The 57,671-nt window shown below is 40.9% G+C and carries 45 protein-coding genes and 1 pseudogene (1 of these 46 running past the window's edge); 22 read left to right on the top strand and 24 right to left on the bottom strand.

All coding sequences use genetic code 11. From position 1 onward, the window contains the following. Positions 1 to 155, bottom strand: partial view of an Rrf2 family transcriptional regulator gene (locus F9K23_14305; protein ID KAB2914372.1) — the beginning only. 277 nt of this gene lie to the left of the window's left edge; the window shows 155 of its 432 coding nt (coding positions 1–155); its start codon is at positions 153 to 155; its stop codon lies off the left edge, out of view. Between the two features lie 196 nt (positions 156 to 351). Here F9K23_14305 and F9K23_14300 point away from each other — a divergent pair, with 196 nt between their 5' ends. After that, entirely contained in the window at positions 352 to 3,876 is a 3,525-nt protein-coding gene (locus F9K23_14300; protein ID KAB2914371.1) for a TraB/GumN family protein, read from the top strand. Between the two features lie 74 nt (positions 3,877 to 3,950). Here F9K23_14300 and F9K23_14295 read toward each other — a convergent pair whose 3' ends face one another. The 6 genes from F9K23_14295 to F9K23_14270 form a co-directional block, all read right to left on the bottom strand. Beyond that, entirely contained in the window at positions 3,951 to 4,496 is a 546-nt protein-coding gene (locus F9K23_14295; GenBank protein KAB2914370.1) for a DUF4382 domain-containing protein, read from the bottom strand. 47 nt (positions 4,497 to 4,543) lie between these two features. Next, entirely contained in the window at positions 4,544 to 5,089 is a 546-nt protein-coding gene (locus tag F9K23_14290) for a hypothetical protein (protein ID KAB2914369.1), read from the bottom strand. A gap of 155 nt (positions 5,090 to 5,244) precedes the next feature. Continuing rightward, a complete protein-coding gene (locus F9K23_14285) occupies positions 5,245 to 6,591 on the bottom strand; it encodes a sigma-54-dependent Fis family transcriptional regulator (GenBank protein KAB2914368.1) in 1,347 nt (448 codons plus the stop codon). 23 nt (positions 6,592 to 6,614) lie between these two features. Beyond that, a complete protein-coding gene (locus tag F9K23_14280) occupies positions 6,615 to 9,041 on the bottom strand; it encodes a response regulator (GenBank protein ID KAB2914367.1) in 2,427 nt (808 codons plus the stop codon). 45 nt (positions 9,042 to 9,086) lie between these two features. Then, positions 9,087 to 9,521 (bottom strand): response regulator, encoded by a 435-nt coding sequence (locus tag F9K23_14275; protein KAB2914366.1) that lies wholly within the window; start codon positions 9,519 to 9,521, stop codon positions 9,087 to 9,089. Positions 9,522 to 9,591: 70 nt separating this feature from the next. Beyond that, complete coding sequence (locus F9K23_14270; GenBank protein ID KAB2914365.1) at positions 9,592 to 10,434, bottom strand: DUF4382 domain-containing protein; 843 nt, start codon at positions 10,432 to 10,434, stop codon at positions 9,592 to 9,594. A gap of 281 nt (positions 10,435 to 10,715) precedes the next feature. Here F9K23_14270 and F9K23_14265 point away from each other — a divergent pair, with 281 nt between their 5' ends. The 6 genes from F9K23_14265 (at position 10,716) to F9K23_14240 (ending at position 17,095) form a co-directional block, all read left to right on the top strand. Further along, the gene (locus F9K23_14265; GenBank protein ID KAB2914364.1) at positions 10,716 to 11,357 is read left to right on the top strand and encodes a TVP38/TMEM64 family protein; all 642 of its coding nucleotides are present in this window, start codon (positions 10,716 to 10,718) and stop codon (positions 11,355 to 11,357) included. Between the two features lie 21 nt (positions 11,358 to 11,378). Beyond that, the gene (locus F9K23_14260; GenBank protein KAB2914363.1) at positions 11,379 to 12,458 is read left to right on the top strand and encodes a BamA/TamA family outer membrane protein; all 1,080 of its coding nucleotides are present in this window, start codon (positions 11,379 to 11,381) and stop codon (positions 12,456 to 12,458) included. A gap of 33 nt (positions 12,459 to 12,491) precedes the next feature. After that, on the top strand, positions 12,492 to 14,540 hold the full coding sequence (locus F9K23_14255; GenBank protein KAB2914362.1) for a hypothetical protein: 2,049 nt from the start codon (positions 12,492 to 12,494) through the stop codon (positions 14,538 to 14,540). A 31-nt stretch (positions 14,541 to 14,571) separates the two neighbouring features. Then, positions 14,572 to 16,026, top strand: a complete 1,455-nt coding sequence (locus tag F9K23_14250; GenBank protein ID KAB2914361.1) for a hypothetical protein — start codon at positions 14,572 to 14,574, stop codon at positions 16,024 to 16,026. Between the two features lie 173 nt (positions 16,027 to 16,199). Next, positions 16,200 to 16,610, top strand: coding sequence for a transcriptional regulator (locus tag F9K23_14245; protein KAB2914360.1), 411 nt, complete (start codon positions 16,200 to 16,202; stop codon positions 16,608 to 16,610). 71 nt (positions 16,611 to 16,681) lie between these two features. Next, on the top strand, positions 16,682 to 17,095 hold the full coding sequence (locus F9K23_14240; protein KAB2914359.1) for a hypothetical protein: 414 nt from the start codon (positions 16,682 to 16,684) through the stop codon (positions 17,093 to 17,095). 40 nt (positions 17,096 to 17,135) lie between these two features. On the opposite strand, the gene F9K23_14235 is transcribed toward F9K23_14240, so the two are convergent. Then, entirely contained in the window at positions 17,136 to 18,104 is a 969-nt protein-coding gene (locus F9K23_14235) for an NAD(P)-dependent alcohol dehydrogenase (GenBank protein ID KAB2914358.1), read from the bottom strand. 98 nt (positions 18,105 to 18,202) lie between these two features. Then, on the bottom strand, positions 18,203 to 18,625 hold the full coding sequence (locus F9K23_14230; protein KAB2914357.1) for a DUF1801 domain-containing protein: 423 nt from the start codon (positions 18,623 to 18,625) through the stop codon (positions 18,203 to 18,205). 155 nt (positions 18,626 to 18,780) lie between these two features. Here F9K23_14230 and F9K23_14225 point away from each other — a divergent pair, with 155 nt between their 5' ends. Both F9K23_14225 and F9K23_14220 read left to right on the top strand, forming a co-directional pair. Then, entirely contained in the window at positions 18,781 to 19,356 is a 576-nt protein-coding gene (locus F9K23_14225) for a hypothetical protein (protein ID KAB2914356.1), read from the top strand. Positions 19,357 to 19,574: 218 nt separating this feature from the next. Continuing rightward, on the top strand, positions 19,575 to 20,612 hold the full coding sequence (locus tag F9K23_14220; protein KAB2914404.1) for a pirin family protein: 1,038 nt from the start codon (positions 19,575 to 19,577) through the stop codon (positions 20,610 to 20,612). A 32-nt stretch (positions 20,613 to 20,644) separates the two neighbouring features. On the opposite strand, the gene F9K23_14215 is transcribed toward F9K23_14220, so the two are convergent. The 7 genes from F9K23_14215 to F9K23_14185 all read right to left on the bottom strand — a co-directional run bounded on the left by F9K23_14215 (position 20,645) and on the right by F9K23_14185 (position 23,968). Next, complete coding sequence (locus F9K23_14215; GenBank protein ID KAB2914355.1) at positions 20,645 to 20,899, bottom strand: hypothetical protein; 255 nt, start codon at positions 20,897 to 20,899, stop codon at positions 20,645 to 20,647. Between the two features lie 5 nt (positions 20,900 to 20,904). Continuing rightward, positions 20,905 to 21,102 (bottom strand): hypothetical protein, encoded by a 198-nt coding sequence (locus F9K23_14210; protein KAB2914354.1) that lies wholly within the window; start codon positions 21,100 to 21,102, stop codon positions 20,905 to 20,907. A gap of 24 nt (positions 21,103 to 21,126) precedes the next feature. Continuing rightward, positions 21,127 to 21,477: a hypothetical protein gene (locus F9K23_14205; protein KAB2914353.1), complete on the bottom strand. Its 351-nt coding sequence runs from the start codon at positions 21,475 to 21,477 to the stop codon at positions 21,127 to 21,129. A gap of 12 nt (positions 21,478 to 21,489) precedes the next feature. Continuing rightward, positions 21,490 to 21,645, bottom strand: a complete 156-nt coding sequence (locus F9K23_14200; protein KAB2914352.1) for an SMI1/KNR4 family protein — start codon at positions 21,643 to 21,645, stop codon at positions 21,490 to 21,492. A 136-nt stretch (positions 21,646 to 21,781) separates the two neighbouring features. Beyond that, positions 21,782 to 22,258 carry an SMI1/KNR4 family protein gene (locus tag F9K23_14195; GenBank protein KAB2914351.1) on the bottom strand — a complete coding sequence of 159 codons (477 nt, stop codon included), beginning with the start codon at positions 22,256 to 22,258 and terminating at the stop codon, positions 21,782 to 21,784. 102 nt (positions 22,259 to 22,360) lie between these two features. Beyond that, positions 22,361 to 22,885, bottom strand: coding sequence for a hypothetical protein (locus tag F9K23_14190; protein KAB2914350.1), 525 nt, complete (start codon positions 22,883 to 22,885; stop codon positions 22,361 to 22,363). A 147-nt stretch (positions 22,886 to 23,032) separates the two neighbouring features. Next, entirely contained in the window at positions 23,033 to 23,968 is a 936-nt protein-coding gene (locus tag F9K23_14185; GenBank protein KAB2914349.1) for a LysR family transcriptional regulator, read from the bottom strand. Between the two features lie 195 nt (positions 23,969 to 24,163). Here F9K23_14185 and katG point away from each other — a divergent pair, with 195 nt between their 5' ends. Continuing rightward, a complete protein-coding gene (gene katG, locus F9K23_14180) occupies positions 24,164 to 26,350 on the top strand; it encodes a catalase/peroxidase HPI (GenBank protein ID KAB2914403.1) in 2,187 nt (728 codons plus the stop codon). Positions 26,351 to 26,573: 223 nt separating this feature from the next. Here katG and F9K23_14175 read toward each other — a convergent pair whose 3' ends face one another. Genes F9K23_14175 through F9K23_14160 form a run of 4 tightly spaced genes read right to left on the bottom strand, consistent with a single transcriptional unit; the run spans position 26,574 to position 29,519 of the window. Beyond that, positions 26,574 to 27,236: a response regulator transcription factor gene (locus F9K23_14175; protein KAB2914348.1), complete on the bottom strand. Its 663-nt coding sequence runs from the start codon at positions 27,234 to 27,236 to the stop codon at positions 26,574 to 26,576. Further along, positions 27,233 to 28,039 carry a sensor histidine kinase gene (locus F9K23_14170; GenBank protein KAB2914347.1) on the bottom strand — a complete coding sequence of 269 codons (807 nt, stop codon included), beginning with the start codon at positions 28,037 to 28,039 and terminating at the stop codon, positions 27,233 to 27,235. The genes F9K23_14175 and F9K23_14170 overlap by 4 nt, the downstream gene beginning before the upstream one ends. Next, positions 28,003 to 28,680: a hypothetical protein gene (locus tag F9K23_14165; protein KAB2914346.1), complete on the bottom strand. Its 678-nt coding sequence runs from the start codon at positions 28,678 to 28,680 to the stop codon at positions 28,003 to 28,005. Before F9K23_14165 ends, F9K23_14170 begins: the two co-directional genes overlap by 37 nt. A gap of 17 nt (positions 28,681 to 28,697) precedes the next feature. Beyond that, on the bottom strand, positions 28,698 to 29,519 hold the full coding sequence (locus tag F9K23_14160) for a hypothetical protein (protein KAB2914345.1): 822 nt from the start codon (positions 29,517 to 29,519) through the stop codon (positions 28,698 to 28,700). 447 nt (positions 29,520 to 29,966) lie between these two features. Here F9K23_14160 and F9K23_14155 point away from each other — a divergent pair, with 447 nt between their 5' ends. From F9K23_14155 to F9K23_14115, 9 genes and pseudogenes are all read left to right on the top strand, one after another. Further along, the gene (locus F9K23_14155) at positions 29,967 to 30,284 is read left to right on the top strand and encodes a hypothetical protein (GenBank protein ID KAB2914344.1); all 318 of its coding nucleotides are present in this window, start codon (positions 29,967 to 29,969) and stop codon (positions 30,282 to 30,284) included. Between the two features lie 195 nt (positions 30,285 to 30,479). Continuing rightward, positions 30,480 to 30,773 (top strand): annotated as a pseudogene (locus F9K23_14150) (hypothetical protein). Positions 30,774 to 31,261: 488 nt separating this feature from the next. Then, positions 31,262 to 31,723 carry a hypothetical protein gene (locus tag F9K23_14145; protein ID KAB2914343.1) on the top strand — a complete coding sequence of 154 codons (462 nt, stop codon included), beginning with the start codon at positions 31,262 to 31,264 and terminating at the stop codon, positions 31,721 to 31,723. A 351-nt stretch (positions 31,724 to 32,074) separates the two neighbouring features. Further along, positions 32,075 to 32,548: a hypothetical protein gene (locus F9K23_14140; GenBank protein KAB2914342.1), complete on the top strand. Its 474-nt coding sequence runs from the start codon at positions 32,075 to 32,077 to the stop codon at positions 32,546 to 32,548. Positions 32,549 to 32,780: 232 nt separating this feature from the next. Further along, positions 32,781 to 34,424: a tetratricopeptide repeat protein gene (locus tag F9K23_14135; protein KAB2914341.1), complete on the top strand. Its 1,644-nt coding sequence runs from the start codon at positions 32,781 to 32,783 to the stop codon at positions 34,422 to 34,424. A gap of 138 nt (positions 34,425 to 34,562) precedes the next feature. Beyond that, positions 34,563 to 37,136 carry a T9SS type A sorting domain-containing protein gene (locus F9K23_14130; GenBank protein ID KAB2914340.1) on the top strand — a complete coding sequence of 858 codons (2,574 nt, stop codon included), beginning with the start codon at positions 34,563 to 34,565 and terminating at the stop codon, positions 37,134 to 37,136. A 20-nt stretch (positions 37,137 to 37,156) separates the two neighbouring features. Beyond that, positions 37,157 to 39,928 (top strand): TonB-dependent receptor, encoded by a 2,772-nt coding sequence (locus F9K23_14125; protein KAB2914339.1) that lies wholly within the window; start codon positions 37,157 to 37,159, stop codon positions 39,926 to 39,928. Continuing rightward, positions 39,928 to 41,244, top strand: coding sequence for a right-handed parallel beta-helix repeat-containing protein (locus F9K23_14120; GenBank protein KAB2914338.1), 1,317 nt, complete (start codon positions 39,928 to 39,930; stop codon positions 41,242 to 41,244). The genes F9K23_14125 and F9K23_14120 overlap by 1 nt, the downstream gene beginning before the upstream one ends. A gap of 10 nt (positions 41,245 to 41,254) precedes the next feature. Then, the gene (locus F9K23_14115; protein ID KAB2914337.1) at positions 41,255 to 42,610 is read left to right on the top strand and encodes an alkaline phosphatase family protein; all 1,356 of its coding nucleotides are present in this window, start codon (positions 41,255 to 41,257) and stop codon (positions 42,608 to 42,610) included. Between the two features lie 207 nt (positions 42,611 to 42,817). Here the strand turns inward: F9K23_14115 and F9K23_14110 are convergent, their stop codons facing one another. Beyond that, positions 42,818 to 44,875 (bottom strand): T9SS type A sorting domain-containing protein, encoded by a 2,058-nt coding sequence (locus F9K23_14110; GenBank protein ID KAB2914336.1) that lies wholly within the window; start codon positions 44,873 to 44,875, stop codon positions 42,818 to 42,820. A 606-nt stretch (positions 44,876 to 45,481) separates the two neighbouring features. On the opposite strand from F9K23_14110, the gene F9K23_14105 reads away from it, so the two are divergent. Together F9K23_14105 and F9K23_14100 are read left to right on the top strand one after the other, a co-directional pair. Next, positions 45,482 to 47,497 carry a DUF3494 domain-containing protein gene (locus tag F9K23_14105; protein ID KAB2914335.1) on the top strand — a complete coding sequence of 672 codons (2,016 nt, stop codon included), beginning with the start codon at positions 45,482 to 45,484 and terminating at the stop codon, positions 47,495 to 47,497. Between the two features lie 11 nt (positions 47,498 to 47,508). After that, entirely contained in the window at positions 47,509 to 49,530 is a 2,022-nt protein-coding gene (locus F9K23_14100) for an outer membrane beta-barrel protein (protein ID KAB2914334.1), read from the top strand. A gap of 253 nt (positions 49,531 to 49,783) precedes the next feature. Here F9K23_14100 and F9K23_14095 read toward each other — a convergent pair whose 3' ends face one another. After that, positions 49,784 to 50,848 carry a helix-turn-helix transcriptional regulator gene (locus F9K23_14095; protein KAB2914333.1) on the bottom strand — a complete coding sequence of 355 codons (1,065 nt, stop codon included), beginning with the start codon at positions 50,846 to 50,848 and terminating at the stop codon, positions 49,784 to 49,786. A 71-nt stretch (positions 50,849 to 50,919) separates the two neighbouring features. Between F9K23_14095 and F9K23_14090 the strand changes: the two genes are divergently transcribed. Next, positions 50,920 to 54,126 (top strand): T9SS type A sorting domain-containing protein, encoded by a 3,207-nt coding sequence (locus F9K23_14090; protein KAB2914332.1) that lies wholly within the window; start codon positions 50,920 to 50,922, stop codon positions 54,124 to 54,126. A 274-nt stretch (positions 54,127 to 54,400) separates the two neighbouring features. On the opposite strand, the gene F9K23_14085 is transcribed toward F9K23_14090, so the two are convergent. Both F9K23_14085 and F9K23_14080 read right to left on the bottom strand, forming a co-directional pair. Beyond that, positions 54,401 to 56,437, bottom strand: coding sequence for a copper-translocating P-type ATPase (locus F9K23_14085; GenBank protein ID KAB2914331.1), 2,037 nt, complete (start codon positions 56,435 to 56,437; stop codon positions 54,401 to 54,403). Between the two features lie 2 nt (positions 56,438 to 56,439). Next, a partial coding sequence (locus F9K23_14080; protein KAB2914330.1) for an efflux RND transporter periplasmic adaptor subunit occupies positions 56,440 to 57,671 on the bottom strand: 1,232 nt, incomplete at its 5' end.

The raw sequence follows: 57,671 nt of genomic DNA, 5'->3' as shown, positions 1-57,671 counted from the left end.
CTTTTAACTAACTGTTGTAATATTTTAGCCGTAAACGCTTCGGGCGAATCTATCCTTTCGGCGATATCCTTAAGACCTGCCCGCTGACTCTGTTCAGCCTTTGTTGCTAAATAGAGCGTTGCCCTTATTGCATATTCACAAGCTTTTGAAAACATACTTTTTGTTGTGGCAAAGGTAGGTTTCTGATTATTATCGGACAAGTTTGTCCGATAATAATTCCCTCGTTCTCAATTCTATTTATCGAAAAAACAAAAGTTACACGCGCTGTTTTGTGAGAAACTGACCATTTTTTTGTTCTTTGCACGATAAAGCTATTTTAAGCGTTCTTTTAACATTACAAATCTCTGATATATGAAGAAATACCTGACGTGTGCCTTGTTGCTGCTTGCCATTGCCCTACCCTCTGTGGCGCAAAAGAAAAATAAATACCAAGGACTGCTTTGGGAAATTACGGGCAACTCGCTTAAAAAACCATCGTACTTATACGGTACCATGCACGTGAGCAATAAGGTGGCGTTTCACTTAAGCGATTCTTTCTTCATCGCACTGAACAATGTGGATATGGCCGCATTGGAAATTGACCCCCGCATTTGGCTTGACTATATTTATGAAAATGAACCTTCGGTTTTATCAGACCATTGGAACTACAGGGATAAAGATAACGAAGGAGGTATAGGGCACACCAAGCACCTTGCCGAAAAACGGAAAAGGGCGTTGAAAATTGCCCTTTCGAGCGACTTAGAGGTGCTGAACTATCTAATGTTCCGCAACGACGAATACTCCGACAACTTTGAAGAAGATACTTATCTGGATTTATACATTTTTCAGACAGCCAGAAAACTAAACAAACGGTTTAAAGGTCTTGAAAGTTTTGAAGAGCTTGACCAGATAAATGAAGATTTGGCTAATGACGACCAAACAGAGGATTACATACCCGGTAGCAGTCGCTACAGTGGCGACGATGACAACCCGCTTTCGTTTGGTGAAAGGGTGGAGGATGCTTATCGCCGAGGCGACCTTGATTTGCTTGACTCGCTAAATGTGGTAGGTGCCAGCAAAGCGTTTGTTGAGCATATTCTATTCCGCAGAAACATCAACATGGCCAACCGCATGGATTCTATTATGAAAGACCAAACCCTGTTTACTGGCGTGGGGGCTGCCCATTTACCGGGCGAAAAGGGTATTATAGAATTGCTGCGCAAAATGGGTTACACGGTGCGCCCTGTAACTATCGGAGAACGGGATGCCGACCAAAAGAAAAAACTGGATACACTTCGCTTTGGGGTTACGTTTTCTCCTTACACCTCATTCGATGGGTATTGCAAGGTAGAAACCCCCGGCAAGCTGTTTGAGTTTCCGGGTAACGAAACGTCGAAGCAATATTTGTGTGCCGATATGATTAACGGTGCGTACTACCGTGTGATGCGTGTTAAAACATTTGCTGAGTTGCTTAATAACGATAACCAGTACTTATACAAAACCATCGACAGTTTGTTGTATGAAAACATACCCGGTGAAATATTGAGCCAAAAGAAGATTACAAAGTTTGGATTTGAAGGGTTTGATATTACCAACCGCACGCGCAAAGGCGGACACTTGCAACGATACCAGATTTTTGTAACCCCTGCCGAAATCTTTATTTTTAAACTGGCAGGTAATGGTGAATATGTAAACGGACCTGAGGCGGAACGCTTTTTCAACTCTATACGGATAGAGGTACCCGCCAAAACCAACTGGCAAAACTTTTATGCACCCGATAGCCTTTTCACCATTCGTATGCCCCATGCGCCATTGTATTATAACGACACTACCGTTTTTAGCAAATGGTTGCCCGGCCACGAGTACAGTGCCATTGATTTTGAAAACCGTAATCAGTATTATTTAATTAAACAGAATATTTCGCAGGGCAAGTTTTTGGAAGAAGACTCAATACGTGTGGAGCGGATTGCTTTTGAGTTTTTAGACAATAATAACCTTGAAGAAATAAGCCGTAAGTTTTATTACAACAATACCCGCCCTGTACTGGATATTTTGTTCCTTACTCCTGACAGTAACCGATTGAAAGTGCGCTTTACCATTAAACTCACTACACATTATACGATTGCTTGTAAATACAGTAAAGATTCAACAGCCGCAGACAATTACATTAATTCTTTTGCCATCATGCAGAGGGATTACCCCAATGCCGAAGAGTACGTAGACTCTACCCTTTTGTTCAGGGTTAAAACAGGATATACCCCTAAGAAAACGGGGAACTTTCAAGGGCGTTACACCACCAAAAAAGTAAAAGAACATAAAGGCGACTCGAGAACGGCTTCGTTTTTCCCGCCTAACAGTTATAACGGGGTGTATGTTGATTATTACCGCTACGGAAAATATTATAACCTCGTAGACTCAGCCAAATATTGGAAAAACACAGGCAATAACTCTGATTTTATAACCAGTTATCGTAAGCTTGAACACAAAGACGGGTATACTTCTGTAGAAACTAAATATGCCGATACCGGAAGCAGTGTGGTTAAATGGAGTAAAGTGATTATTAAAAACAGTGTGAAATACACGCTTACCAGCCAATATGATACTGCGGAAGGCCCTAGTGAATTTTTGAAAACGTTTTATGCCACGTTTGAGCCATTACCCGATACCACAGTGGGTGAAAACCTGTTTACCAGTCGTGCCAATGTGTACATAAATGATTTGAACGGGGATAGTGCGCACAGGGCGCAGGCGTTAGAATCAATGGGACAGATGGATTTGTTCCCTGAGGATATTGAAGCATGGAAAACGCTGATTGATACCTGCGACAGCCGCAAGAAAAACTACATAGATTATAAAGTAAAAATCATTAATAAAATACGCGAAATAAAGCTGCCCGAAAATGTGGACTACCTTACCTCGTTGTATTACAAAGCAGGCGATACCTCGGCGTTGCAAATGGCTGCCTTGTATTCAATGGCAGCAATCAAAACCGAAAAATCATATAAAAAGATACGTGAGCTTATTTTAGAAGAAACTCCGTTGGTTTCAGAATATAATACCAGTGATATTTTCAGGTATTTTGACGATTCGCTGCAACTGAGCAAATCGTTTTATCCCGATTTCTTCCAGTTAATGCCTTATACAGAGTACAAGAAAGAGTTGGTGTTACTGCTGGCTAAATTGGTTGACAGCAGCCAGATTAAACCCAAGGTGTACAAAAATATGTATCCGCAATTACTAACCGAAGCTAAGATTGCTCTTAAACGCCAAACCCGTGAGGATTTAAGCAACGGAACTAATAGCAGTTATTACGCAAACCAATATTTAGAGAATCTTTCGAGTACTTTATTGCCTTTTTATAAGGACAAAAAAATAAAAGGGTTTTATGAGAAGTTAATGGGCTTAAACAACCTGAATATAAAACTCACAATTATAAACCAAATGCTTAGGAACGACATTAAAGTGGCCGACAGCTTGTTTACTCCGTTTGCTAAACACACCTTGTACCGGGCAAAACTGTATAAAACCTTAGCGGCACTTGAACAAAGCGAACGCTTTCCTAAGAAGTTTGAAACACAAGAACTGATAGTGCAATCGCTGTTTAAGGCAGAGGAATCGTATGCTGATACCTTTGTAATGCTGGATAAGCGAATGGTGGAGTTTAAAGGGCAAAAGGGCTGGGTGTACTTCTTCAAGTATAAATCTGAACGCGGTGATAATTGGTACACAGGGGTGTGCGGGCTACAACCCGATGACACTACTAAAGTAAATACCAATACCTTGATAAATAACAGCTTTAATAACAAGTTTAACGAAAATATCAGCGTTGAAAAGCAGTTTACCATACTGTTGAAGAAAACAATGCTGATGCGAAAAGGAAACAGCTATGATTATTAAACAAAATAAAAGCGGCACGAATCCCTTCGCGCCGCTTTTTCTGGAGATGATATGAAGTAAGCTGTTTATGAGTGTTACAGAACTCTTACGTCTTTAACTTTAATCACAGGTTTTAATTTATAATCGCCTTCACCGGTTTTGATAACAGATGCCGCAGCATCAAAATCAATGGTGATATCAAGGGTTTGGTCAATGGGGATGGTTTGGTTGATATTGATTTTAAGCCCTGTTTTATCGCCGCTTGGGATAGTAAGCGGGAAGGTACCAACCGAGTCAATCACTACGGTGTTGTTGGTGCCTAAAATCAAACGCATTTGGTTTACCTTACCGGGGTCAAGCGCAGTTCCTGATGCGATAAGTGCAGTAACACTGTCCCTTAGGGTAAGCAGGTCGTAAACCCCTGCGTTGGTGGGTAGTGTAATCCATCCGTTTACACTATCGCCGTCGTTATATTTAATCTCCACCGCCACAACCTCAACATTTACTTCTTTAAAATCGCCGGGTGCATCGGTCATGTGTACCCTCATGCTGCCTTGTCCTTCGGGCGAAGGGTCTTTTTTACATGATACAAGAGCAAAGGCGGCAAACAATAGTGCTAAAATCAGTTTTTGGGTTTTCATAATCGTATTGGTTTAGTGTTCTTATTATTAATAGTTATTACCGTTTGTTAGAAAGTGAACTTAATGCCCAAGCCGGGGTCGAAGGCCATAAATACGTGGTTGTGGGTGGTAAACTCAACGTAGGGTTTTATGTCAAAGCTTAATGCAAAGGGTATGGGAGGGATTTTGTACTCTAAACCCAATGTACCGTCGATACCAATTCCTGCCCCGCCTTCCTGATAACGGTAGTAGCGGTACCAATAGCCTCTGCGGCCTTCGCGGTAGTAGTAATACCTGTCGTTGTAAAAAGTAGCGTGGGCACCGATACCGTAGTACCATTTAAGACCGGGTGCTGATGGTGCTGCAACGTGCCACTGGTACATACCGGTGATGCTGAAGGCACTGGGCCAAACCCCTATAATTCCTTCAATAGCATTACCGTTACCCATAAAGTGCTTGATGGTAAGGCCAGAAGTGTGTCCTACACGCATACCGATTGCAGTGCGGTAATTACCGGTGTTGATGGCTGGGCGTTGTGCTGCTGCCTCTTTAAAACCCAATATTGCAATACCTGCAATAAAAAGGGGTAATAGTTGTTTAGTTAATGGTTTCATGGCTGTAGGTGTTGGTTGGTTTGATAAACCCAAACACGGTGCCAGCCAAAAAATATTTTACAACTTGCTGAAAAATAAGAAATTATGATTTTCGTGTAGGCTTGCCATTTTCCCAATTTGGGAAAGTGATTGCCAAACTAAGAATTAAAGCAGGGTTATTCCCGCTCTTTAAGCATACGATAGATGGTCGATTTGCCTATATCCAACTTATCGGCTACCAACTTCACATCGTTATTGTACTTTTTCAGGTAATGTTCTATTAAACGGTATTCGTATTCTTTCAATGTCATTTCACCGCCCAAAGTATCCGGCATACTGTCCGCGTGGGCAGTAGTAATATCATCGGCGGTAATATCCGCGCCGTTGCTCATCACTACAGCAAGCTCTACCATCGATTTAAGCTCACGGATATTGCCCGGGTATGCGTACGAAAGCAGCTTGGTGCGCCCGCTTTCAGCAATCCCTGCGGGCGGCATTTTGTTTTCTTTGCAAAAGGCATTGATAAAGTATTTGGCCAGCAACAGCACGTCTTTTCCGCGCTCACGCAACGGAGGTAAATGAACGGGCAAGCCAAACAAGCGGTAGTATAAATCTTCTCTGAATTGCTTTTGTTTCACCAACTCTTGCAGGTTGCGATTGGTGGCAACAATAATGCGGCAATCGGTTTTTACAGGGGTATTGCTGCCCAGCCGTGTAATTTCTTTTTCTTGCAACGCACGTAGCAGTTTTGCCTGAAAAGCAATGTCCATTTCACCTATCTCGTCCAAAAACAAAGTACCGCCGTTGGCTTCTTCAAATTTTCCGATGCGGCGGGTTAATGCCCCTGTAAATGCACCTTTCTCGTACCCGAAGAGTTCGCTTTCGATAAGTTCTGACGGAAGTGCGGCCACGTTAACGGCCACAAACGGATTGTTTTTGCGGGGTGAATTGTAGTGTATGGCCTTTGCTGCCACTTCTTTGCCCGTGCCTGTTTCGCCCGTAATGCAAACCGTGATATTGGTGCCCGAAGCCTTTTCGAGCAAGTTCAGCACCCCTTCAACGGCAGGGCTTTCGCCTATAATTGTCTTTTTGAAATCGTACTTGCTTTGTACCTCGCGCTCCAGCGTAACGATGCGCTCTTTAAGGTGGCTGTTTTTGCGGACGTTATTTACTGTAGTAAGCAACCGTTCGCGTATGTCTTTTTCTTTCACAATGTAATCGTAAGCCCCTTCCTTCAAAAGGTTTACGGCTGTTTTTATATCGTCTTGTTCAGAAATAATAATTACTTCCGCATCAGGGCATTTGGCTTTTATCTTACCCATCAATTCTTCGCCGTCCATATCGGGCAAACGATAGTCAATGGTGATAACCGAAGGGTTTTCGTCGATGTGTTTCAGTACTTCCCCTCCCGAAAAGAAACTCTTTACTAAATAATCGGGATTTAACGACAGGGTGTACACCAGCAACTTATTGTACCACTCGTTATCCTCAACCACAAATACTGTAAAAGGAGGTTGCTTCATATTACAAGTATATAGAAAACTACTTACAGGTGCTTCAACTCGGTCTCAAGCAAGCCTATTATAAGGGCCGCCTCGGCTTTGGCATCTGCTACCTCAGCTTCCATGTTGAGGGTGCTGCCTTGTTCGCGGGCACTCAGTTCAATAGTTTTTAGTTTTTTAAGCAATGTATTGGCTTGCAAATGGCGGCAGGGCGGCACTATTTTATGCGCCGCATCGGCCAATGCTTCGCTGTCTTCTTGGGCAAGGGCGGTTTCCATTCCGGCAATGCCGCTTTGGGTGGTGGTTATAAACACCTGCACCATCTCACGCACAAAATTAATATCGCCGTTTGATAGTGCCCTTAGCTCCTCTAAATCATACTTTTTATCGGCGTTTTCTGCTGATTTTGCCTCTGCTGCATCATTATCAGTATTTGCCTGCTCATCGGGCTTGTTAACTGCGGCGTTAACCAGTAGCCTATACAGGCGGCCTTCATTAAACGGTTTAGATAATACGTGTTGCATACCTGCCTGCTTGCACCCTTCAATCTCAGCTTGCTGTGTGGTGGCTGTTAGTGCAATAATGGTAAGTTGCGCCTTATTAGGGTCGGGTAACTGGCGTATTTGCTTAGTTGCTTCTATACCGCTCAGTACAGGCATCCGCACATCCATTAATACGGCGGTATAGGTATGGTTGATAACGGCTCCAACGGCTTCTGCACCGTTATTAACCACGGTTACCTCAACACCCCACTTTTTAAGAATTGTGCTGATTAATCTGCGGTTGTATTCTTCATCGTCCGCTACCAATATGCTAATGCCCTTTAACTCGCTGTTTTTAGTTTCTACTACTTCAGTGGTTTCTAAATCACTTTCGGTGCCTATCGCATAGGGGATAATAACGGTTACCCGTGTACCCTTGCCCACTACACTGCTCAAATCAATACTGCCTTCTAATAATTCTGTCAGCTTTTTCGAGATGGTAAGCCCAAGCCCTGTGCCGCCATATTTGCGGGCATTGCTGCTATCGGCTTGCTCAAACTCGTTAAAAATGGTTTTCAGTTTTTCCTCTTCAATGCCTATGCCCGTATCTTGCACGGTTACTTGCAAAGAAACCGCATCAGTACCCTTGGGCAAGGCGGTGAAACGCACACTTACTTCTCCCTTTTCGGTGAATTTAATGGCGTTTGCCATTAGGTTGAGTATAATTTGACGCAGGCGGACAGGGTCGCCAATACAAATTTCGGGTACGGCATCGGACACCGAGGTTTGGATTTTCAAACCCTTATCAGTAGCCGCAGGCTGCATTAACAAGGCTGATTCGTGCAACAATTCAGCGGGCTTAAATCCAACGGACTCAAACCCGAGTTTGCCTGATTGTATTTTTGAATAGTCCAGTATATCGTTAATTATCCGTAATAAATGGTCGGATGATTTTTTAACAATTTGCAGTTGTTCTTTTTGCTCTTTGGTTAGTTTGCTTTGCAGCAGTTGCCCGGTAAACCCCGCAATGGCATTCATTGGGGTGCGTATTTCGTGGCTCATGTTGGCCAAAAAGGTTTCTTTGGTTTTTGCCAGATTTTCGGCTTGTATTTTGGCATCGCGCAAAGCAGCACGATAGGCTTTATTTTTCTTTGAATAACTTAAGATAAAAAAGCTGGTAACTGCCAAAAGACCGGTTGCCAGCACACAAAATATTATTATATAAAAATTAGTTTGGTTTGCTTGCTTAGTAATTTTTATGGCCTTGCGTGAGTTGGAAGTACGCTCAAAGTTCTCCATTTTTTTTATGAGTGAGCGTATTTTATCCATTACTATTTTATCCTCTTTGGTAAGGTACAACTCCTGCTCTTTCAACTCTTTTAGCTGAGATAACTGGTTGGTTTTGGCCTTATTTATCTCTTTCTCAACATCTTTTATAGTAAGTCCTGATTTTTTATCTTCCTTTTTTGAGGGGCCGAATATTTTATCAAAAATATTGGTGCTTTTTTTTGACGCGTCTTTTTGCCGTTGTTTTTCTTGTGCCGATAATTTTTGGGCAATTTTCTGCAATTCGTCGGCTACTTTTTCATTGTTTTCTAACAGCAATAACCTGTTTAATAGCGAGTATTTAATTTCAACCAGTTGGGCTACGCTATCGGCAAGTTTCACTTGGTATTCATCGCCGCTGCTTTGTTGTTTCAGCAAAGCCATTCGCCCGTCTACCTGAGAGATTGACTCATAAAACGGAGTGAGGTAGCTGTCATCATTGGTAAGCCGGTACGATTTCATACTGCTTTCCGCATCTGTTAAATCGCCTACCACTTGTTTCAGTAAGTCAATCTTTGAGTTGGGCTGGGTGGCTTCTTTGGCATCAATGATAATGCCGTGCAAACTGTTAAAAGTAAACACCCCGATGGCAGTAACCATAGCCAGTACCAGCGAAAGTATTACGATAATCCGCAGCTCAAATGAAAACACTTTTTGTCTCATCAATACTTTCAAAGTTCGGGTTTTTGGAGAGTAAATACCGTTGTTTTAGTTATACAAATGCGTGTTATTGTTAAGTGTGCTGTTTATAATGTCTTCTACTATAAAACAGCTGCGGGCAAGAGCTGCGGTATCTTTATAAATAAACTCAAAGGCACCGAGGCTTATTGTATTGTACATACTTTGAGGGTTGCGCACCTGCGATATCACTATGATTTTACAGTCGCGGCATTTTTCGCGTATTTTAGTAATTATTTCAAGCGCGGTAAGGCTGCCCAAATAAAAATCAACAAAGGCTATATCGGTATCTTCTTTTAAGTTGGCCAAAAAATCATAAGGGCTCATAAATGAGCTGATTTCGAAATCATAATTCTTTTGGGCCGAAATAATATCGGTATAGTTTTTCAACTGTTTTGAAAGGAGCCTGTTATAAAACTCATTGTCTTCTAACACGGTTATCCTATATCTTTTTGTAGGTATCATAACGGTATTTATTAGAGTGAAACATTTATAAAAAAGGGGGCCGAAGCCCCCCTTTACCCACCATACAGTGTTATAGGGCTATCTTACCCATTTGGGTAATTTGTCCCTCAACAATCACCACTCCGCTTAGTTCTTTATTCTGTTTTTCAACATCATCAATCGCTTTGGCTGCAGGGTCAATTATTAGTTTATATACTCCGGGTTTTATTCCCTTCAGCATAAACTTCCCTTCAGCATTTATGTAAGTGGCAAAAGTGTTGGTGCCGTCGGTAATTACAATGGCTGCGTTGGCTTGACCCTCAACTTCGCCTTGTATGCCGGTACGGGCATCCTTTATTTCACGTATAACGGGTTGTAATAAGTATTTGTTACCATCTTCAATAACAGAGGCCGCGGCATCAAAATCAAGCAATACTTCGGCTCCGGTTTGGGCAGTGACGGTTTCATTGATGGCTATTTCAACCTCGTTGGCCCCGCTGTACAACCACACTAAATCAACCCTGTTATCGCTTTTAATAATCCCGCCATAGTTTGCCAGTGCATAGGCATTTAATTTAAGCTCAGCCTGTGGGTCAAACTTCACTTTCAATTTTGTGTAAACACCTGCCTGTGCATTGTTTTTTACGGCAATTTCGGTTTCAATACCATTGGTAAGGCTTACCACATTTATTGCTTTTGCCCTGTTATCAATAGTTACCCAGCCTTGGCCTTCAAGATAGGCTTCAACGCTCACCACTTTTACATCCAAGGCTTCAAAATCACCGGGAGCATCTGTCATTTTCACAGTAAACGATTGTCCTGCTGCACCGGGGTTATCTTGTGGTGCAGGGGCAGCATTTTCTTCTTTTTTGCAGGCTGTCATAAGAAACATACATGCAAAAGTCATAACGAATAGATTTTTTAGAGTTTTCATGGTGTTACTGTTTTAGGGTGAAACAATTAGGTTAACACTTTACTTAAATACGAACTGTGTGCCCGATTAACACATCGCCAAAAAAACAGATATAAATACCTATATAATAAAGTCTTACCTGTGCTTTATTTGTAGCGTTAAAGCGTTACGAGTGTGCGCAGTTTTCCAAAATTGGGATGAACAGTGCCAAATTGGGATTTTAATTACCCTTTTTATCCCTTAAATACACTTGTATTTTAACACCGTTCGTATAGTTTTGTATTTACACTCTATTCAAGTTTATGAAACGCATTGCTTTGTTCAGCTTCGTGCTTATTTCCTTTTTCCTGATACTTTTTTTTCTAAGCCCTTTTATTGGTCTTGATTTTTCAGGGACAGAGGCCTTTATGAAATCGAACAACGGCCTTTGGGCAGCATTGGCAGGGGTAGGCTTATTAATTATCGACTTTTTTCTTCCCGTTCCCTCGAGCCTGATAATGATTTACCACGGAGTATTGTTCGGGCCTGTGTGGGGGGCTGTTCTTTCAGTTATCGGGGGAATGGGTGCCACATTTACGGGGTACTATGCGGGTAAGAAAGGACAAACGTTTTTGCTGCGTTTCATTCCCCAACAAGATATTGAACAATCGGCCAAGTTTTTTGAGCGTTGGGGATTGCCCATCATTGCCATTACACGGCCTGTTCCTTTACTTTCTGAGGCCATTGCCGTTGTAGCAGGCATGAGCAAAGTGAAACCAATGCCAATGGCGTTATATTCTTTGTTGGGTTTAATTCCTTCATCGGTTATTTATTCGTTAGCAGGTGCTTATGCGCTGGATATTGAGGGCGGAATCGTCTCTTTCTTAACCGTTATCGGTATTTCAGCCGCGGGTTGGCTAATCAGTTCTTACTTTCAAAAGAAACTGCAACAAACTGCTTCGTAAAGCATAACACCGTACTTATTCATGCTTAAAAAACTATCCATAACATCCTTTCTGTTGTTGCTTGTCATTACAGCAGCAGCAAACGATACCACTAAGAAAAAGCGACCCATTGGTGTTTTTCCGGTGCCAGCTTTCGGTTACGCGCCTGAAACACGTTGGTATGTGGGCGCAGTGGCCTTGTTTGATTTACGCTTTCTGCAAAAAGATTCTCTTTCGCGTGTTTCGAGCGCAAAGGCCGAGGTGAACTATACCCAAAACAAGCAGTTTATTGCCGAGATACAATGGAATGCTTTTGCCAAAAGCGGCCAATGGTATCACGAAGGGGTGCTGGGCTACCGCAAATTCCCTGAGTTGTATTGGGGTGTCGGGGCGGCCACAGAGGATAGCGTGAAGGAGCTTTACAGTGCCAGCCGTATTGAGGCCGACATACGCTCGCTGAAATTGGTAGGCAAGAATACATTTATAGGCTTGCGCTACCGCTTGCAAAATATGTTTGGGGTAGAACCCAAACAAGGCGGGCTGCTTGAAAACAGCAGTAAGTATGGGGCAAAGGGCGGAATATCATCTGGCATTGGTCCTGCCTTTTTGTACGATAGCCGTAAAAATGCCCTTAATGCCCAACAAGGGTTGTTTATAGCTGCCAGTGCTATGCATTTTGGCAAATCGCTGGGCAGCAACTACAGTTTTAACCGTTTTGAAGCGGATGCCCGCACCTATGTGAAGGTGAAGAAAACCATGTTGGCTTTTCAGGCATACACGGTACTAAACGAAGGGACACCTCCCTTTAGGCTGATGGGCTTAATGGGTAGCGACCGCGATATGCGAGGATACTACCAAGGCCGCTACCGCAACCAAAACTACCTTGCTTTGCAGGCCGAGTGGCGTGTACCTGTGAAATGGGGGCTTGGCTTTGCAGTGTTTGGCGGAGCAGGCGAGGTTTTTGAATGGGGGAAACCCTACACCATGCAGGTGTTTAAATATACTGCCGGCGGAGGACTGCGCGTGCGGGTGGATAAGAAAAGTAACGTAAATATGCGCTTTGACTATGCGGTGGGATACAAAACAAGCGGATTTTATGTGGCCTTTGCCGAAGCTTTTTAAAAATAAACTTACATACACTAAACCAAAAATATCATGAGCATCTTTAACTATCCGAGAATTAATTTCACAGGTCTTTTAATGGTGAATGTGGGCACAGCGAATAACGACGATTACTCGAGTGATGTGTTCCCTGCCGGAAGCCCTTATGCGGGTCAACCTGTACGATTGGCCGATTCTATTAATGTGCAGGCAATAACGTACGGAATGAACGATTCGGACTGGATTGCATGGGCGCAAACCCAAGGCACTTTCGCAAAACCTTCACAATCAACTGCTGTGGCTGCAAAAATTGCCAACAGCAGCCGTTCGGAAGGGGGAGCCTCAACAGCTGCTACTCCTACCGAAACCCCTGTACAGCTTATCCCCGGCGAATGGAACTACTACGGCGACATGGGACTAACCATGATGGGAGTTAATGTTGTAGGCGTTGACGACCCTGCTAATGTTATCCCTGCAAGTCTTATGACGCAACTGCGCGGGGCATCATTGTCTTACAACAATCGCCCCGACAGTACAGGCCGTACAACGGGTATGCTGATTGACGTGAACCCCGAAGACCCTTCGTGCTCGCAGGTGTTTACCGATTTTTTATCGCTTACGTTTAACGAGGAGTTCTTAATGTCGGGCAAGCCCAGCAAAGCATCTACCCGTTGGATTAACTTTCAGCGTAATGCCAACCTTACCGGACCCAACGGGGCTGCGGCAACCTTTCAATGCGTAATCCCGCTTTCTGAATTGCAAGGCCAGCCCATATTAGCGGGTATGCCCCAAACATCGCCCACAGGGCAGGCATTGGCAGGCGTTGTGTGCCAGTACAGTATGTTCCGCAGTATGCAAGCCATCAACACCTTCAAATACCAAGGTCAAGCGTGGTTTGATGCCATTACTAAGCTGTATGAATCAAAAGGACTAAACCCAACCTACGTCCAACTGCAAGGCACTATCGCCCCTTGGTTTGAGGGTGAAATGAAATCAATAGCAGAAGGTCGATACCTTATTCCAACCAATAATACCATTCCCGTTCCTCCGGGATGCCAAGCCAACGGTCCGGCTCTTTCGCTGGCTCCGGCTACCCTGCAAATCGATACCGTAAACAATAACATCGTTGTAAACTTTACCGCTTCGTTTCCTGAGTTATACAAAGGCCAGTATGACCCTTTGAGCACTGCAAACAATGCCAAATATGACTTTGGCCAGCTGTCATTAGGTATCAGTAACGATGGTGTGAACCAACCCTTTGCCGATATTTTATACTCAACCATGGTAAACGACGGTATGGGTTGGGTGTTTATTTTCCCCTTCGACCCAACTATACCCGGTTTGATGGAAAAGCTTGAAAGCGGACTGTTCACGGTTTCAAACTCGCAATACGGCATTTTGCTGCAAGAAACACCTTACATGATTGTATCCGACCAATCAACAGTATTTACTGAACAAATAGCCGCAGGCGGCAGCACCAGTTCGTTTTTAGATGAGGACGGTGTGCCCGTAAGTATCAGCTTTAATGCCTATAAAAAAGGGGTGCAACTAACCGCTTCTGACCCTGATACATTTGATTTGTGGGTATATGATACCACCCCCAATCAAGCTCCCGGCAATGCAACACTGTTAGTTTCGGGATACAAACCCGGTCAAAGCATATCACTGCCGGTAGGTAGCGCGGGTAACCGTTTGATTACTGCCGTGGCTTCTACCGATGCACCACCTCCGGCAAGCTATGCCAACTTTCCAATGAATTATATGCCCATCATCAACATTCGCATACTGCCCAACGACGTGGATTACAGCCAGTATTATGTAGACCCAACTGCAAACCCGCCTGTTGGAAATGCTTCGCTTACGTTTGATGTGATTTATAACGAGGTGTTGCGTAACTACTACCTGCTGTACCCCGCCATGAGCCAACGGGTACCCCTGAACGACCCCCAATATTGGGCCGACCCGGTAATGGCGCGTACATTGTTTCAACGCATCAGTCTTGAGTATTGGGGACGTTCGGAAGCCATGCCGCGTACTCGCGACTTATCGCAAACCCGTCGCGATTTGCTTGCTGCCTGGTGCTTAAAAATTATTCAGGGTTAATATTAAAACTACTATCAAAAAACATACTGTTATGAAAAAGACAACACTTTTATACCTGCTACCGCTATTAACATTGGCGGCCTGCGGAGGCGGGGGAAATAAATCCGGCCAAAACGGTAGCGATACTACCAAAAAAGACAGCATGAATACCGCTGCCAACGCCACCGTGCTAACGGCAGTGGGTCAACCCGCTGCTACTGCTCCCTACACGATTGAAGTGATAGACACAAAAGCAGCTTTTGCGCCTACCTTGCAATCGTTCGGGTTTGGGCAAAGCGGCGGTCAATGGTTGCTGGTGGGTGGCCGTACGAATGGTTTCCACGGAACATCTGATAACGAAAGCACGTTCCCTACCAAGTTTGGCAACACCAATATGTTTGTGGTTGACCCCACCTCAAAAAAATCGTGGAGGTTGGAAATTCCTGCGGTCTTCAAACTGCAACTGCAAAGCACCAATATGAACTGCTATCAGGATGGTGATTACTTGTATTGCATCGGCGGTTACGGTTCATCCTGCGCTACTGATTCACCCGAGTGTTACCAAACATTCCCTAACCTAACTGCCATCAATGTACCCAATGCCATTGCTGCCATCACCTCAAACAATGCTCAGGCATTAGAGGCCAGCATTACATCTATTACTGATGAGCGTATGCGGGTTACCGGCGGTGCCTTGCGCAAAATTGGAGGCTGGTTTTACTTAGTGATGGGCCAAAACTATGATAAGAAGTACAAAGGGGCGGTAACAGGTATTTACACCCAGCAAGTACGCAAGTTCCAAATAGGGAATACAGGCGGACAACTGACGATTAACAACTATACCGCATACGATGTGCCTTGGAGTACACCGCCACTTAATGACCAGTTTCACCGCCGCGATTTAACGGTGTCGGAAACTATTATGGACGACGGGACTCATGGTATTACCGTGTATGGCGGGGTATTTAGCACCAATGGCGGAAACGGATTCCCTAATCCTATTTACATTTCGCAGGACAATACAGGTAATACGGCTTTTGCTTTCGACCAAGGGTTTGCTCAAAAGCTAAACTTGTATGAGTGTGCCAATGTTACCATGTACGACCCCACTGCAAAAAATATGTACACCAGCTTTTTAGGTGGCATCACCGATTATTACTACGACAAAGCCGGAGTTTTAACCCCCGGCAGCATAATGAACTTTTTGCCGTTTAGTAAAAACGCAACTACGGTGGTAAGAAACGGAACCAGCAAAACATCGGTGGAGTATCCGCAACAAAGCCCTGCTTTGCCCGGATATATCGGCTCTGATGCTGAGTTTATACCCAACCCCGCACTGGCTACATACGGCGGCATGGACGAAATGATTGATTACTCGCAAGTGCCCAGCGGTAGAACGCTTGTAGGTTGGATGTACGGTGGTATTCTCTCAACTGCCGAGCAAAGCAGCGAGATGAACCCAACGTTTGCCAACAGTAAAATTTACGAGGTTTGGATAACTAAGTAATTCTTTCGAAATAATTTGTAAGCCCCGCTGCGACCTGTTTGCAGTGGGGTTTTTTATTACAAAACGGAGAAAGTATTAATGTCGCAAACAGCCCCCTACTATGCCGTTTTGCCACCCATCATTCAACCGTTTGTCACATACATTTGGATCATACTATTTATAAAACCAGAACTATGGAAACAATTACGCTTGACAATGACATTACCGTTTTTTATGTGGAGGCGGCTTCTTACCCCGATGGGATTTTGGAAGCGCACGAGAGTTTACATTCATTAATCCCTTTTTCACCCGAAAGAAAATACTTCGGTATTTCCAGACCTGAGAACGGGGAGGGAATACGCTACAAAGCCTGCGCTGAAGAAATGCACGAAGGCGAGGGGAAAGCATTGAACTGTGGCACCGTTGTGCTGAAAAAGGGCACTTACGTTAGCATTGTTTTGAAAGATTATTTGAAAGACTTGCCAAGCGTGGAGCGTACCTTTAGCCAACTGCTTGAGCATCCCGGGTTAGACCCTCAAGGCTATTGTGTTGAGTGGTACATTACCAATAAAGATATGCGGTGCATGATTAGGCTGGAAAATTAATCCGGTTTTTATACTCCTGACATACGGTTGTCAGTAAGGGCTCTAAATTTGTGTTTGAAAAGGCAGAAACAATGAAAGTACACACCACAAATTATCACAACGCTTTTATACTGATTGCCGACGATTGTCCTGCTGCTATGGGTGAAATGCCTCCTGTAAAAGAAGATAAACGCACAGCCGCCAACATACAATTTGAAATGGTGTTGAAAAACCCCTACAAGTACACCTCCGATGAGGTGTTGTTTGAGGTGTTTGCCGAGAAAAACGATTTAACGGAAAGTGAACGCGAAGAAGGCTGGAAACAGTTTTTCTCAAAAGGGCAAGCCTGCTTTAGAGCATCGCCTCTAACCAAACGTTACGGATGGGGAGTACACAGCAACGCCGAAGGCAAAATAGCATTGTATGCCAGCGGCACCCCTGAATATGAACGTTTTGCCAATGACAAAACACTTACTGTTGTAAAAGCTATGAAAACAAGCCGATAAGGCACTATACAACCCCTGCTTTTGTGTAAGCGGGGGTTTTTTATTCTTCCTCAAACGTTATTAAAACATTTCCTGTTTTTTGGCCGCTGTTTACGTAATAAAACGCCTCTTCTATCTTCTCCAGCGGGTATGCCCTGTCAATCAAAGGTCTAAATTGGTTGGATTCAAGCAGTCGCTTAATAAACACCAAACTCTTCATAATATTAAACGGTATCGGGAATTTTACCTTTTTACCCCCCTTGATGGTGGTAATAAGCGGTAGGTATGTGTTCTCCATTCCGGGACCTAATTCTGACGACATATAAATACCCCCGTCCTCTAAAATGGGTTTGCATCGGGCAAAGGTGCTCTTCCCCACCGAGTCGAAAACATAGCGGTATTTTTCATTCTCTGTTGTAAAATCTTCCTGCGTGTAGTCTATCACCACATTAGCCCCCAATCCTTTTACGGTTTCAATATGTTCAGTGCTGCAAACAGCTGTTACGTGTGCCCCGTAATACTTTAAAAACTGCACCGTGGCAGAACCTATCGCTCCTGTGGCACCGTTTACCAACACCTTATCATTTGGGGCAACTTTTACCTTCGATAAAAAATAATAGGCATAATGTGCGCCTTCGGCACTTGCTGCGGCTTGCTCATAGGTTATCCCCTCGGGGATGCTTAGCATGGCCATATTTTCAGGAACAGCAATGTATTGGGCGTGAGAACCCAGCCCGGTATCATTAAACCCCCAAACCCTGTCACCTACTCTAAACTTGCTAACCTTTTTGCCCACAGCTGCCACCTTGCCTGCAAAATCAGTTCCCGTGCTGGGAAATCGGGGCTTAAATAAGCCGGAGAAAAAGCGGATAACAAAGGGTTTACCTGTAAGTATGGCGCAATCAGTGCGGTTAACGGTAGTAGCAAACACCTGCACCAGCACTTCATTGTCTTTAGGTGTTGGTATAGCTATATCTTGAATAGTTATCGACTCGGGGCGGCCGTATTGAACCCTGATGGCTGCTTTCATAGTTTATGTTGATTTACAGCAGCAAGTAAAATTTAATACCGCGCCTTTGCGCAAATTCTTAGACCAATCAAAAGTAAAAATCCATTAACCTAAAAAGGTCAGGGTTGATTGGGAAATCTCTTTAGGGTTTCTTCCACCGTATTTTTAGCCAAATGTACCAACACATCCGTATCAATGTCTTCTATTTTCTGAATGTACACACAACCCTTGCCTGTTTTGTGTTTACCCAGTTTGGCCAATAGTGCCTCGCGTTCTTCACCACCCGAAAGGTATAATGTAATGGCATTGGCTCTTGATGAAAAACCAACCAGCGGAGCCGAACCCGAATGGCCGCTGTCGTAGGTATAGTTATAACTCCCAAAACCTACAATGCTAGGGCCCCACATTTTGGCTTCGTATCCGGTACAAGCCGTCATTAGCTTTGCTATGGCTATACAATCTTCTCTTCTTTTGTCGTTGCTTATTGCTGCAAAATAGTCTGCCACGCTTGCTTGGGTTTCAGTGGTTTTGTTCTTTGCCATAACAGGGTTCTCCTCTGTATGCAAGTACAAAAAAAACAGGGGTGAAAACAAAACATTTTTAGCTGCCTGTTACCGTTAATTACTGTTGACATACAGCTGTCAGTGGGTATCCCTATGTTTGCATCATACCATTAAAAAAGCAGTATTATTAGCGTATGGAAAATAAAGAGGCGGATACCTTTTGCCCCGCAAGCCGACAAGAATGGAGACAGTGGTTGCAAGAAAACCACAGCAAAAAGCAGTCGGTTTGGCTTATTTATTACAAGGTGAAAACGGGTAAATCAAGCCTGGTGTGGAGTGAAGCCGTTGATGAAGCCCTTTGTTTCGGGTGGATAGACAGTAAAGCGGTTTCGATTGACGAAGGGTCTTTCAAACAGTTTTTTTGCCCGCGAAAACCCAAAAGTGTATGGTCTAAAATAAATAAAGAGAAGGTGAAGCGATTGACCGAGGAAGGGCTAATGACACCGGCAGGCCAACGCTGCATTGATATTGCCAAACAAAACGGGTATTGGAGTATATTAGATGAAGTTGAAGAATTAATCATTCCCGATGATTTGATGAAAGAACTTGAGGCAAGGCCGGGCGCAAAAGAGTTTTTTATTAACCATAGTCCTTCTGTACGAAAACTGGCTTTGTACAAGATTGCTGTTGTAAAACGCCCTGAAACAAGGCAAAAACGAATAGTTGAAATAGCTGAACAAGCTGCCCGAAAAGAAAAGCCATCGGCATAAGTCTAAACTAATTGCTGTTGCACCCGCGAAAACAATTTTTGCATCATTTTTGTATTGTATCAACAACTGTTTTCAATAAAAATGATAAATTAGAAGTTGTTTTAATACCCTGTGCAACCATGAAAAACAATAAAGAAAGAAGAAGTTTTTTAGGTAAAGCCTTTTTGTTGGCAGCTTCTTCAGTTGCCTTGCCCTCCATCCCTTTTGCCCGTAATTTTATGAAGAATAAAGAAGCCGTGAATCCGATATTAAACACTAAAGCCCTTGGTTTTACTTGGGAAACCTCCGATCCGTTTTTGTTTTGTGTGCACCACGAAGACGCTTTTCCAAGCGGTAATGATGAGATGGCTCCCGATATAAGGTATTTGGAAGGTCGCCACATGGGGGATGATTTTATTATTAAAGACGGTTTCAGGATGTACCACGGGATGAATGTACCCGGCTTTCCCGGCCACCCGCACAGGGGGTTTGAAACCATTACGGTGGTACGTAAAGGGATTGTAGACCACGCTGACTCAATGGGTGCGGCCGGCCGCTACGGCAACGGTGATGTACAGTGGATGACGGCGGGAAAAGGGGTGCAACACTCTGAAATGTTTCCGCTGATAAACAAAGACAAAGACAACCCGATGGAGTTGTTTCAGATATGGCTGAACCTGCCGGCTAAAAACAAAATGGTTGAGCCGCACTTTAAGATGTTTTGGAAGGAATCTATCGGTAATTTGGTGCACGAGGATGTAAATAAAAAGAAAACCACGGTAGAGATTATTGCAGGCGAATTGAATGGTATAACTGCCCCTGCACCACCCCCCAACTCGTGGGCGGCTGAAAAAGGAAATGAAGTTGCGGTGTTGAATTTTAATATGGAAGCGGGAGCTATTTTTACACTGCCCAAAGCTGCTAAGGGCATAAACCGCACTATTTATTTTTACGAAGGGGACGAAATTACCATTGCTGATACTAAGGTACAACGCTACCACTCGGTAGAGCTTGTGGCCGATGTTGAGGTAACTATAACTGCTGGTGCAAAACCTGCCGAAATTTTACTGTTGCAAGGCCGACCCATTGCTGAACCTGTGATACAGTACGGGCCGTTTGTGATGAACACCAAGCAGGAAATACACGATGCGTTTGAAGATTACCAAAAAACCCAGTTTGGGGGCTGGCCTTGGCCCAAAGCCGACCAAGTACACGCAAGGGAAAACAAACGTTTTGCCAAATATGCAGACGGCACGGTGGATATGAGGGAGAGTTAATGCGCGGGCGGTAAAAGTGCAGGAATAGATTATTAGCGTGCCGTGTAGTATATTCTTCGATCCATAAACTCGGTAATGGAGTTTGTCGCTTTTCTCAAATAATTCTCTATATACTCTTTACCTTCATATTCACAAACATATATAGGAGGGTTTTCTCCTTCATCAAAATAGAAAAAGTCGATGGACCCATTTTCAATCGCCATTACCCAATAGTTATCTTTTGGGAGATTTACCCCATATTCTTTAAGGAGTTTAGGTACTATTTCAGCTACCTTTTTTTCTATCAAGTAATCTATCTCATGACTTTCACTCCAAGCACGAAACCCTTGCTTACCAGTGAGCCAGAGAAACTCTCTATATGCCTGAGGAAATTTTTTTCCATCTGGGATTCAACTTTAGTTATTTCAGCTTCATCAAGCCCTTTAGTGTCTCTTCTCCACCTCTTTTTATCCATAAAAGACTGGAGGTTTTTCAGATAATTTATCTGCATCGTTTTATCATAATGAGGATAACCCTACCTATTCCTTTTCCAGAAAGTGAATATCTTATAAATCCACGGCATATTTGGTCTATCGTATATAGGATTGTAAATATCAACATAGAAATTTATGAACTCACTAAAGGATGGCCTTTTCCTTAAATATTCATAATCAGGTTCATCTTTCATTTGCATTTCGCAGACATATACCGGTGGGTCGTCGCCTTCGTCGAAATAGAAAAAGAAAATCACTTCAGCCCCTTCATTTTCAGCAAATACCCAAAACTCATCGCTTTTAAGTGATATGCCATATTCTTTTAGATTTTTTCTTGCCAATAACTGCATGTTATGCTCCAGCAAGTAGCTAAATCCATTGCTGATTGGCATTGCTCGAAAGTGCTAACCTGTAATCAAAAGATACTCCCTGTACGCTTGTGGGAACCTTTTACCCAGTTCCGCCTCCATGGCAATAATCTGAGCTTCTGGCACTTTGTTTTCTTTTGAACCGAACTTATCTGTCCACTTTTTTAATTTCGGAAGGTATTTTGGTTCCATTAGTCTGTTTATTGTTTATGAAGGTTATTGAGGGTAAATGACACAATCACAGGAGTTGTTATTAGTTGTCAACTAAATATTTTTTTCCTAACTCTGTTATGTAATCAAATATTTTGTACAGTACATTGTTATCTAATTATTTATATTTTTTTGTTTGATCATACAGATCAACGTAATAGTTAAAAAAGTCGCTCAAGTGCTCTTTTGACTTGCGTAAGTATGGGTAATCAGGATCTTCTTCCTTTTGAGCCATTTCACATACATATACCGGCGGGTCGTCTCCCTCATCAAAATAGAAAAAGAAAATCACTTCAGCCCCTTCATTTTCAGCAAATACCCAAAACTCATCGCTTTTAAGTGATATGCCATATTCTTTTAGATTTTTTCTTGCCAATAACTGCATGTTATGCTCCAGCAAGTAGCTAAATCCATTGCTGATTGGCATTGCTCGAAAGTGCTGACCTGTAATCAAAAGAAATCTCCTATAAGTAATCGGAAATTTTTGCTGAATCAATATTTCTATTCTTTCAACATCTGATTCAGGAACTTCATATCCTGTCCACTTTTCCCTTTTCAAGAACATTTCGAGTTTCTCCAAATTATCTTTTTCCATAAAATCACTAACTATTACCTCGTATTTAGTTTATTTGTGCTGTGTGTGATATGATTACTTGCAATTTATATTTATAGATCTTACATCGTATCTAATTCAATTTTACAGGGGGCCACTCTCCATTTCTTCTAACAAACTGCCCCACCAACTTGTATTAGTATCGTCTTTATTTATTTTTTCAAACTCGCTCCTTAACTCTGTAGAATATATTTTTTTGTTACCATAATATTCTTTCATACCTAACAAGTCAATTTTTTCTGAGAATATCTCATACGCTTTCCAAAATTCTAAAAAAACTAATAAACTACTATTGAGAAGCAGGTATTGTTTCTCTGAGCCTTCATAATCAAAGTGATAAATAATCCTATCTGATTCAACATCTAAAAATATTGAAAAATAATCTTCTAGCAGTTCTCTTGTATAAAGCTTGATATATTTACTTTTATGTAGCGAAAGTTGATCCAATATAGTGTAAACTCCTGCGTACCCATCATGTCTTTCAGGCAATCCCACCTCCAACAAAATTTTTTGGTTTGTAAGGGAAATTTTAGGCAGAATTTTCAGCACCTCTTCACTTAGTGCTGGCTTTACTAATCTATCCCCAAAATATTCTATAATATTATTCATTGCATTGTACATTTAACATTTATCTGCTCTTTGGGGAAACGTTGACGTAGCCCTACCGCTTCATAAGCTCAAAGAAACAAAAAGTATATGCAAAAAAATGTCGTTACTTCTGCGTTTGAATTTTATTAGCCCTATTTACCAATACCGTCAAACGGGTAAAAGCCTTTCTCCATTAATCTGATTGTTTGGCAACAGCGGTTCTGTTTTAGCTAGAATCTCTTTCTGTAACATATCCAAAATCTTTTTCTTTACAAAATGTCGATGGGTTACTAAACCAATGCTCCGATACGGGGCAGGGTCGATAAAGTTGCTGATAAGTGCCTTCTCTTCGTTTGATAAATCAACCACTGACAAATAGGGCAGTAATGTAGTAGCGCTATTGGCTTTTACAAACCGTAATAAGCTATCTATAGAGCCTGCCTTGTATTCAAAATTTAGTTTTGATGCAAAATCCTTGTTGTGTATTTCGCATAGCTTCACAATCTGCGTACGCATACAATGCCCTTCTTCCAACAAGCATAAATTGCTCAAATCAATTTTACTTATCGCTTTTTTAGATGCCTTTTTGTTCTTAGCATCATAAAAAACAAACGGCTCATCGTACAGTTTCACCTCAACAATATCTTTATCCTTAACGGGTATTGAAATGATACCGATATCTAATTCCCGTGATTTTATTTGCCTGATAATTTCTCCTGTAGTTTGTTCCTTTACTTTAATAACCAGCTGGGGAAATTTAGCGGCAAAATCTTGTAGAAATAATGGGAGTAAGAACGGCGCAACTGTCGGGATTACCGAAATAGTAAGCGTTCCCTTTATTTCACCCTTTATTTCTTTAGTAAGCTCGGTAAACTGCTCAATGTTTTTCCAAATTACCTTCAACTGCTCAATAATTACCTGCCCCTCTGCCGTCAACTCCACAGGCTTCTTTTTTCTATCAAAAATTTTTATGCCAATCTCGTCTTCAAACTTAGATATCATGGTACTAAGCGTTGATTGAGTGATAAAACATTTCTCAGCCGCTTGCTCAAAATGTTTGTTTTCTGCTACAGCAAGCGTATATTGTATTTGTTGAATGTTCATCTATGCTATCAATAATGTTATTGAAACAATCGTTTTTGTCAAACAAACTTAAGGATTAGTTTTGAAAAAAATTGCTGTATTAATATGAAAACACGACATATCGCATACGGATTAATCGCAACTTTTACCTTACTAGGAAAGTTCAATTTAAAAGCTCAAGACAAAATGGAAAACAATGGAAAATGTCCTTTCCATATGGAACCACAGGGACAAAAAAAATTAGATGACTCAGTGGTAGTCAGCGTTGATAAAAAGACGACTACAAATACTGATTGGTGGCCCAATCAATTAAACTTGAAAGTGCTTCGCCAAAACTCTGCGCTATCAAATCCAATGGATGAAGGCTTTGATTATGCTAAAGCTTTTGACAGCCTTGATTTGAAGGCGTTGAAAAAAGACATAGCGGATTTAATGACTCAATCTCAAGACTGGTGGCCTGCTGATTTCGGACATTACGGACCCTTATTTATCCGTATGGCTTGGCACAGTGCCGGAACTTACCGCACCGGAGACGGTCGTGGCGGTACAAGAGCCGGACAACAACGTTTTGCACCGCAAAACAGCTGGCCAGATAATGCTAACCTTGACAAAGCAAGAAGGTTATTATGGCCGATAAAACAAAAATACGGCAAGCAAATCTCGTGGGCTGATTTAATGATTCTGACCGGAAACGTAGCGTTGGAATCGATGGGCTTTAAAACCTTCGGTTTTGCTGGTGGTAGGGAAGACGTGTGGGAGCCTGAAGAAAATGTGTATTGGGGATCTGAGAAAAAATGGTTAGCGGATGAGCGTTACTCAGGAGATCGTGAACTTGAAAACCCTCTTGCTGCGGTACAAATGGGATTGATTTATGTGAACCCCGAAGGCCCCAATGGAAACCCCGATCCTCTTGCTGCTGCAAAAGACATTAGGGAAACGTTTGGCCGCATGGGCATGAATGATGAAGAAACAGTAGCACTAATAGCAGGCGGACACACCTTTGGTAAAACCCACGGTGCGGGCGATGCCGCTTTGGTGGGAGCAGAACCCGAAGCAGCTTCAATAGAAGAGCAAGGACTTGGATGGAAAAGCTCGTACAAAAGCGGAAAAGGTAAAGATGCTATTACATCTGGCTTGGAAGTAACTTGGACCACTACACCTACTGAGTGGGGATATGGCTTTTTCAAAATTTTGTTTGAAAACGAATGGGAGTTGACAAAAAGCCCTGCCGGAGCACACCAATGGGTAGCCAAAAATTCAGAAGCTAAAATACCCGATGCGTTTGATGCCAAAGTGAAGCATAAACCCACCATGCTAACCACTGATTTGTCGCTACGTTTCGATTCTATTTATGGAGCTATTTCAAAACGTTTTTATGATAACCCACAGCAATTTGCCGATGCTTTTGCACGTGCTTGGTTTAAATTAACGCATCGCGATATGGGTCCCCGTAGCTTGTACTTGGGCTCTGAAGTGCCTAAAGAAGAATTAATCTGGCAAGACCCTATTCCTGCTCTTAACCATGAAGTAGTAAATGCTGCCGATATTGAAAAGTTAAAAACTTCAATTCTGGCATCAGGTTTAACCGTTAGTGAAATGGTTTCAACTGCATGGGCTTCTGCTTCAACATTCAGGGGTTCTGATAGAAGAGGCGGCGCTAATGGCTCAAGAATACGGTTGGCTCCTCAAAAGAATTGGGAAGTAAATAACCCTGCTCAATTGGATAAAGTGCTAAAAGTGTTGGAGAAAATACAAAATGACTTCAATGCCGCATCACCAAAAAGGAAAATATCAATGGCAGACATGATTGTGTTAGCCGGAACTGTAGGGGTAGAAAAATCATTACAAAACGCAGGACACAAAACCGGTGTGCCATTTACACCGGGCAGGATGGATGCATCACAAGAACAAACTGATGTTGAATCAATGGCTGTTCTTGAACCGATGGCGGATGGATTTAGGAACTATTTGAAAACTAAATTTACACTCTCAACCGAAGAGTTATTGGTTGATAAAGCCCAACTACTTACGTTAACTGCTCCTGAGCTAACTGTATTGATGGGCGGCTTAAAGGTTCTGAATATTAACTATGACAACGCTAAACACGGTGTGTTTACCACAAAAAAAGATGCGCTAACCAATGATTACTTTGTGAATCTTTTGGATATGAGCACAGAGTGGAAAGCTGTTTCTGAGTCTAAAGAAGTATTTGAAGGATTGGATAGAAAAACCGGAAAAGTAAAATGGACTGCTACAAGGGCAGATTTGATTTTCGGTTCGAATTCTGAATTGAGGGCACTTGCCGAGGTATATGCAAGCAACGATGCAAAAGAAAAATTTGCTAACGATTTTGTTGCTGCATGGGTTAAAGTAATGAACCTGGATAGGTTTGATTTAAAATAAGTTTATTAGTAAGAATGTGTTATGGCTGCCCCAAAAAGGCAGCCTTTTTTTTGTTTTTAAGCAACGTTATCAGGGTGGGCTGTGAACAAGTTGCAGTTTATAATTTCAAGACTTACTTTAGATAAAACCCTTCTCGGTTAAGAAAAGGGTTTTAGTTTTTGTAGCTGTAGCAGGTTATCAAGCAGTTAACGTGGCGGTAAACTTGGGCAAGCATTTTGATCACCTATTGGAGTAATCCTTCTTTCAAAGCTCTGTAAATAATTCCCGCCGTATTTTTAGCGTCCAGTTTTTCCATCAAGTGCTTTCGGTGTGTTTCAACAGTACGGGCACTTATAAAAAGCTTATCTGCTATTTCTTGTGTGGTAAACCCTTCTGCCATTAGCTCACACACTTCAATTTCCCGTGCGCTTATTTTTGTCATCGCATCTAGCATTGGGGGTAAGGTTCGCTTTCGCTTAAGCCCATTCAACATCACTTTCGATACATGATCATTAAAATAAAACCCACTCTCCATTACAGAAAAAATAGCTTTTTGTACCTCATCCGCAGATGAGTTTTTGAGCAAGTAGCCACTAGCACCCATATCCAATAAGTGAATAATGTAGTCGTCTTGGTCTATCATGGTTAAAACCAATATTTTAATGTCGGGATATTGCTGTCTTAGTTCTTTTGTGGTTTCGATACCGTCCTTTATAGGCATTCTTAAATCAAGCAAAACAACATCTGGCAGTTTAGTTATCTTAGTAATACCCTCTAGTAATACTTGGCCGTTTTCAGCTTCAAAAATTAGTTCTAAGCCATCACAGCTGTTCACAATTAGCTTTAAACCTTCTCTAAAAAGAGTGTGGTCATCTGCAACGGCAACTTTGATAGTTTCTTTTCTCATATTTCCAATTGTGTATGTGTAGTAAATGAGGGAAAGATGATTGCAATGCTTACCCCTTTACCCGGTGTGCTCTTTAGCTGCATTTCGCCGTGTAGCAGCTGTACCCTGCTGCTAAGTGTGGTTAGCCCTAAACTTCCTACTTTTTTGTTTTCTTCAACTGCAAAACCTACCCCGTTATCTTCATAAGTTAAAATAAGATCGCTAGTCTGTTGAAATAGGGACAATATTACTTGTGTGGCTTTTGCATGTTTTATAGCATTGTTTAGCAACTCTTGTACAATACGGTATAGGTGAATTTCAGCCTCAGTAGGCAATCGGCGTTCTAAATGGTGTTGAAAATCTATTGAGAAAGAACCCGCGTTTTCCATTTGTCTGCAACTATGCTCTATTGCCTTTACTAGCCCAAAAAGTTTAAGGTTTTCAGGCAGTAGATTTTGTGCAATAGCGCGCAATTTCAATACAGCTTCATCCAATAAATCTGCGGCGGTTTTTTTTGCGTGTTCTGTAATATCCTTACTCGGTTGTTGTACGGTTAAATATAGTTTTGTGGTTGATAATAAAGATCCAACTTCGTCGTGCAAATCGTGTGCTATGCGCGCCCGTTCATTTTCCCTAGCCGCAATCTCTGTTTGCAGGCGTTTTTTCTGCTCTTCCAGTTTTAACTGTTCCATGGCTGTTTGCTGTTTGTATAGCTTGCGCTGGTAATACACAAAAAATATTACCACCGCCATTGAAAGCAGGAACATAAGCAAAATGCCAACAAACATTAACCATGCGAATTCGAGTTCCGGGGGACGATCCATAGACTAAATGCCAAAATGATATAAAACAAAATAAAGAACAAAGCGTGAATAAACCATATTTGTATGCCTAATTGTTTTGAGTATAACAACAAATAATTACTGTATAGGAACACAAACAGGCTGCTTGAAAAATATATAAGCACTCCGCTATTTATCCAAAACATCGGGTATTGTTCTAATCGTTTCACAATCATTTCACTAGCCAGCTTATAAAAGAATATTAGCGTAAATATTATTAATACTGCCGATTCTATAATTTTTATGTTTGAGTTGTTAAATTTAAACCCTTGCAAAAAAAGTGTGTTTGTAATGGCTAACGCGGTAAATAAGATCATAGCTACAGGAATTACTTTTGGTTTTATAAAACCCCGCAATGCAAAACGGTAAACATTGGCAAGCAAAAGAAACTCTGCTATGGTGCTAAGATGCCCCAAAAACAAATTGGGAATACTAAAAATCCAAAATACGCGCCCAACACCATCTAAACAAAAGGCTACTACACAAAACAAAAGAATACGCTGCTGTATTACCGATAGTTTTTTGTAGCGAGAAAACCCCACAGCAATGGGTATTAATATCACCAAAAAGGCCCCTAAAATAACCCATTGCTGTGGAGTGATTGTTAAAAGTATTTTTTGCATATAATACTTACTCATCCTTATGGGCAGGTTGGGGGACAGGGTGCTGAGAAATCGTAACCGGATGAAATAAACTCATACGTTTCAGGATTATGGTTAGTTTTTTCTGCTATACCCATAACCATCCCTATCCTTGCCTTATCAAAATTTTCTACATTCCCATTGGTGTTAGTAGCAATGTGGCTAACCATGCAGAGGTAAAGTTTTGTAATGGAACTTTGAGAAATTGTAAGCTGACCAGGATACAGAATATTAATTGCATCACTAATATTGAAAATATACTTTTCAAGCGGTTTTGTTACAATATCTTGATCACCCACATTAATAAAAGTATCAATCACATCAATTGTACAGAACTTAGCTTTCATAGCAGATGAATCAGACATTTCTTTCCAAGATAAAGTCCATGTATCAAATAAAAATTTTGGCACAGCTAATCCGGATGATGTGGTTGGAGTTCCATATACAGGAAGACTTTGTGATGTAGGAATTCCTTTCAGGAGTTGGTAATAATCACTTTGGATAGTCCCATTATCATTTCTTCCTTGAATTAATACCGTTAATCTCGGTGCATAAGCTGTTTTAGCATCCTCCAAGCCAAACGAAAATATAATTTTAGTAATCCCTACAAGGTTGTTAAACACCCCTAGCTCATTTACCGGCACTGAAAAAGCCGATAATTTATTTTCATTTTGATTGCCCCAGTAAAGTAAATCATCAATTGATCTATTTCCTGATAACCTGAGATTTATTTCGTTACGATAATTATCCATAAGCCTCGTTGCAGGCTCTTTTTCAAGCGGTTTGATTGAAGACTGATCCATAGATTGTTGTGCTGCCATGATTGTTTTAATTAAGTGAATTAATAGTTTTTACTGAAACAAAGATGCTCTTTTACTGCTTAGAAAGACAAGTGCTCCCATTTAATCTATTTTAATAAAATTAACACAAACAATTGAAAACCAACAATATAAGTGCTTATTAAGCTAGTTATTTAAACATTTAAATCAGTAAAAACCCTGACTAAAATACGGGTATTTATACTCCTACAATTGCTGTTTGTAAAACCACGGTTAGATTTTCGGGAAACCCGTATTTATTCAAAACCCGTTTTTCAACTGATTTTTAGGGAATCCTAGCTCAACATCTTTGTTCCGTCCAATCAGATGCGCACTATCCGGACGGTGGAGCAGCACCCACTTTAATAAACGGACTGTTCCTGTACAGTTATTTCAGGAGGCGTAACCCGAAAAGCCTTATGAGTAGGAACTATCAAAAACTTAGATATTATGAGTATTATTCAATTGTATGGTAATGTAAACAAGGATGGCAGCATCAAGTCTGGCTCGGGATTTACCATTAAACATGATCCGGGAAAACCAGGTTATTACACCGTGGTATTTAACCATAAGTTTTCTTCCATGCCCAGTGCAACGGCCATTCAAAATTATATCGATTGGCCTGAGTTTAATTTCACTGGAGGTAGCACTTTAGATAACGTTGTCTTAGTTGCTATTGATACTGGAAACGCGGTTTTCAAAACAGGAGACAATACAGGAAATGGTCAAAACCGCAACTTCAGCTTCATAATCATGGGTCCCGCCTAGTAAGAGACCCTTATCATCTGGGGTATTCCTTAAAGAATATCTCTATATGTTAACAAACCGCAAAAAATAGACAGTGAACTTGATATCAACTCCCTAATTAATAGTTGATCGATAAGGACAGGTGGAGCAGAACCCACTTTAATAAACGAACCTTTTCTGTAGGGTTAATTGCAGAAGGCGAATCCGAAAAGCCATATGAGTAGGAGTTATCAAAAATTAAATAAAATGGATACTAAAATTGATGCGTTTGAATGGAGTTTACAAGCTTTTGAGAGACAAGGAAGACTTTGGTTAAAATGGTATTCTAACAGCCCTTTCCGAGACCAAGAAGGACAACTCTTTGTTTATAATGGACAAGGATTTCCTTCGGCCCCGGCAAATAGGGACTTAGCTGCCTGGCGTTGGGACTCGCCAGATGGTGAATGGGACACGGGACTTATTTGGGGTACAGGATGGCATTGTGCTCGCGGGGCTCAGTCCCCATATAATAGTCAATATGTCAGCTTTTGTAGAGTAATCACTGATGCGACTATGGGGCCTGATGTTGCAAAACCAGTTGTTTCTGAATAGTTATCTTATTTGCTAACTGAAGCTTAGAGCCTGTTTCTGTAGAAATTGGCTTAATATATGGTCAGAGCGTTTTGCTCTGACCATTTTTTTTTAGCAGAAGAGTTTTGCTAAAATTTGTTGTTACCAAGAATCCATTAGATAAGTATATCATTTGATTCTTTAAAAAGATTTTTTCTATAGAAATCCCTGACTGTTTTCGGGAAACCCGTATTTATTCAAAACCCGTTATTCAACTGATTTTCCGAAAATTCCGCCACAATACCTTTGAATCGTCCAAACTTCATTGCGCATTAACCGGACGGTGGAGCAGAACCCACTTTAACAAACGGCCCTTTCTGTGGGGTTAATTGCAGAAGGCGGAATCCGAAAAGCCTTACGAGTAGGTATTACTTTTAATAAATTAAAAAATGGATTATCAATGCGAAATTACAGGACCGCACAATATTGAAGTTTTGCGAGGGCTTAACAATAACGCCACTCTTTTGGCAGTTGCCCTAGGGTCTCAAAATATTATTCTTTATCCTCGCAATGATGGCTCGGGTCGGATGACCTGGGACGTTGAAGCCAGCAATGATGGGTTTTATTATTTGGTAGTGAAAAAGGGTGTGCAGCCTGCAACCTGTTACCTGTCTTGGGATGCCAACTCCAATGGGGTGTATCTATCCGGGGGTAAGGTTGATCTACAACAAAAATGGATTATCGAGCCTGTTCCAAATTCTCCCACTTGCTGCACATTTCATATCAAACCAGCCGGAAAATCTAATTATTTTCTAAGCACCAATGGGAATGGACGTGTGGATCAATGGAATACAGATGATGGAAGCGGCAGACAGCGCTGGCAATTTCAAGGCGATTGGGTTACTACCTAATTAAGTAAATAACCTACTTGTTTTTTTAACCACCCGTAACATATTCCGGGTGGTTTTTTTATTATAAAGATAACCCAACTTAACTGATTACCATTTCTTACAAGTATATAGCCCTTGAGGTTTGCATTAAAAATTCACTTACGATTCACGAAAAACCACCATTTATTCAAATTCAGTTATTTAACTGATTTTTCGGGAATGCACCCTAAATACCTTTGAATCGTCCAAACTTCATTGCGCATTAACCGGACGGTGGAGCAGAACCCACTTTAATAAACGGCCTTTTCTGAGGGGTTAAACACAGAAGGCGAATCCGAAAAGCCTTACGAGTAGGAAAAACTATCAAATAATATGAATATTAATTACCAAGCCTCCGTGGCAATTCAATCAGCCGAATTCTTTAATTTCTTGAGCCCAGGAGGGGGTGCTAAAGAAACACCAATCCATGCAGCCCCTTGGATTAATGTCTGGGAAGCATGGAAAATCATCAACTTTAATGATCCCAGCAGTACTGCCAATGTAAAATTCGGAGATATTGTGAGTTTTGAAAACAACAATTTCTCAAGCAGATTTCTGTCTGGCTTCCCTGGCTACGTACAGGTTACAACTATGGATGCCATGCAAGATTTTGAACGTTGGAAACTAGTTGACCCAACTAACCCATCGTCAACAGCAGATATAACCACTGCCAACCTTTTCGTATTACAACTGGTAAATGGTGGGGGCAGCCATCATGCGCAGGTAACCGGTGAAAACATACAACAATCTGTTCCGCTGGGAAGCCTTGGCTCTGAATTTAGGCTAATACAATTGAGCGTTTCATAACTCTTATTTGTGTTAAGTCGCTTTTCTAAAGCATTTATTCCAGTAAACACCAATTGGAAATGCTGAACTCTAAAACAAAACCCCGCTTATTACTAAGCGGGGTTTTTAGTTTTTGTAGCGGGAACTCTTTGTTATCAAACTGTTTGAGTTACTATCGAATAGCAGATTTATCCCCAACCGTTACTTTATAAAAACTTAACAGTAGCATAATGTAAAACTTCTAACATTACGAATGCTAAAATTTATTGGCGCTGTATTACTAATTAGTTTTAAGGTAGTTACGGCACAAACCAATCAAATCAACGGAGTATTACAAACGGCTGAAAAACTCTATAAAAACTCCCCTGATTCTGCTTACATACTTTCTAATCGTGAGTTTTTAGCAGCAGAGAAAAATGAAGACTTAGCCACACAGGCAGAGGCTTCGCTATTGCTGGGAGATATCTTTTATTCAGAAGGTCTGTTTCCAAGGGCTATGGAATATTACCTGCTTTCCAAAACCCGTTACACAACGCTTAATAATAAGCTGGGGATTGCCAATAGCTTGCTAAGCTTGGGTAAAGTAAATTATTACATTAAGCAGAAGGAAGAAGCTGCCGAATATTTTAACGAAGCACTTTTGGTATACAGAGAACTAGATGCCCAGAAATACATTGCTGAAACAATGGGCGAAATAGGGCATTTGCATGAAAAATGGAACAACCTTGATAGTGCAATGATATATCAGCAAACGGCCTTACGCATTTACGAATCGTTAAACGACAAAACAGGCATTGCTTACATATATGAAAACATAGGCAGTATTCACGAAGACCTTAAAGAATACGAACAGGCCTTTAGGTATTTTAAGAAAGCTGTTGAAATAAACACACAACTGGATAACAAAATAAGTTTAGTGGGTAATCTTAATAATATTGGCGACTATTACCGCAACACAGGACACTACGATAGCGCACTGTATTATACCAATGCAGCGTTAGGACTTTCACAAGAATTAAAGCTGAAATACGAAGAAAGTTTGGCGTTGAGAGACTTGGGACGCACCTATAAGCTCATTGGCGATTTGAGTAATACATTCTATTATTTGGAAGAAAGCCGGGTGATATATGATAACGTGTTTTCTGAAGAAAGCAATCGCCAGATGGCTTTGCTGCAAACACTTTATGAAGTTGAACGCAAAAACAACGAGATAAAACAACTTGAAAGTAACCGACAAATACAACAAATACGAGTTATAGGGATAACTATAGGCTCCATAGTGTTGTTACTGTTGGGCGGTGTAATTGTGAACCTGCAACGCTTGAAAATCAGGAAAAACCAAGAACTATTTAAACAGCAGAAAAAACTACACGCATCAGAAGTAGAAAACATAAAGTTACGTGAAGAACGACTGAAAATTGAGCTTGAACACAAGCATCTTCAAGAAAAACACCTGCAACTAGAGTTAGAATCTCAATACAAATCGCTGGGAGTAAAAATGCTTCAACTAACAGAAAAGAACAAGTTGCTTGAAGATTTAAAAGAGAGCCTAAAAATTATAGGTGGTTCTATACCCACCACATTAAAACCTAAACTGAAAGAAGCAGTCAGCAAAATCGATTTCAATTTTCATCACGATGATACTTGGGAAGAATTCAGGCGAAATTTTGAACAGTTGCATCAGGATTTTTTTGACCGCTTATTGGCCTTAAACCCCAGTCTCACTGCTAATGATTTGAAAATGTGTGCTTTGATTAAAATGAACCTTGAATCAAAAGATATTGCCCATCAAATGGGTATTTCAATAGATAGTTTCAGAGTGGCCCGTTATCGTTTACGAAAAAAATTAGGATTAAGCCAAAAAGACAATCTCAGAAACTTTGTATTAACCGCCTGATAAAAAACAACTTAATACTCATTGTTGCCTTTTTGTAACACCCATAAAACAACAGGTTGCCTATTTGCTGCCCGCAGGTTAACCTGACAGAAATATACACACCACAGATTTGTTGCGAAAACGAAAGCTAAACGAATCATGAAAAAACAACTCCTCTTACTACTACTTTTAATTAGTACTGTAAAAATTATTAGTGCACAAACCCAACTTATCCATTATTGGAGCTTCAACAACTTTGATTCAAGACTTTTAGGGGGAGTAAATCCTGACAGCATAGCCCCCATCAAAGCCGACTTTTCTTTGCTAGATACTAACAATGCTTTGTTGTATTACTCAAAAGTGCCCGGTACATCAACCAATTACCTAACCTATTGGGATAATAACAGTGGCAGTGGCGATACTTCTAATGCCAGAATGGGTGCCGGGGCGGGCAATGGCTTGCGGGTACGTAACCCCAGCGATAGTATGCAGCTATTATTATATGTACCCACATCAGGATTTCAGGATATAGTAATAAAGTTTGTTACTCAAGGTTCAAGCGCTACAAAATCATCAAAAACAGTTCATTTTGATTACAGTATAAATGGCGGTAGCAGCTGGCAAACTACAGGGCTTTCAACTTTGTATGACAGTGTTTACTACCAGCAATGGCATGTAAGCACCGTTAGCTTAAGCAATCCACAGGTAAACAATAACAGTAACGTTATCTTTAGGATAAAGCAGGGAACTCCCAATAGTGGTACAACAGGCACTGTTCGATATGAAAACATTACCGTTGAAGGCCAAACCTACTATTACCCCAAAAAATATTGGAGCGGAACAGGTAACTGGAATTTCTCAGCCCAGAGCTGGGCGGGTATTAGCGGCGGTACTTATAACAAAACGTGGGATACTGCCTCAATTGCTATACTTGAAGGCACAGCCGGCACTATAACTCTTACAGAACCCATAGCAGCCAAAGGAATAGATTTTAAAGTTTCAGGTTATATTATTACGGGCGATACCCTTACACTAAACGGTAGCGCACCTTATATAAACATAAAGGGCGGACAAACCATTCGTTCAGTAATCAAAGCAGAAAACAATCTTACTTTTAATGGTGATAATAGCACATCATACATATCGTTGTACGGAAGTAACGATTTTTCAAAAGGCATTACTTTAGATAGCGGTGCACGATTAACCCTTGCTGATGTTAATCAAAAAGCCACCGGTGCTTCAACTACAGCCGGTACTATAACTGTTTTAAAAAATGGATCGGTAATAACCAACGGTCCAGACCCAGCCACCAACAGTTCTATTATTGAGAACAATATAGTGCTTAACCCCAATAATATGTCGTCGCCATTTGTATTGGCTGTAGGTGCAGGTTCAGGCGGTGGTGGCGGAAAACTAACCTATAACGGCATTATATCGGGCAATGGTGATGTTATTATATCGAGTTTGGTAAATGGAACGGGAAATGGTACATACGGCGGTGCCGGACTCACAATATTCTCAAACCCTGCCAACAGCTATACAGGCAAAACCATTATAGCCGGTTCTACCAAAAACAGTTGTTTTCAATTAGGAGATAACAATGCCATCCCTGCAACTACCGATGTGGTTTTTGGCAATGGCACCGGCTCACAATCGGGAGCAATAGACCTAAATGGTTTTAATGTAAAAGTAAGTTCTATCTCATCAGACAGCACTATTGTTGCCGAGCAGGTAAACGGCATCACTAATGCCGCTTCAGTCACAGCCACATCAAATCTTACTATCAGCGGAAACAAAAACACTAAATTTTATGGCAAAATAGGCCGTATTTCACCAGCCAGCTCAAACGGTTACCTTAGAGGAGCCAACTCACCATCGGGCAACATGTCGTTAACGTTAGATGCCGCCAACACAGGCTCGCTGACAATATACCAAGCCATAGCCATTGATTACCCTACCACTGTAATGGGCGGCGCCCTTTATTTTAACGACTCACTTACCTCGCCAACAGTATTGGTAGGTAGTAATGCTACTATAGGAGGCTCAGGCCGCGGTACAGGTAGCCTTACCTTAAACGGAATCCTTAGCCCCGGTGAAGATGCTAACAGCACTGCAAACATAACATTTGGAGAAATACTTATTAACGGAGGCTCATATTATAAGTGGGATATTGCTAATGCAGCCTCAGATTGGGATTCGATATCAGCTACAGGTACAATAGATTTATCAAACCTAAATAGCACTTCTAAACTAAATATTTTGGTAACCGGTACCACGGTAAGTGGATTTGCCGATAACCAAACTTACGCATGGCCTATTGCCAAAGCTAATAGCATAAAAGGATTTAGTGCCGATAAGTTCAATATTAATACAGCAGGTTTCACACCATCATTTACAAAACAATTTAATGTGTCTGCTGATGATAGCACTATTTATCTTAATTATAATGCCCCTACAGGCATAGCACAACCTGCAAAAGGAATGATAAGCATTTATCCCAACCCTAACCGTGGCGAAGACATTATTATAAACATTGAAAGCACCGTAATTAGCGGCTCTGTAACCGTTGAAATTAAGGATATTTTAGGTAATGGGGTGTACACCCAAAACCACCCATTTGCAACCACCCTAAGCATACAACCGCAAAATACCCTGCAAACCGGTTTATACTTTATAACTGTAAACGATAACAACGGTAATTTTTACACCCACAAACTAATTATTAGGAAATAACGGCAGAGTTATAAACACCAATGAAAAAGTTTTTTGTGTTGATATTCTTCTTTACCCAACTCTCCGCTATGCTTTATGGCGGAGAGTTTAAGGGTAAAGTGTTTGATGAACAAACAAGTGAACCCTTAATAGGCGCAGTAGTATATTTAGAAAACACAAAATACTTTGTTGCTACCGATTTTGATGGCAATTTTAAAATTACCGGCCTGCCAGTAGGAAAATACACAGCGCAAACACAATATGTAAGTTATCACAAGTCTGAGGAATTTATTTTTCAAATACTCAACGATTCAACAACCATAATCCATTCGTTTGCATTAAAAGCGCTTGTAACTGAAGTACAAGATGTAATAGTTACCGCAGAGCATAGTAAAGAGAGCGATGTATACGCTACAAAAACTCAGAAAAATGCCGACAATATTATCAATGTAATATCTGCTCGAACAATAGAAATATCTCCGGACATAACAGTGGCCAATGTTATGCAACGCATGCCAGGCATTTCTATAGAGCAAAGTAGTGATGGCGATGGTCGTCATGCCATTATACGCGGCATGGATAAAAGGTATAACTACACATTAATTAACGGAATAAAAATACCCAGCCCTGAGAATAAAAACAGGTACGTGCCGCTTGATATTTTCCCTGCAGAATTGGTAGAAAGAATTGAGGTGAACAACTCGCTTACTCCTAATATGGAGGGCGATGCCATAGGGGGGAGTATAAACATGATAATGAAAAATGCCCCTAATAAGTTTATGATAAACATGAACCTAGGCAGTGGTTACAGCCAGTTTTATTTTGATAATAAATATGAGAGATTTGATAGAGGGGCAATAAACAAAAAATCGCCGCGAGAGATTTATGGCAACAGTTATTTCGCAACTGGCAACGATTTTACCCGCTCTAATCTTGATTTTAAACCCACCACAGCTTTGCCCTATGCTTTGGTAAGTTTTTCGGCAGGAAACCGGTTTTTTAATAAGAAACTAGGTATTTTGGTGGCTGCATCATACCAAAACACCACAAGGGGAGCTCAAAACGTTTTCTTTACTACAACTACCAGTGTTAACAATACCCCACTCTTTCAGGATGTAATAGCCAGAAGACTATACTCAAACGTTATACGCTCTACAGCACATACAAAGATTGATTATCGTTTCAACAGCAAACACAGTATAGAGCTGTATACAGCCTATATGAGTTTGATTAATATTGATTCGAGAATATCATACGACACTTCCCTAACTTCTACCCGCACAGGGCCGGGCACAGGCAAAGTAACCAGCCTGTACCGCTCGAGGGATAAAAAACAATACATCTACAATATTACCCTACAAGGTAAGCACAACTTTAGTAAAACGTTCGCTGCCAATTGGTCTGCGGTATTTTCACAAGCGGGTACAAATTTGCCCGACTGGGCCGAATTGAAAACATTTAGCACTGTTACCATTGATAGTACAACAGGCAAACCGGCAGTAAGTCCGGCTGTGTTGCAACCTTTTGAACGAATTTGGCAAAAAAATACAGACAAAGATTATAGTGGTTATCTTAACCTGATTTATGTACCTAACTTTTTTGATAAAAAAGTAGAAGTATCTGTAGGTGGGTTACACAGGCATAAAATAAGGGATAATTATTTCAATACTTATATTCTGTCGCCGGTTTTAACGGGAAACCCGCCACAATTTCCACAATATACAGATGTATATTCAGCACAATGGCAGGTAAGTAACCCAACGGGAAATGTTTTTAACGCATCAAACTATACCGCCATTGAAAATATAACATCGGCGTATTGGCAGGCTAAAATAAATGTAGGAAAATTAAAAGTTATAGGAGGTACAAGAACCGAGCATACCTACCAATCCTTTAATACAAATGCTTCTGAACTTGCAGCAGGAAAATCAGGTTGGATAAAGTACCAAGACCTATTGCCAAGTCTGCACTTTACTTATAGCGCAACAGAAAAGAAAAACCTTAGGTTTTCAGTATACAAAGCTATTTCTCGTCCCAGTTATTTCGAAATAGTACCCTATAACATACCCGCCAGTGATAACTTCGGTGAGGTAGGAAACCCGTACCTAAAGCATACTACTGCCCTTAACTACGACTTGAAATATGAGTGGTTTCCCGGAGGTTTGAATCAGCTTAATCTGGGCATTTTTTATAAAGACATTAAAAATCCTATAGAATATGGAGTAAACGGAAGCCAAATACAACCCAACAATTATGGAAATGCCCAAAATATGGGATTTGAATATGTTGGGGTAAAGTATATAAAGCATTGGGGTATCTCAACCAATTATACATTCACCCTTTCGCAAACATCGGTGCAGTTAATTAAAAATGCTGTAAACCCAACCAACGGGCAAATTGAACAATTGACAGTTAACAGCAAGCGTCCACTACAAGGTCAGTCTAAGCACATTGCCAATGTTTCGTTATTTTACAAAAAACCAAAACAAGGTTTAAACGTTCAGTTGGCCTTTGTTTATACGGGAAGGCGAATAATACAGGTATCACAATTTGAAGGATTGGATTATTGGCAAAGAGCCACCTCACAGCTTTCATTCTCAGTTGAGAAAAAAATAAGTAAATATTTTGAGGGCTATATTAAGATACAAAACATTTTAAACACTCCCGTTACGGTAGAAATTAACTCACCCTACCCCTATGCACAAGGCGAGTTTCCGCTCCAGAAACTTGGCAGTAACAGCTATATAGTTCAGCAGGACAAATACGGGCAAACGTATATGCTTGGCGTAAAATATAAATTCAAAACAAACTAATGAAGCAGAAAATAAGCACAATTCATATTGTTTTATTCCTGATTTTCTTTGCGCTGGGATGTTCAAAACGAGAAGAAGTATATATCTCACCGGCAAAAAAGATTAGCGGAGGAAATATAGACACCACACAACCCATCGATACAATTTCAGGAGCTATAAAAGGCTCGATGAAATCGGGCACTATATACTATGTAATTAATGACATATTTATTAACGAAGGCGACACTCTGTATATACCCAACAATGTGACCTTGTATTTTTTGGGAGATGGAAAACCCAACAGCAGTCCCAGTTTATTTGTAAGGGGAACCCTAATTTCTGAAGGCACCAAAGATAAACCCAACTGGTTTACAATAACTGACAGTAATAAACTAAATTTTCCTAACGGAGGGGCTTGGGGAGGTTTAACGTGCGACAGTGCTGAAAATGTTATTTTACGGTGGACGCACATTGAATATACAGGTGCCCCTTGGGGAGATTATCAAACTGAATCAGCATCGATATCATCTTCACATCAAGCCATTATTTGCCTTAGTAGTTTCACTAATTTGGTAGTAGAAGACTCATGGGTTTCTCACACGCAAGACGATGGCATATATGTACGCAATGCCAAAATGGCAATTATGCGTAACACTATAGAAAATGTGGGCGCTACAAAGGGGTTACCCATTAGCATAAAATTTGGCGCACGTGGAGATATTGCTTACAACGTTGTGATAGGCGGATTTAATTCAGGCATCAAAAGTCAGTCACTCTCGGGTGCGCCCAGTCAATCCATTGTTAATGTTTATAACAATACCATTATCAACTGCGGTTTTCTAAACCCTGATTTTACTAAAGGCGGTGGCATTTCATTCGAAAAACTAGTGGCGGGCAATGCTTTCAATAACCTTATCATACAAAACAAAATAGGTATGCGCATATTAGGCGGCGCATCAGTAGCAGATACAGCAAACTTAAAGCACGGTCATAACTTATACTACGGTACTACAAAAGATATAGTTGATAATTTCTTCCCTACTTATACCAACTTTATTGCTACACCTCAAATGGGCGATATATACTCAACCACTCCCGGAGCCAACGACCCTAAATTTAAAGGGCTTGATGTAGCCAAAATCACCGATAACAACCCAAGGGTGCAAAAAGGACTCGACTTACATCTCCAGTCCTCATCGCCGGCAATAGGTAAAGGAAAAACAAACATTCAAAATATTCCTATGAAAATGGTTGCACCGCAAACCGGAGCGGTAATAACACCTCCAAATATTGATTTAGGAGCCTACCCCACCGATGGAAGCGGTAATCAACATTAAATAACAAGACATGAAACATAACAACGTATTTTTATCAATAGCAAGTGTGTTGCTTTTAATTATTCCCAAACTGCTTTCTGCACAAGCAGAGCAACTGGTGTCAGGCCCCATGGTAGGCTATGCAGAAATGCGTGAAGTGCAACTATGGGTGCAAACCAAAAAAACTGATACAGTGAAAATAAGTTATTGGAAGAAAGGGAGTGTCGAAAAAAAATTCAGCGAAGATTTTATTACTGATAAAAACAAAGCATACTCAACAAAAATAACGATTACAGGGTTGAAACCCGGGAATAGATATAATTACGAATTGTATATTAATAATGTGCCGGTAAAAAGAGACTATCTTCTTGAGTTTCAATCAACGCCTTACTGGACAAATGAGGCAGAAACACAAGCCCCAAACTTCAGAATGGTTTTAGGGAGCTGCTTTAACCGAAACTATGAAGGCTCACAAAGTCCTAAGAAAACTTACGGAAGTATTGAAATATTCGACTCTATTTACACAAAGCACCCAGACTTTATGCTTTGGATGGGCGATAATCTTTATTTGAGTGCGCGTGAGTGGAACTCAAAATCAGGTATTGATGAATTATATACATTTTACCGCTCAACACCAGAATTGCAAAAGCTTTTCGGGTCTGTACACCACTATGCCGGTATTGACGACCACGATTATGGACCTAATAACGCTGACGGAACATTTTGGAACAAAGAAACCACAGAAGAGGCGTTTAGGTATTTTTGGTCTAACCCCAACTATGGGGTGGCCAGCGCTTTAGGAAAAGGGGCTACCGGTACTTTTGTGTGGGGCGATGCCCAGTTTTTTTTGCTTGATGATCGGTATTTTCGCACCCCTTTAGGATCAACTTTTGAAAATCCGGGGATGTTGGGCAAGGAACAAATTGACTGGCTAATTGGCGCTTTAAAAATGAGTGATGCCAATTTTAAGCTTGTAATGGTAGGCACACAGGTGCTAAACCCTTCACCCGCTAAAGACCTTTATTCAAATTATCCTGAAGAAAGAGCCGCTTTATTGCAACGCATAAAAGATGAAAAAATAGAAGGAGTTATTTTTCTTTCAGGTGATATACATTATACCGAAATGACTAAACTTGATAGACCGGGCGATTACCCACTGTATGAACTTACCTCATCGTCGTTGACATCAACAAGCAAGGCGGAGCCCATGAAGAATCCATTGAGAGTTGACGGAACACTTTTAATGGGCCATTCATTTGCCACTATAGATTTTATTGGGGAGCCCACCGAAAGAAAAATGCTGATTACAATTTTTGATGATAAAGGCATTAAAATATGGGACAAAATAATCAGCAGGTCAGATCTATCTCTTTTAAATAAAAAGTAAAATTTACATAATTGTCATCTATTTATTATAAACAGTCTGAGCAAGAGTCGCACCCGAAAAACGCTAAAAATCTTGTTTAGTAAGGGTTGACCGACTCTTAAGATAATACCTGTAAAACATAAAACCCCACTCAATAAGAGCGGGGTTTTATAAAAAATTATTATTAGCTGTTTACTTTATTGTAAAAAAGAACGGCTGATTAAAACACTACTCTTTAACCAAATGGAAACAGGCTTCGTTTCCTTCTGCCCTTACCCTAACTAGATATATGCCTGCCGCTGCATTAAGCTTAAACCCAAAATTAGGTTCATCTATTTTACTTTCTTTAAATACTAATTGACCATAAGCATTATATACTTCTACGGTAGCATTGGTTATCTCACCTAAACTAATGTTTACATCACCCCTACTTGGGTTAGGATATATGCTTATCATATCCTTAAATATGAACTCATTTATTCCCACGCTGGTAATCGCTACACAAGCTGAAGTATCGGTACAGCCATTTTCTGTTACAATAACTGCGTAATTACCATTGGCGGTTGCTGCAAAATTCTGGTTTGTGTCTCCTGCTATGGGTTGGTTGCCATTATTACAGTCTATCCATTGGTATTTTGCTCCAGCTGCATCGGCACGTAAAGTGGCGTTTGATACTACGGTTACTGCATTGTTTACGGTGCTAATGGTTAGGTTTATAGTTATTATAGAATCACAACTATTGGTATTGGGTATCGTATCGGTATAAGTGTTAGATACTGTCCAAACTTTACCGCTGGGAGAAGTATAGCTGCCACAAGCTGTGGGTGATATACTGCTTGTAGTAGCTTGGTTTACTGTAAGGTTAATAGTAATTACAGAGTCACAATTAATAGAATTGGGTATCGTATCGGTATAGGTGTTAGATACCGTCCATACTTTGCCGCTGGGAGAAGTATAGCTGCCGCAAACAGCGGGTGATATAGTGCTTGTGGTAGGCTGAATGGCAGTAGCCACAACTTCAACCCTTGCAGTAGAACAATTACCATTAGTAGCTTGTACCCAGAAACTTGTATTGCTGCTGATTGGCGGAGTTAAAAAATTGGCTCCTCTTCCCGCAATTACATTGCCTGTTTGTGTTGTGTACCAGTCTAATAGTTTTGCATTACTGGTAGCGGTTAGGGTGGTTTTCCTGTTTGCACAAGCAGTAGCACCAGAGGTATTATTTATAACGGGTGCGCTATTGTCGATATAATTAAGAGTAGGGTATCCCAATCCGCTTAAACAACCAGAAGTAATAAGCTGCCAAACATCATCCGTTCCGTTTGTGCTTTCTCCCGAAAAGTCCCAACCTGCGTTGATAAAAGTACTAAGAGTTTGCAGTTCTGTAGTGGTTTTGGGGGTTGCTTCCTCGCTGGGAAAGCTAGCTCCGCTTCCTACACTGACATTTTGAGTAGATGATTGCACATCCCAAAAACTGTTAGTTACCGTCATAGTATTTACCATATAACCAACAAAGCCCCCTAAGGTTGAGCTTCCTGTAACTTTACCGGTGGCATAACAGTTTTCTATCTTTAAAAGATCAGCAGCACCAATTAACCCTCCTGCTTGGTTGTTACCTGCTACATTGCCTGTGGCATAACAGTTTTTAAGTGTACCACTGTTTGCTGAACCGAAAAATTGTCCCAATAAACCGCCACTATTATATTCCGCACATACTATATCAGCGGATGAAAATGAATTGGTTACAGAGCCGCGTAATTGTGTGCCTACCAAGCCGCCGGCATTATTTTCGACTGACACAATTTTTCCGGTTACATAGCAATCTGAAATAACTGTTGTATCCTTGCCCGCACCCAATAAGCCAGCAACATCAGACCTGCCGTAAATTAAACAATGGGTTACTCCTAAGTTTTTTATGGTTGCTTTTTGACCCCAACTAAACAATCCTATCTTGTTGTCCGTTAATATATAAATTTTTAACCCGTCAACTATATTACCATTGCCATCGTAGCTTCCGGTAAAAGTGCTTCCAAGAGCAATGGGAATAAAACCCTTTCCGTTGTTGTAGAAGTCGCCGTTGGTTTCAAAGTCAGAGGAGTCAAACAATATATTAGCTGTTTGAATAAAGTGCTTGCTCCATTCGCTGGAGTTTTCGCTTAAATATTTTAAGTCGTATTTGGTGGCTATTTTGAAAGGGTCGTTTAAAGTACCCGATCCGCCTGAATAGTTCTGTGCACTGAGGCCACAATACATTAGTAAAGTTAGCGTAAGTAAAATGTGTTTCATAATCTTAAATCAACTCTTAGGTTTGTTAATATGCATTAAAGTTAATGCTCTGTTAACATACAAGATTAAAACATTAGAGTTTTAGAAGAAAGCCCGATAAGACATTTTGTGTTATACGTCTATCACTATTTGCTTTGTGAAAACGATAGCAAACTTGCTTTAGGCTTCATGCCCAACCAATTTGGCAATGCTTTAAACTATAGTTTCGGATGAATCATAGATTATGAAATATTCTCAAAAATGAAAAGTAGCGGTTATATACAAAACTGTTGTGCTACAAATGTGCTTATGTTCTAAAATCTGAAAAAAAACCTGCTATGCAAGGGGTTTAAGGGTTTTTCAGCCTGAACAAGCAGATTATCGAACCTATTATTGGGATTTTTAGAGAAAATAGAACGCTTTATTACACTCATCCATATACACTGATAACCCTGCCACTGCAAACCGGATTAAAAAAGTTACGGGCTCATCGTCCTATTTTTGCAATAATCGACACAAAATGAGTGAATTATGTAACTTATGGATTTTGTTATGTAACAATTGCTAAAATCTACAGATTAACCTTTGTATACCGCTAAAAACTCTTTTACCGGTAGAAAACAAAATATGCAAATAAACAAAATATGGACTATTTCAATTGCAGCCTTCCTTATACTGGCTGGCGGATGTAAAAAAGATAAGTTCACAGAAATTACAGGGGTTTGCCCATTGGTAACATCTACCAACCCTACTGATTTGGCAACCAATGTACCCAATACGCAAATAATAACTGCCTCATTTAATGAAGCAATGAAGTCAGAATCTATCAATTCTTCCTCATTTACAATAAGTGGCTCATCACAAATTTCAGGTACAATATCGTATGATGAAACCAATGCTACTGCAAGTTTTGCCCCTAATGTAAAACTTGCTCCAAACACTACTTATACTGCAAAAATATCTGCATCAGTAAGAGATTTGATGGGTAGTGCCTTGCAAGCCGACTATGTTTGGTCATTCAGCACCGGCGATAGTTTAATGCCAATGGTTATCGCAACAGACCCGGCTAACAATGCTGTGGGAGTGCCACTAAACAAAACAATTACTGCAACTTTTAATATGCCAATGGATTCATCAACCATTGATGATACCACCTTTATTGTTAGAAATGGAGCGACAGCAATAGCGGGTTCTGTTTCTTATAACGGCGTAACTGCATCATTTAAACCAATTAGTCAGCTTGCTGCAAATACCGTTTATACAGCTACTATTACTAACAGCGCAAAAAACAAAGCGGGTACAGCAATGGCAGCCAATCATGTTTGGACGTTTACTACAGGAACAACCGTGGCACCAACCGTTACCTCTACCGACCCGGCAGATAACGCCACCGGAGTATTTATTAACAAAGTAATCCAGGCTAACTTCAGTATGCCTATGGATGCTGCCACTGTAAATAATGCAACTTTCATGCTAAAACAAGGCGCTAACCCTATTACCGGAACCGTTACGTACAATGGCACAACGGCATCTTTTACACCATCGGTAAACCTTGCACTTGGAGGAACTTATACAGCCACAATAACCACAGGGACAAAGAATCCTTCGGGCACACCGCTTGCCAATGAATACGAATGGACATTTACAACGGGTAATGTTGTTGCTCCTATCGTAAACTCTACTGACCCTGCCAACAACGCCACAGGGGTTACGGTTAACAAAACTATCTCAGCCACATTTAATATGGCCATGGATGCGTTAACTATCAATTCAACTACGTTTACATTAAAACAAGGCACTACAAACATTGCCGGTTTGGTGTCTTACTCAGGCTCAACTGCGACATTCAATCCAACATCTAATCTTTCTTCGGGCAGTACCTATACGGCAACTATTACCACCGGAGCTAAAAACACAACAGGCACGCCATTGGCAAACGACTATGTATGGAGCTTTACTACTCAAAATCCGGCCGGCCCGGGAGTTGTTAATCTTAAATCGGTAGAGCCGTTTGGTATTATGGCTGGTGTAGGTGTAAGTAATAATGCAGGGTTTAGCATAATTAACGACATGGATGTAGGCATTAGTCCGGGTATTCGTTCATCCGTTACAGGATTTCCCCCCGGAATTGTTGTAAACGGAGCTATATATGCTTCTGACGATGCCAACCCACCGGGTATAGCTGCAACACTTACACAAGCTAAACAAGACCTAACCGATGCTTATCTTTTTGCTGAAGGAGCAACCACGCCCGCCCCGGCAATAGTATCAGGAGATATAGGCGGGACAACGCTTGCCCCGGGCATTTACAAGTCAACCTCTACGCTTTTAATACAATCAGGCGATTTGACTCTTGACGCACAAGGCGATCCTAATGCAACATGGATTTTCCAAGTGGCATCAGGATTTACTACAGTTGGAGGCGCAGGAGGTAATGTTATACTGACTGGCGGCGCGCAAGCAAAAAATATATTTTGGCAAACGGGCAGTTCTGCTACTATTGGAGATTTTACAGTATTTCAAGGCACTATACTTGCCTTAACTTCAATAGCCATGAACTCCGGCGCAACGGCCAATGGTCGTATGCTTGTTCAAAACGGCTCGGTAGTGCTTACTAACACGAATATTATCAATAAGCCTTAATTATTAAAACTATGATTACAAACTATAATAAACAGTCAATACTAATGTACCCTTCATATATTCTGAAAGCCCTTACATTAGGATTGCTGATGGTGATGTTGATTCAAACCCCGCTGAGGGGGCAAGAGATTGCCAAGTATACCAAACCATCGTGGTGGTTTGGAGCAGCAGCCGGTGTTAATTTTAATTTTTACAGTGGAAATACCCAAAAACTGAATGCCGATTTAACCGTACCAAAGGCTTTTGGCAACGGCAACGGAGCTGGTTTATTCGTGGCACCGTTGATAGAATACACTCCTGCAAACTCAAACTTTGGCGGAATGTTTCAAATAGGTTATGACAGCCGCTATGGAAAGTTTAAACAGATAACAACGCCGTGCAACTGCCCTGCTGATTTAACCTCTAAACTTAGCTATATAACTGTTGAACCAAGCCTGCGCTTTGCACCGTTTAAAAAACACTTTTACATTTTTGGCGGTCCAAGACTGGCTTTCAACTTAGCAAAATCATTCACCTACAAGCAAGGCACTAATCCAAACTATCCCGGTCAGGCAGAAAACCCCGACATGAAGGGTGATTTGAGCGATGTGAACTCAATGCTGCTTTCTATGCAGATTGGCGCGGGATATGATATACCATTGAACTCACAAAACCAAAAGACCCAGTACGTGCTGGCTCCGTTTGTTTCTTTCCAGCCATCATTTGGGCAGGCACCACGCTCTATAGAAACCTGGAATGTTGAGACAATTAGGGCAGGCATTGCATTTAAAATAGGTTGCGGGCGCAAGATAAATCCGGTACAGGCAACAACACCATCTCCGGTTATTGCACAAACCGCAAGGCTTACAGTAAACTCGCCCAAAAATGCGCCCCTTGAACGCAGGGTAAGAGAAACATTCCCGTTGCGCAACTATGTATACTTTGATAAAGGTTCTACCGAAATCTCAGACCGCTATGTTTTGCTAAAAAAGAAAGAAGTAAAGGATTTTAATGAAGACCAACTTGAGGTATTCATACCGAAAAGACCTTCAGGTCGCTCAGAAAGGCAGATGATTGTATATTACAATGTGCTGAATATTGTAGGCAACCGTATGCAGAAAAACCCTTCATCAACTATTGCACTGGTCGGCTCATCTGAACTTGGGCAACAGGATGGTAAAGATATGGCAGAGGCAGTGAAGAAATACCTTGTTGATATTTTCGATATTAATCCATCAAGAATTACTACTGAAGGACGTGACAAGCCAAAAATCCCTTCAACACAGCCGGGAGCAACACAAGAGCTTGAATTGCTTGAAGAAGGAGACCGTCGTGTTTCTATAGAAAGCTCTTCTCCTGAGATGCTTATGGAGTTTCAGAGTGGACCCGATGCACCTTTGAAACCTGTAGAAATACTACCACTTACCGATGCGCCGGTTAGCAGCTATGTTTCTTTTGATGTTGCTGGCAATAACGAGCCATATAAATCGTGGTCGCTTGAAGTAACGGACGAAAAAGGAAAAGTTCAGAATTTTGGCCCATACACTCAGCAAAAAGTAAACCTACCGGGTAAGTCAATATTAGGCACACGTGCCGAAGGTGATTATAAGATAGTCCTGATAGGCAAAACTGAAAGCGGAAAAACGCTGACTAAAGACACCACTGTGCATATAGTGCTTTGGACCCCTCCTAAAAATGAGGAGGGTATGCGCTACAGTGTGATTTTTGAGTTTAATGATGCAAAAGCTATCACCCTTTATGAAAAATACCTTACTGAAATAGTAACCCCAAAAATAACAAAGGGAGGGAGAGTTATAATACAAGGATACTCTGATATTATTGGCGATAATGAATATAATAAAAAATTATCTCTTGCTCGTGCAAACGAAGTGAAGGATATAATTGAGAAAAGCCTGGCAAAGGCAGGGCGAACCGATGTTACGTTTGAGGTGCAGGGATACGGTGAAGACGAAAGCAAAGCACTGTTTGAAAACAAGTATCCTGAAGAACGATCATACAACCGTACTGTAGTGATTGATATTCTTGCCAAATAGAATTTAGCTTCAGTAAAAAAACAAGGTAAAATGCCTGCTTAAACAAGCAGGCATTTTTATTGTAATACCAATTCAAAAAAAGGTCTTCTATTGCTATGTAATAGTACAGTCGGGGGCCAGCAAACTAATGAGCCGAATTACATAAAGCTCAAAAAAGCAGACTCTAAATGTTTGTGCTTGTGTTATAGAAAAATAATGTGCTTACTTTTCCTTTATTATCAAGTGAATTATTGCTTACACAACCTAAGTAGAATTACACCTGCGAAGGCAGTTTACCCAGTTCTTTTTGAAATTTGGCAGAAAACTTACTTGCATTCTCGTACCCCAAAAAAGTGGATACCTCTTTAACAGAGTATTTTTTTTGCAAAAGAAGTTCGTGTGCAGCCTTCATTTGCCTGGAGCTAAAGTATTGATAAAGTGTTGTGCTGTGCATACTCTTAAAATCATTCTTTAGCTTGGTGGGCGAGATTCCCACTTTGCGTGCGACTTTTTCTATACCCGGAAAATCACCGAACAATTTATCATTTAAAAATTGTTCAGCCCGTTGAATGTTTTTCCGATCCGTGTCATTCAGTTCGTAATGGTTATCTGAAATGATTTCAGCATCCATTTTCCCTATAAAATTACGGAATACAGTATAAGCAGTTTGTTTAATTGACTCTTGATTGGTGTTTACGCTGTCTATTGCCAACTCTATCATTTGTTCCCATAACTGCTCATAGACCGATTCCGTTTCGTCCAATACCATATAGGTATTAGCAGAGCTAAAGAAAGAGGCCAGCTTAGGATTATCAAAAACCGGGTTAGCTTCTTTTTGCTTGCGAAGCCACTGGTCAGTAAAGAAAAGTGTGACATTCCGCTCTTCTGAGTTTTTGAAGTGATACTCTGTTAGGGAGTGCCCGGCTTTGAACATAGACCAAGTTTTGTCCTTCATAACCATACCGTTTACCAATGATTTACTTACCACCTTAGTTGATTTGAAGTGAATATTGAGGAAGTGATACTCCAACGGTAGTTCTTTATCGTACAGATTTCGCATTAACACATTTTTTTTAAAATGTAATTCGGATACTATTATCCAAAATCCTTCTTCGGGGTTGGAATAATACATACCGGCTCGTAAAAAGATAGTGTTAGTAGTTAAGCGTTTTTTTTCTCTATCATGCTTGCAAAAAGGCATCTGGTCAAAACTATCTATCATAGTCTCAGGAGAGTGGAACAAATTAGCTAGGTGATAGCTGCCTTTCTTATAGGTCACCTTAAAACGCTGAAATTTTTTTAACCAGCCTGAAATGATATGGGAGAAGTTGGTTTCCAATTTTTTTTCTGTGAAAATAAGCTAAATACAGGTTTTTTTACATTTAAAATGTCTTTTTGGAGTATTGCATTATGGAAGACATTCGCTTTAATTTGTGCCAATTTTTTCAAATAAATTATTCTATGCTAAAAACACTTTTTTCAATTATAGCACTGGTCTCGTGCAGTTTTGTTTTCGGGCAGCAAGTGAGCGGTGGCCACCATCATTCCCTTGCTTTATGTCCCGACGGAACCCTAAAGGCGTTTGGTGATAATTCGGCCGGTCAATTGGGTATCGGTAACCATTTAAGAAAAATATTGCCGGAGCCGGTTCCAAATTTTACCGATATTACTGCAATTGAATGCGGTCAATTTTTTAATCTTTATTTAAAAAATGACGGTACAGTATGGGGTTGTGGTAGTGTTTTTTATGGACAACTGGGAATTGACAATCTCACCCCCCCCAATGAGCCGGTTATGATAAATGGTTTGACCGGAATTATTGCTATTGCTGCCGGAGAAAATCATTCATTGTTTTTGAAAAATGACAGCACAGTTTGGGCTTGCGGAATAAATAATACAGGGCAATTGGGAATTGGCAACTATATTAACCAAAAGGTTCCCGCACAAATACCCAATCTTACAGGTGTTAAAGCAATAGTAGCAGGAGTACACAGTTCTTTTTTTATAAAAAATGACGGCACAGTTTGGGCCTGCGGAAAAAATCATATCGAGGATACTGAACGTCCCACACCTGAACTTCTTAGCGGTTTAAACGGCGTTATAGCAATATCTTCCGGGGATTGGTCCACATTATTTCTGAAAAACGACAGTACAGTTTGGTACTGGGGTGAGAATACGTGTGGACAAGCCGGGATTGGTAAAGCAGGGTTAGTTATTTCTCCAACCCAAGTACCCAATTTAAATGGAGTAAAAGCTATTTCTACTAGAGATAAACATTGCTTGTTTTTGAAAAATGACGGCACAGTTTGGGCTTGTGGAAATAATATATATGGAGAATTGGGAATAGGAAACAATGTAAGCCAATTTATTCCGGTACAGGTAAAAAACCTAACCGGTATTACTTCTATTTTTGCCGGATCTATCTATTCTTTGTTTGTGAAGAATAACAGCAGTATATGGGCTTGTGGCTATAACAAAAATGGGCAATTGGGCTTAGGTAACAAAATTAATCAAACAGAACCCCAGTATATTGGAGAAATTTGCGCCCCTCCTGACCCACCCACTGTTGACATGAGTAATTTTCCTACAAGTGTTTGTTTGGGAAGCAATCTTAATGTAACACCCAATATCAGTGGTTCAAATCCCGTGTTTACGGTTCATGTAGATAACAGTATACAGGTAAATAACCCCAAAGCAATTACTAAAAACTCTAATGCAGTTTTTGTATTAAATGATAATGACGCCATTGCACGTTATGGTTTTGATGGTAAACTTACTTCATGCTACCCCAATCTAAACATTTCAGGTATTAAGGCTTTTGCGGCAGATGATAATAGTAATGTTTACCTTTTTAACGGGGATGGTAAAATTTATAAATGCGATAGCACCGGAACACTGCTAAATACCCAATCTGTATTATGGCAAAGTACCACTGCCAATCAACTTGTTTTTACTACACCTGTAGACCCTACTTCGTATCCCGAAAACCTATTTTTAATTGATGCGCAGCGAAGTTCAGGAAATTTGATTACCGGTATAAATACTTTTGATAACGATCTGTTCTCTAATTCTAACTTATATCCCTCCTACCCTGAACCGCCGGCTACTTCAATGAGCATAGATAATTTTTATGGAAATAAACGGGCACTTTTGGCAAACCCAACAAATAGCACGTTACACTCAAGAATCTTGTATCCTCCTTCAGGAATCACGCCGGATTATAAAAACGAGTATCTGGTGGATTCTGCCGCTACCGCAGGAATGGCTTTAGATTTCATCAGCGCTGATACCTTGTTCAGTTTCTTTACAGTTAGTTCATCAACTACGGGCGTGATTGGTACGGGCCAGAGTTATCTTAACTCAGATGGCTCCCCAACAAATTATATTGATACCTCACTTACATCTACTATAAAACCGGTAACCCCTGTAGGAATTATAACAACTCCTTTTGGCAGTGCTTATCAGTTTTGGGTGGCAGACAGAGGACAAAACAGGATTCTGAGGGTGTTTGGAGCGAGCTATCAAATTACGCCCAAGTTGCCGGAAGGGTTATGGTACAATTCTACCACCGGACAAATTGAAGGTACTCCTGTAAAAGCAACTGCGCCGCAAACCTACCAAGTGAAAATAACTACTCCCTATGGAACGGATTCAACCCTGTTTACTTTTGGAGTAACTAATCCTACCGGACTAAAAAATGCAGCCGGTTCAGGTGCTTCTGAAGGGGAACAAAAAGATGGGTTAACCATTAAATACTATGACGCCAACAACTGCGAGAAACTTATTGACATTGCCGACAGCTTGGGGGGAACCTCACCGGGCTATACTAAGATTTCGCAAACCGTTTACCCTGTGGTTAGTGTTATTGCCAACGATAAATTAATCAGAAGAGCCACCCAAATTAATGCCGATAATATTGATACCCTGAAAGTGGAAGTTACCTTCTACTATACGTTTGATGATATTGAGCTGTATAAACAAAGTACAGGCTCATCCATCTCAAACGATACCGTAGCGGGAACTATGCAAATGGCGGTGCTGCAAATGCACGAACTGCCCAACGGAGGAAGAGAGCCTATTATCCACAGTCCGATTACCGCAAAATGGATAAGTGCCGATAAAAATTGGAAGGCAGTAGTACCGGTAACAAAATTCAGTGAATTTTATGCGGGCGACACAACCACTATTCAAAACTTTGATTGTACCAATGACAGCTCGATTAGCTTAACGGTAAGCAATAATTTTTATGTATGGAATTATGATACTTTGTTTACTTCAAAAGTTTACATCGATACTTTAGTTAATGCAACAGGGTGCGATAGTGTTGTAACCTTAGATTTAACCCTTAAACCAAATGGTATAAGTGAGTACAACCTTGCTTCGGGTATTTTGGTGTATCCAAACCCAAGCAACGGCACATTTAATATCCGGTTTGAAAATAATGACGACCAAATCAGGTCAATTCGGGTAACTAATCTAATGGGACAACAGGTGTATCAAACCACGCTTACCTCCAGTTCAGCTATTGATTTAAGTAACCAAAGTAATGGCGTTTATTTTATCTCCATCGAGGCAAAGGACGGCCTACCGATTGTGTTCAGGGTGATAAAAATGTAACCCGCCAACCGACATTAAAAAAGGGCTGAAACATTGATTGTTTCAGCCCTTTTTTGTTGTGGTTAATAGTCACAAGTAGTAGCAGCCGTTTAATACATTACACTGAATAATGCACCTAAAAGAAAAAACCCTTCTCGGTTAAGAAAAGGGGTTTAAAATTTAGTAGCGGGGAGCATTTCATTATCGAACTATTTGCAGATTTTTCTAAGCAAGTTGTGTGGTTTAAGTGCTCCTTAGCCAATATCCACACCCAGGACAATCAAATATATAGCGGTTATTTCACCTGCCTTTTCAGCAATTGTGCATTTATGGCCACTATTACAGTGCTCAGGCTCATTAATACAGCACCGATTGCCGGACTCAGCATTATTCCGTAAGAATACAAAACCCCGGCAGCAAGTGGTATTGAAACTGCATTGTAGGCGGTTGCCCATAAAAGATTTTGCACCATTTTTTTGTAGGTGGCCTTTCCAAACAGAATGAGATTTAGTATGTCATTCGGGTTGCTATTTACCAATATAATATCAGCGGTTTCAGCAGCTACATCAGTGCCGCTGCCCACCGCTATACCCACATCTGCCTGTGCAAGCGCCGGAGCATCGTTCACGCCATCACCCGTCATGGCAACATATTCTCCTTTTGATTGCAGTTCTTTTAGAATTTCGACCTTTTGATGGGGAAGGACTTCAGCATAATAGCCATCAAGATTTAGTTGCCTGCTTACTGCCGCCGCCACCGTTTTGTTATCCCCGGTGGCCATTATGGTTTTAATACCGTTATCCTTAAATTTTTTTATGGCTTCAAAAGATTCAGGCCGGATTTCATCGGCAAGGGCAATAAACCCTGCTAATACCTTATTTATTATTACAAACACAACTGTTTCAGCGGCATTGGGATATGCCCCATCCGGAATTGAAATATTGTTTTCTTTTAGGTATCCGGGGCTAACAACCTGCACTTCATTTCCTTCCACTTCTGCTTTCACACCTTTACCGGTTATTGCAGTAAAATTAGAAATATCTGGAATTTTTAAGTCCAGCTGTTTTGCTTTATCTACTATACCTGCTGCTATCGGATGTTCTGACTCCCGCTCAAGCGCTGATGCAATGCCAAGAATTACCTCCCTGTTAAATTTGTCTGTAAGGCTTTCATACCGCGTTACACCAAATCTGCCTTCTGTGAGGGTACCTGTTTTATCAAAAACAATCGTGGTAATTTTTCTTGAATATTCAAATGCGGTGCGGTTGCGAATAAGTAACCCTTTTTGAGCAGAAATAGCAGTTGAGATGGCTACTACCAAAGGAACTGCAAGCCCCAGCGCATGAGGGCACGAAATAACCATTACCGTAACCATACGCTCAAGTGCAAATGCAAATTCTTTTCCTGCGGCAAGCCATACAAACAGGGTGATGAAACCCGCAGCAAGGGCAATATAGGTTAACCACCGGGCTGCACGGTTACTCAGGTTCTGCATTTTTGATTTTGCATTCTGGGCTTCCCGCACCATTGCTATTACTTTATTCAGGTAGCTATCCTGCCCGGTATGCAGGATTTTCACTTTTAAAGAGCCATTGCCATTAACAGAACCTCCGATAACTTTCTGCTCTTTTGTTTTTTTAACAGGTTTTGATTCCCCGGTAAGCATGGATTCATTCAGGTAGCTTTCTCCATCTGTAATTATTCCATCTGCCGGAACTTTTTCTCCCGGTTTAATAAGTACTACATCACCAATAGTTAATTCTTCTAATTTTATATCCATGATATGTTCGTCATGAACTTTATGAACCACAGAAGGCATCAGGCTCACAAGCAGCTCAAGTGAGCGGGATGCACCCAGTATGGATTTCATTTCAATCCAGTGGCCAAGCAGCATAATATCAATAAGCGTAGCGAGTTCCCAGAAAAAATCCATTCCTTTCAATCCAAAAACTATTGCTGCGCTATACAGGTAAGCTACCGTAATAGCCATACCTATCAGCGTCATCATACCCGGATTTTTTTCGGCAACTTCATCGCGAAGCCCCTTCAGAAAGGGCCAGCCTCCATAAAAAAACACAACCGAAGAGCCTGCAAACAATACATACTTATCTCCCAGGAATGAAAAATGAAATCCAAAAAACAGTTGTATCATTTCAGAAAGCACCAGCACAGGAACTGTGATAAGCAGCGAAACCCAGAATCGCTTTTTAAAATCATTAATCATCATTAAATGATGGTCGTGTCCCTGATGACCGTGGGATGGGTTATGCCCCGAACTTTGGCTATGGGCCTGATGTGCAGGCTGGTTGTGGGTATCGTGATTATGTTCCATAATTAATGCTGGTGTTTAATGGCATTCCCTTTCTTTAAAATAAATTCGCTGTTTAAGAGGTATACGCCCGAAACCACTATAATTTCTCCCTCTTTTATACCTTCTGTAATTTCCACTTCATGTTTGTTTTCAATTCCGGTTTGCACCATACGGAGCTCAAACATACCGGGCTGTATCTGTACCCATATGGTCCTCATTTTTTCAGATAAAATGGCTGATTTAGGAACGGTAAGTGTTTTTACTTCGCTTTGTTTTACCTGTACATATCCCATCATCTCCGGTTTTAATTTTTCTTTTGGGTTATTAATACGGATATGTACAAGGTTTATTTTACTGTTTTGTTGTATCGAAGGATTATAGAATACTATTTCGCCAGTGTATTCCTCATTCGGAAATGCTTCAAATGCTACAGATATTTGTGGTGAATTTTTTACCAATAAATATTCGTCCTGGTAAAATTGAGCTTCTACCCATACTGTTTCCAGGCCCGAAACTTCTGCCAGTATATCCCCTTCATTCACATATTGCCCTTCGCGAACCTTTAGTTGAGTAATATAGCCACTCACAGGGCTGTAAAATGTAATAAAAGGGGATACCTCATTACTTTTTTCTAGTGTAAGTATTTGCGTATCAGTAAGGCCCCATAACACTAGTTTCTGCCTTGCTGCCTCAATAAATTCATTTATTCGTTTTTCCTGCGTACCAAATTTCTCCCTGTTTTTAAGCGTATTTAAATAATCGTTTTCATCTGCCAATAGCTGTTCGCTGTATAACTGTATGAGCGGCACACCTTTTTCAATTTTCTCACCGGGATTACGGATAAATAATTTCTCAATCCTGCCAGCGGCTCTGGCCGAAATAGTATTTATTTCAGTTTCATCAGGCACAACCGTTCCGGTAACCGTATTATACAAAGCCATTGTTTTTATGCGCGCCGTATCTGTTTTAATATTTGCCAGCCGCTGTTGGTATTCGTTTATATGAAGCATATTTTCATGATTGCCTGCTTCATCAGCAATGCCTGACCCATTGCTTTTCTTTACCAGGTCCATCCCGCATACCGGGCAAACCCCTGGTCTGTCTGAAGTTACCGAAGAGTGCATGGGGCAGGTGTAATAATCCTCGTTTTCAGTGCCATGTCCCTCGTGCCCGTTTTTATCCTTGCAAGTAATAAGCAGGGTAAGACACAAAAAATAACCCAGAATTTTTTTAATGTATTTATAATCTTCCCCTT

It is taken from the genome of Bacteroidota bacterium (assembly GCA_008933805.1).
GTDB lineage: Bacteria > Bacteroidota > Bacteroidia > UBA8524 > UBA8524 > SB11.
This window is presented reverse-complemented; position numbering and strand designations above follow the sequence as displayed.

Coding starts and splice junctions, on each gene's coding strand:
- F9K23_14300 (KAB2914371.1), top strand. CDS start 352: ATGAAGAAATACCTGACGTGTGCCTTGTTGCTGCTTGCCATTGCCCTA.
- F9K23_14295 (KAB2914370.1), bottom strand. CDS start 4,496: ATGAAAACCCAAAAACTGATTTTAGCACTATTGTTTGCCGCCTTTGCT.
- F9K23_14290 (KAB2914369.1), bottom strand. CDS start 5,089: ATGAAACCATTAACTAAACAACTATTACCCCTTTTTATTGCAGGTATT.
- F9K23_14285 (KAB2914368.1), bottom strand. CDS start 6,591: ATGAAGCAACCTCCTTTTACAGTATTTGTGGTTGAGGATAACGAGTGG.
- F9K23_14280 (KAB2914367.1), bottom strand. CDS start 9,041: ATGAGACAAAAAGTGTTTTCATTTGAGCTGCGGATTATCGTAATACTT.
- F9K23_14275 (KAB2914366.1), bottom strand. CDS start 9,521: ATGATACCTACAAAAAGATATAGGATAACCGTGTTAGAAGACAATGAG.
- F9K23_14270 (KAB2914365.1), bottom strand. CDS start 10,434: ATGAAAACTCTAAAAAATCTATTCGTTATGACTTTTGCATGTATGTTT.
- F9K23_14265 (KAB2914364.1), top strand. CDS start 10,716: ATGAAACGCATTGCTTTGTTCAGCTTCGTGCTTATTTCCTTTTTCCTG.
- F9K23_14260 (KAB2914363.1), top strand. CDS start 11,379: ATGCTTAAAAAACTATCCATAACATCCTTTCTGTTGTTGCTTGTCATT.
- F9K23_14255 (KAB2914362.1), top strand. CDS start 12,492: ATGAGCATCTTTAACTATCCGAGAATTAATTTCACAGGTCTTTTAATG.
- F9K23_14250 (KAB2914361.1), top strand. CDS start 14,572: ATGAAAAAGACAACACTTTTATACCTGCTACCGCTATTAACATTGGCG.
- F9K23_14245 (KAB2914360.1), top strand. CDS start 16,200: ATGGAAACAATTACGCTTGACAATGACATTACCGTTTTTTATGTGGAG.
- F9K23_14240 (KAB2914359.1), top strand. CDS start 16,682: ATGAAAGTACACACCACAAATTATCACAACGCTTTTATACTGATTGCC.
- F9K23_14235 (KAB2914358.1), bottom strand. CDS start 18,104: ATGAAAGCAGCCATCAGGGTTCAATACGGCCGCCCCGAGTCGATAACT.
- F9K23_14230 (KAB2914357.1), bottom strand. CDS start 18,625: ATGGCAAAGAACAAAACCACTGAAACCCAAGCAAGCGTGGCAGACTAT.
- F9K23_14225 (KAB2914356.1), top strand. CDS start 18,781: ATGGAAAATAAAGAGGCGGATACCTTTTGCCCCGCAAGCCGACAAGAA.
- F9K23_14220 (KAB2914404.1), top strand. CDS start 19,575: ATGAAGAATAAAGAAGCCGTGAATCCGATATTAAACACTAAAGCCCTT.
- F9K23_14210 (KAB2914354.1), bottom strand. CDS start 21,102: ATGCAGATAAATTATCTGAAAAACCTCCAGTCTTTTATGGATAAAAAG.
- F9K23_14205 (KAB2914353.1), bottom strand. CDS start 21,477: ATGCCAATCAGCAATGGATTTAGCTACTTGCTGGAGCATAACATGCAG.
- F9K23_14200 (KAB2914352.1), bottom strand. CDS start 21,645: ATGGAACCAAAATACCTTCCGAAATTAAAAAAGTGGACAGATAAGTTC.
- F9K23_14195 (KAB2914351.1), bottom strand. CDS start 22,258: ATGGAAAAAGATAATTTGGAGAAACTCGAAATGTTCTTGAAAAGGGAA.
- F9K23_14190 (KAB2914350.1), bottom strand. CDS start 22,885: ATGAATAATATTATAGAATATTTTGGGGATAGATTAGTAAAGCCAGCA.
- F9K23_14185 (KAB2914349.1), bottom strand. CDS start 23,968: ATGAACATTCAACAAATACAATATACGCTTGCTGTAGCAGAAAACAAA.
- katG (KAB2914403.1), top strand. CDS start 24,164: ATGGAACCACAGGGACAAAAAAAATTAGATGACTCAGTGGTAGTCAGC.
- F9K23_14175 (KAB2914348.1), bottom strand. CDS start 27,236: ATGAGAAAAGAAACTATCAAAGTTGCCGTTGCAGATGACCACACTCTT.
- F9K23_14170 (KAB2914347.1), bottom strand. CDS start 28,039: ATGGATCGTCCCCCGGAACTCGAATTCGCATGGTTAATGTTTGTTGGC.
- F9K23_14165 (KAB2914346.1), bottom strand. CDS start 28,680: ATGCAAAAAATACTTTTAACAATCACTCCACAGCAATGGGTTATTTTA.
- F9K23_14160 (KAB2914345.1), bottom strand. CDS start 29,519: ATGGCAGCACAACAATCTATGGATCAGTCTTCAATCAAACCGCTTGAA.
- F9K23_14155 (KAB2914344.1), top strand. CDS start 29,967: ATGAGTATTATTCAATTGTATGGTAATGTAAACAAGGATGGCAGCATC.
- F9K23_14145 (KAB2914343.1), top strand. CDS start 31,262: ATGGATTATCAATGCGAAATTACAGGACCGCACAATATTGAAGTTTTG.
- F9K23_14140 (KAB2914342.1), top strand. CDS start 32,075: ATGAATATTAATTACCAAGCCTCCGTGGCAATTCAATCAGCCGAATTC.
- F9K23_14135 (KAB2914341.1), top strand. CDS start 32,781: ATGCTAAAATTTATTGGCGCTGTATTACTAATTAGTTTTAAGGTAGTT.
- F9K23_14130 (KAB2914340.1), top strand. CDS start 34,563: ATGAAAAAACAACTCCTCTTACTACTACTTTTAATTAGTACTGTAAAA.
- F9K23_14125 (KAB2914339.1), top strand. CDS start 37,157: ATGAAAAAGTTTTTTGTGTTGATATTCTTCTTTACCCAACTCTCCGCT.
- F9K23_14120 (KAB2914338.1), top strand. CDS start 39,928: ATGAAGCAGAAAATAAGCACAATTCATATTGTTTTATTCCTGATTTTC.
- F9K23_14115 (KAB2914337.1), top strand. CDS start 41,255: ATGAAACATAACAACGTATTTTTATCAATAGCAAGTGTGTTGCTTTTA.
- F9K23_14110 (KAB2914336.1), bottom strand. CDS start 44,875: ATGAAACACATTTTACTTACGCTAACTTTACTAATGTATTGTGGCCTC.
- F9K23_14105 (KAB2914335.1), top strand. CDS start 45,482: ATGCAAATAAACAAAATATGGACTATTTCAATTGCAGCCTTCCTTATA.
- F9K23_14100 (KAB2914334.1), top strand. CDS start 47,509: ATGATTACAAACTATAATAAACAGTCAATACTAATGTACCCTTCATAT.
- F9K23_14090 (KAB2914332.1), top strand. CDS start 50,920: ATGGAAGACATTCGCTTTAATTTGTGCCAATTTTTTCAAATAAATTAT.
- F9K23_14085 (KAB2914331.1), bottom strand. CDS start 56,437: ATGGAACATAATCACGATACCCACAACCAGCCTGCACATCAGGCCCAT.